The sequence below is a fragment of the Mesorhizobium sp. WSM1343 genome, assembly GCF_055901535.1.
Genome location: NZ_CM148370.1, coordinates 113015 through 169825 on the forward strand (window position 1 = coordinate 113015; position 56811 = coordinate 169825).

52 protein-coding genes and 2 pseudogenes (2 of these 54 only partly in view) are annotated in these 56811 nt (G+C 63.4%); 31 read left to right on the forward strand and 23 right to left on the reverse strand.

The features are described 5' to 3' along the window. The 5 genes from AC0NIL_RS00535 to AC0NIL_RS00555 all read left to right on the forward strand — a co-directional run. Positions 1-644 carry the 3' portion of an SDR family NAD(P)-dependent oxidoreductase gene (locus tag AC0NIL_RS00535; protein ID WP_275954112.1) on the forward strand. 130 nt of this gene lie to the left of the window's left edge, so only the last 644 of its 774 coding nucleotides appear in the window; its start codon lies beyond the left edge, outside the window; it ends in the stop codon at positions 642-644. Next, the gene (locus tag AC0NIL_RS00540) at positions 638-1108 is read left to right on the forward strand and encodes a MarR family winged helix-turn-helix transcriptional regulator (RefSeq protein WP_013527979.1); all 471 of its coding nucleotides are present in this window, start codon (positions 638-640) and stop codon (positions 1106-1108) included. The genes AC0NIL_RS00535 and AC0NIL_RS00540 overlap by 7 nt, the downstream gene beginning before the upstream one ends. Beyond that, on the forward strand, positions 1105-1917 hold the full coding sequence (locus tag AC0NIL_RS00545; protein ID WP_013527980.1) for an enoyl-CoA hydratase family protein: 813 nt from the start codon (positions 1105-1107) through the stop codon (positions 1915-1917). The genes AC0NIL_RS00540 and AC0NIL_RS00545 overlap by 4 nt, the downstream gene beginning before the upstream one ends. 75 nt (positions 1918-1992) lie before the next feature. Continuing rightward, entirely contained in the window at positions 1993-3141 is a 1149-nt protein-coding gene (locus tag AC0NIL_RS00550) for an acyl-CoA dehydrogenase family protein (protein ID WP_275954113.1), read from the forward strand. Between the two features lie 77 nt (positions 3142-3218). Next, positions 3219-3614 (forward strand): RidA family protein, encoded by a 396-nt coding sequence (locus AC0NIL_RS00555; RefSeq protein ID WP_063169943.1) that lies wholly within the window; start codon positions 3219-3221, stop codon positions 3612-3614. 24 nt (positions 3615-3638) lie between these two features. Here the strand turns inward: AC0NIL_RS00555 and AC0NIL_RS00560 are convergent, their stop codons facing one another. Then, positions 3639-4730 (reverse strand): LLM class flavin-dependent oxidoreductase, encoded by a 1092-nt coding sequence (locus tag AC0NIL_RS00560; protein ID WP_024503393.1) that lies wholly within the window; start codon positions 4728-4730, stop codon positions 3639-3641. A 504-nt stretch (positions 4731-5234) separates the two neighbouring features. On the opposite strand from AC0NIL_RS00560, the gene AC0NIL_RS00565 reads away from it, so the two are divergent. The 3 genes from AC0NIL_RS00565 to AC0NIL_RS00575 all read left to right on the forward strand — a co-directional run bounded on the left by AC0NIL_RS00565 (position 5235) and on the right by AC0NIL_RS00575 (position 8179). Beyond that, complete coding sequence (locus tag AC0NIL_RS00565) at positions 5235-6032, forward strand: ABC transporter substrate-binding protein (RefSeq protein ID WP_275954114.1); 798 nt, start codon at positions 5235-5237, stop codon at positions 6030-6032. 151 nt (positions 6033-6183) lie between these two features. After that, on the forward strand, positions 6184-6858 hold the full coding sequence (locus AC0NIL_RS00570) for an amino acid ABC transporter permease (protein WP_013527987.1): 675 nt from the start codon (positions 6184-6186) through the stop codon (positions 6856-6858). 46 nt (positions 6859-6904) lie between these two features. After that, the gene (locus AC0NIL_RS00575; protein WP_275954115.1) at positions 6905-8179 is read left to right on the forward strand and encodes a cysteine desulfurase-like protein; all 1275 of its coding nucleotides are present in this window, start codon (positions 6905-6907) and stop codon (positions 8177-8179) included. An 85-nt stretch (positions 8180-8264) separates the two neighbouring features. Here AC0NIL_RS00575 and AC0NIL_RS00580 read toward each other — a convergent pair whose 3' ends face one another. The 5 genes from AC0NIL_RS00580 to AC0NIL_RS00600 all read right to left on the reverse strand — a co-directional run bounded on the left by AC0NIL_RS00580 (position 8265) and on the right by AC0NIL_RS00600 (position 13527). Then, positions 8265-9095, reverse strand: a complete 831-nt coding sequence (locus AC0NIL_RS00580; RefSeq protein WP_275954116.1) for a dipeptide ABC transporter ATP-binding protein — start codon at positions 9093-9095, stop codon at positions 8265-8267. Beyond that, positions 9095-9949, reverse strand: coding sequence for an ABC transporter ATP-binding protein (locus tag AC0NIL_RS00585; RefSeq protein ID WP_024503389.1), 855 nt, complete (start codon positions 9947-9949; stop codon positions 9095-9097). The genes AC0NIL_RS00580 and AC0NIL_RS00585 overlap by 1 nt, the downstream gene beginning before the upstream one ends. Before the next feature lie 2 nt (positions 9950-9951). Beyond that, positions 9952-10806, reverse strand: coding sequence for an ABC transporter permease subunit (locus tag AC0NIL_RS00590; protein ID WP_224618710.1), 855 nt, complete (start codon positions 10804-10806; stop codon positions 9952-9954). A gap of 70 nt (positions 10807-10876) precedes the next feature. Continuing rightward, positions 10877-11884: an ABC transporter permease subunit gene (locus tag AC0NIL_RS00595; protein WP_063169936.1), complete on the reverse strand. Its 1008-nt coding sequence runs from the start codon at positions 11882-11884 to the stop codon at positions 10877-10879. Positions 11885-11934: 50 nt separating this feature from the next. Further along, positions 11935-13527: an ABC transporter substrate-binding protein gene (locus tag AC0NIL_RS00600; RefSeq protein WP_013527993.1), complete on the reverse strand. Its 1593-nt coding sequence runs from the start codon at positions 13525-13527 to the stop codon at positions 11935-11937. A gap of 453 nt (positions 13528-13980) precedes the next feature. Between AC0NIL_RS00600 and AC0NIL_RS00605 the strand changes: the two genes are divergently transcribed. The 3 genes from AC0NIL_RS00605 to AC0NIL_RS00615 all read left to right on the forward strand — a co-directional run bounded on the left by AC0NIL_RS00605 (position 13981) and on the right by AC0NIL_RS00615 (position 17858). Further along, on the forward strand, positions 13981-15987 hold the full coding sequence (locus AC0NIL_RS00605) for a long-chain fatty acid--CoA ligase (RefSeq protein ID WP_063169935.1): 2007 nt from the start codon (positions 13981-13983) through the stop codon (positions 15985-15987). Then, positions 15984-16721: a class I SAM-dependent methyltransferase gene (locus AC0NIL_RS00610; protein ID WP_275954117.1), complete on the forward strand. Its 738-nt coding sequence runs from the start codon at positions 15984-15986 to the stop codon at positions 16719-16721. The genes AC0NIL_RS00605 and AC0NIL_RS00610 overlap by 4 nt, the downstream gene beginning before the upstream one ends. Before the next feature lie 135 nt (positions 16722-16856). Then, positions 16857-17858 (forward strand): serine hydrolase domain-containing protein, encoded by a 1002-nt coding sequence (locus tag AC0NIL_RS00615; RefSeq protein WP_275954118.1) that lies wholly within the window; start codon positions 16857-16859, stop codon positions 17856-17858. A gap of 86 nt (positions 17859-17944) precedes the next feature. On the opposite strand, the gene AC0NIL_RS00620 is transcribed toward AC0NIL_RS00615, so the two are convergent. Next, positions 17945-18667 carry an HAD family hydrolase gene (locus tag AC0NIL_RS00620; RefSeq protein WP_013527996.1) on the reverse strand — a complete coding sequence of 241 codons (723 nt, stop codon included), beginning with the start codon at positions 18665-18667 and terminating at the stop codon, positions 17945-17947. Between the two features lie 5 nt (positions 18668-18672). Continuing rightward, positions 18673-20322, reverse strand: coding sequence for a glucose-6-phosphate isomerase (pgi, locus tag AC0NIL_RS00625; protein WP_473573280.1), 1650 nt, complete (start codon positions 20320-20322; stop codon positions 18673-18675). Positions 20323-20639: 317 nt separating this feature from the next. Here pgi and pdxR point away from each other — a divergent pair, with 317 nt between their 5' ends. The 3 genes from pdxR to AC0NIL_RS00640 all read left to right on the forward strand — a co-directional run bounded on the left by pdxR (position 20640) and on the right by AC0NIL_RS00640 (position 25206). Further along, complete coding sequence (gene pdxR / locus AC0NIL_RS00630; RefSeq protein WP_024503382.1) at positions 20640-22133, forward strand: MocR-like pyridoxine biosynthesis transcription factor PdxR; 1494 nt, start codon at positions 20640-20642, stop codon at positions 22131-22133. A 191-nt stretch (positions 22134-22324) separates the two neighbouring features. After that, positions 22325-23914: a trimethylamine methyltransferase family protein gene (locus tag AC0NIL_RS00635; RefSeq protein WP_024503381.1), complete on the forward strand. Its 1590-nt coding sequence runs from the start codon at positions 22325-22327 to the stop codon at positions 23912-23914. 62 nt (positions 23915-23976) lie between these two features. Then, positions 23977-25206: an aromatic ring-hydroxylating oxygenase subunit alpha gene (locus AC0NIL_RS00640; RefSeq protein WP_063171129.1), complete on the forward strand. Its 1230-nt coding sequence runs from the start codon at positions 23977-23979 to the stop codon at positions 25204-25206. A gap of 146 nt (positions 25207-25352) precedes the next feature. Here the strand turns inward: AC0NIL_RS00640 and AC0NIL_RS00645 are convergent, their stop codons facing one another. The 4 genes from AC0NIL_RS00645 to AC0NIL_RS00660 form a co-directional block, all read right to left on the reverse strand. Beyond that, positions 25353-25751: a hypothetical protein gene (locus AC0NIL_RS00645; RefSeq protein WP_082826722.1), complete on the reverse strand. Its 399-nt coding sequence runs from the start codon at positions 25749-25751 to the stop codon at positions 25353-25355. Between the two features lie 64 nt (positions 25752-25815). After that, a complete protein-coding gene (chrA, locus tag AC0NIL_RS00650) occupies positions 25816-27204 on the reverse strand; it encodes a chromate efflux transporter (protein WP_275954120.1) in 1389 nt (462 codons plus the stop codon). After that, complete coding sequence (locus AC0NIL_RS00655) at positions 27201-28019, reverse strand: chromate resistance protein ChrB domain-containing protein (RefSeq protein WP_275954121.1); 819 nt, start codon at positions 28017-28019, stop codon at positions 27201-27203. The genes chrA and AC0NIL_RS00655 overlap by 4 nt, the downstream gene beginning before the upstream one ends. A gap of 215 nt (positions 28020-28234) precedes the next feature. Beyond that, positions 28235-30040 carry an IlvD/Edd family dehydratase gene (locus AC0NIL_RS00660; protein WP_013528004.1) on the reverse strand — a complete coding sequence of 602 codons (1806 nt, stop codon included), beginning with the start codon at positions 30038-30040 and terminating at the stop codon, positions 28235-28237. A gap of 146 nt (positions 30041-30186) precedes the next feature. Here AC0NIL_RS00660 and AC0NIL_RS00665 point away from each other — a divergent pair, with 146 nt between their 5' ends. After that, positions 30187-30639, forward strand: coding sequence for an SRPBCC family protein (locus tag AC0NIL_RS00665; protein ID WP_013528005.1), 453 nt, complete (start codon positions 30187-30189; stop codon positions 30637-30639). 30 nt (positions 30640-30669) lie between these two features. Here AC0NIL_RS00665 and AC0NIL_RS00670 read toward each other — a convergent pair whose 3' ends face one another. Beyond that, complete coding sequence (locus AC0NIL_RS00670; protein WP_013528006.1) at positions 30670-31851, reverse strand: Mrp/NBP35 family ATP-binding protein; 1182 nt, start codon at positions 31849-31851, stop codon at positions 30670-30672. Positions 31852-32120: 269 nt separating this feature from the next. Between AC0NIL_RS00670 and AC0NIL_RS00675 the strand changes: the two genes are divergently transcribed. Then, positions 32121-32498 carry a VOC family protein gene (locus tag AC0NIL_RS00675; RefSeq protein WP_013528007.1) on the forward strand — a complete coding sequence of 126 codons (378 nt, stop codon included), beginning with the start codon at positions 32121-32123 and terminating at the stop codon, positions 32496-32498. A gap of 11 nt (positions 32499-32509) precedes the next feature. Here AC0NIL_RS00675 and AC0NIL_RS00680 read toward each other — a convergent pair whose 3' ends face one another. After that, complete coding sequence (locus AC0NIL_RS00680; protein ID WP_013528008.1) at positions 32510-33514, reverse strand: inorganic phosphate transporter; 1005 nt, start codon at positions 33512-33514, stop codon at positions 32510-32512. A 3-nt stretch (positions 33515-33517) separates the two neighbouring features. After that, positions 33518-34159, reverse strand: a complete 642-nt coding sequence (locus tag AC0NIL_RS00685) for a DUF47 domain-containing protein (RefSeq protein WP_013528009.1) — start codon at positions 34157-34159, stop codon at positions 33518-33520. Positions 34160-34310: 151 nt separating this feature from the next. Between AC0NIL_RS00685 and AC0NIL_RS00690 the strand changes: the two genes are divergently transcribed. The 11 genes and pseudogenes from AC0NIL_RS00690 to AC0NIL_RS00740 all read left to right on the forward strand — a co-directional run bounded on the left by AC0NIL_RS00690 (position 34311) and on the right by AC0NIL_RS00740 (position 44561). Beyond that, entirely contained in the window at positions 34311-35225 is a 915-nt protein-coding gene (locus tag AC0NIL_RS00690) for a LysR family transcriptional regulator (RefSeq protein WP_013528010.1), read from the forward strand. Positions 35226-35401: 176 nt separating this feature from the next. Continuing rightward, positions 35402-35881, forward strand: coding sequence for a formate dehydrogenase subunit gamma (locus AC0NIL_RS00695; RefSeq protein ID WP_023811689.1), 480 nt, complete (start codon positions 35402-35404; stop codon positions 35879-35881). Next, entirely contained in the window at positions 35878-37434 is a 1557-nt protein-coding gene (locus tag AC0NIL_RS00700) for a formate dehydrogenase beta subunit (protein ID WP_064995764.1), read from the forward strand. The genes AC0NIL_RS00695 and AC0NIL_RS00700 overlap by 4 nt, the downstream gene beginning before the upstream one ends. Before the next feature lie 10 nt (positions 37435-37444). Beyond that, positions 37445-37808, forward strand: a pseudogene (locus AC0NIL_RS00705) (2Fe-2S iron-sulfur cluster-binding protein); the annotation flags it as partial. Between the two features lie 59 nt (positions 37809-37867). Continuing rightward, positions 37868-40357: pseudogene (fdhF, locus tag AC0NIL_RS00710) on the forward strand (formate dehydrogenase subunit alpha); the annotation flags it as partial. Between the two features lie 2 nt (positions 40358-40359). Further along, positions 40360-41190: a formate dehydrogenase accessory sulfurtransferase FdhD gene (gene fdhD / locus AC0NIL_RS00715; RefSeq protein ID WP_224673745.1), complete on the forward strand. Its 831-nt coding sequence runs from the start codon at positions 40360-40362 to the stop codon at positions 41188-41190. After that, the gene (locus AC0NIL_RS00720) at positions 41180-41491 is read left to right on the forward strand and encodes a formate dehydrogenase subunit delta (protein WP_013528015.1); all 312 of its coding nucleotides are present in this window, start codon (positions 41180-41182) and stop codon (positions 41489-41491) included. The genes fdhD and AC0NIL_RS00720 overlap by 11 nt, the downstream gene beginning before the upstream one ends. Before the next feature lie 113 nt (positions 41492-41604). Beyond that, a complete protein-coding gene (locus tag AC0NIL_RS00725) occupies positions 41605-43158 on the forward strand; it encodes an alpha/beta fold hydrolase (protein WP_275954122.1) in 1554 nt (517 codons plus the stop codon). Between the two features lie 110 nt (positions 43159-43268). Beyond that, entirely contained in the window at positions 43269-43748 is a 480-nt protein-coding gene (locus AC0NIL_RS00730; protein WP_013528017.1) for a carboxymuconolactone decarboxylase family protein, read from the forward strand. 81 nt (positions 43749-43829) lie between these two features. Further along, positions 43830-44192 carry a nuclear transport factor 2 family protein gene (locus AC0NIL_RS00735; RefSeq protein WP_024503372.1) on the forward strand — a complete coding sequence of 121 codons (363 nt, stop codon included), beginning with the start codon at positions 43830-43832 and terminating at the stop codon, positions 44190-44192. Between the two features lie 54 nt (positions 44193-44246). After that, positions 44247-44561, forward strand: coding sequence for a hypothetical protein (locus AC0NIL_RS00740; protein WP_013528019.1), 315 nt, complete (start codon positions 44247-44249; stop codon positions 44559-44561). Between the two features lie 178 nt (positions 44562-44739). Here AC0NIL_RS00740 and AC0NIL_RS00745 read toward each other — a convergent pair whose 3' ends face one another. From AC0NIL_RS00745 to AC0NIL_RS00775, 7 genes are all read right to left on the reverse strand, one after another. Then, positions 44740-46167 carry a gamma-aminobutyraldehyde dehydrogenase gene (locus tag AC0NIL_RS00745; protein ID WP_275954123.1) on the reverse strand — a complete coding sequence of 476 codons (1428 nt, stop codon included), beginning with the start codon at positions 46165-46167 and terminating at the stop codon, positions 44740-44742. A 98-nt stretch (positions 46168-46265) separates the two neighbouring features. Next, positions 46266-47081, reverse strand: coding sequence for an ABC transporter permease (locus tag AC0NIL_RS00750; protein ID WP_013528021.1), 816 nt, complete (start codon positions 47079-47081; stop codon positions 46266-46268). After that, entirely contained in the window at positions 47071-48021 is a 951-nt protein-coding gene (locus AC0NIL_RS00755) for an ABC transporter permease (protein ID WP_275954211.1), read from the reverse strand. The genes AC0NIL_RS00750 and AC0NIL_RS00755 overlap by 11 nt, the downstream gene beginning before the upstream one ends. A 14-nt stretch (positions 48022-48035) precedes the next feature. Further along, positions 48036-49046, reverse strand: coding sequence for an ABC transporter ATP-binding protein (locus tag AC0NIL_RS00760; protein WP_063169923.1), 1011 nt, complete (start codon positions 49044-49046; stop codon positions 48036-48038). A 168-nt stretch (positions 49047-49214) separates the two neighbouring features. Beyond that, positions 49215-50369 (reverse strand): ABC transporter substrate-binding protein, encoded by a 1155-nt coding sequence (locus AC0NIL_RS00765; protein WP_013528024.1) that lies wholly within the window; start codon positions 50367-50369, stop codon positions 49215-49217. 219 nt (positions 50370-50588) lie between these two features. Then, positions 50589-51500: a LysR family transcriptional regulator gene (locus tag AC0NIL_RS00770; RefSeq protein ID WP_013528025.1), complete on the reverse strand. Its 912-nt coding sequence runs from the start codon at positions 51498-51500 to the stop codon at positions 50589-50591. A 75-nt stretch (positions 51501-51575) separates the two neighbouring features. Further along, the gene (locus tag AC0NIL_RS00775; RefSeq protein ID WP_275954124.1) at positions 51576-52232 is read right to left on the reverse strand and encodes a DedA family protein; all 657 of its coding nucleotides are present in this window, start codon (positions 52230-52232) and stop codon (positions 51576-51578) included. Positions 52233-52495: 263 nt separating this feature from the next. On the opposite strand from AC0NIL_RS00775, the gene AC0NIL_RS00780 reads away from it, so the two are divergent. Together AC0NIL_RS00780 and AC0NIL_RS00785 are read left to right on the forward strand one after the other, a co-directional pair. Further along, positions 52496-52945 carry an RrF2 family transcriptional regulator gene (locus AC0NIL_RS00780; protein ID WP_063169921.1) on the forward strand — a complete coding sequence of 150 codons (450 nt, stop codon included), beginning with the start codon at positions 52496-52498 and terminating at the stop codon, positions 52943-52945. Further along, positions 52935-53834, forward strand: a complete 900-nt coding sequence (locus AC0NIL_RS00785; protein WP_275954125.1) for an NAD(P)/FAD-dependent oxidoreductase — start codon at positions 52935-52937, stop codon at positions 53832-53834. Before AC0NIL_RS00780 ends, AC0NIL_RS00785 begins: the two co-directional genes overlap by 11 nt. Here the strand turns inward: AC0NIL_RS00785 and AC0NIL_RS00790 are convergent. After that, positions 53831-54607 carry a DeoR/GlpR family DNA-binding transcription regulator gene (locus tag AC0NIL_RS00790; RefSeq protein WP_013528029.1) on the reverse strand — a complete coding sequence of 259 codons (777 nt, stop codon included), beginning with the start codon at positions 54605-54607 and terminating at the stop codon, positions 53831-53833. The genes AC0NIL_RS00785 and AC0NIL_RS00790 overlap by 4 nt on opposite strands. 403 nt (positions 54608-55010) lie before the next feature. Between AC0NIL_RS00790 and AC0NIL_RS00795 the strand changes: the two genes are divergently transcribed. Both AC0NIL_RS00795 and AC0NIL_RS00800 read left to right on the forward strand, forming a co-directional pair. Beyond that, complete coding sequence (locus AC0NIL_RS00795) at positions 55011-55898, forward strand: phosphotransferase family protein (protein WP_275954126.1); 888 nt, start codon at positions 55011-55013, stop codon at positions 55896-55898. After that, positions 55895-56811, forward strand: the beginning of a protein-coding gene (locus AC0NIL_RS00800; RefSeq protein WP_275954127.1) for a GcvT family protein. Its footprint extends 1537 nt past the window's final position; only the first 917 of its 2454 coding nucleotides appear in the window; the start codon lies at positions 55895-55897; its stop codon lies off the right edge, out of view. The genes AC0NIL_RS00795 and AC0NIL_RS00800 overlap by 4 nt, the downstream gene beginning before the upstream one ends.

The window sequence follows — 56811 nt, forward strand, 5'->3', positions numbered from 1 at the left end:
CAGAGCTCGCCAAGGTGGCCGGCGAAAACGACCGCATCTCTGGCATCGCCGCCGATGTCACCGACGAGGCGGCAATGGCGGCGCTCTACGAGAGGGCGCAAGCCGCGCGCGGCCCGTTCGACATCGTCGTCGCCAATGCCGGCATGGCCGGCAGCGCGCCGGCGCACAAAACCGCGCTCAGCGACTGGCAGCGGACGCTCGACGTCAATCTGACCGGCGCCTTCCTGACGGTGAAGCCCGCGCTGGCCGGCATGGCCGCGCGGAAAACGGGACGAATTGTTTTCATCGCCTCGACCGCCGGCCTGAAAGGCTACGCCTATGTCGCGTCTTACGTCGCCGCCAAGCATGGCGTCATCGGCCTGATGCGGGCGCTTGCCGCCGAAACAGTGAAATCCGGCGTCACCGTCAACGCGGTGTGCCCAGGCTTTGTGGAAACCGAAATGCTGGAAGAGTCCATCCAGCGCATCATCGAGAAGACCGGCCGCTCGGTCGAGCAAGCGCGGTCAAGCCTCGCCTCGACCAACCCGCAAGGCCGCTTCATCCAGCCGGATGAGGTCGCCGCCGCCGTGCTGTGGCTGTGCGGCGACGCCGCCCAATCGATCACCGGACAGGCGATTTCCATCTCAGGAGGCGAAACATGGTAGCCGGCCCCCTGCCCGCGCCGTCGGGACCCGGCAAGGACCGCTTGCGTCTGTGGATCAGGCTGCTGCGCGCCTCGCGCACGATCGAGGCCGAGCTGCGCGAGCGGCTGAAGAAGGACTTCAACACCACGCTGCCGCGCTTCGACGTGATGGCAGCGCTTTATCGCGCGCCGGAAGGCATGCTGATGAGCGACCTGTCGCGTTTCCTGCTGGTCTCTAACGGCAATGTCACGGGCATCGTCGACCGGCTGGTTTCGGAAGGACTTGTCGCCCGCGCGCGGCGCAATGGCGACCGCCGCACCTCGATGGTGCGGCTGACCGAGGAAGGCACGCAGGCTTTTGCCGCGATCGCCGCGGCGCATGAAGGCTGGATCGGCGAATTGCTGGGCAAGGTCAGCGAGGACGACGCGCGCCGGCTGACCGGCATGCTGACCTCGTTCCGCAGCAACTGGGAGGGACGCGAATGACCGCAATGGCCGGGCGCAAGCCGAAGCATTTCCTCTGGGAGGTCGAGGGCAGGATCGCCAAGGTCCGGCTCGACCGGCCGGAGCGCAAGAACCCGCTGACCTTCGACAGCTATGCGGAACTCCGCGACACGTTCCGCGACCTCGTCTATGCCGACGATGTCGACGCCGTGGTGTTCCTTTCCAATGGCGGCAATTTCTGCTCCGGCGGCGATGTCCACGACATTATCGGCCCGCTGGTCAAAATGGACATGAAGGAGCTCCTGGTCTTCACCCGCATGACCGGCGATTTCGTCAAGGCGATGCTGAATTGCGGCAAGCCGATCATTGCGGCGGTCGACGGCGTCGCGGTCGGCGCCGGCGCCATCATTGCGATGAGCTCCGACATCCGCATCGCCACGCCGGAAGCCAAGACCGCGTTCCTATTTACCCGCGTCGGCCTCGCCGGCTGCGATATGGGCGCCTGCGCGATCCTGCCGCGCATCATCGGCCAGGGCCGCGCCGCCGAGCTGCTCTACACCGGCCGCACCATGACCGCTGATGAAGGCGAACGCTGGGGTTTCTACAACCGGCTGGTCGATGCCGCATCGCTGGAGGCCGACGCGCTCGACATGGCGGCGCGCATCGTCTCCGGCCCGACCTTCGCGCACGGCATCACCAAGACCCAGCTCAACCAGGAATGGTCGATGGGTCTCGACCAGGCGATCGAGGCGGAAGCGCAGGCGCAAGCGATCTGCATGCAGACCCGCGACTTCGAACGCGCCTACAAGGCGTTCGTGGCCAAGGAAAAGCCGGTGTTCGAGGGGGATTGAGGATGATGCTTTGCGTGGAGACGTTGGCGGGAGGGGGGCGCCGTAGTGCGCAAGGCCTCAATAGCGGGGCCACCAATGCCTGATCGTTCCTTCCTCTCCTGGCCGTTCTTCGAAGACCGCCATCGCCACCTCGCCGAGCACCTCGAGGCATGGTGCACGACCAACCTCCCAGTCGATCACCATGATGTCGACGCCGCCTGCCGCGAGCTGGTCAGCAAGCTCGGCCGAGACGGCTGGCTGAAGCCAACGGCGCTCGACACCGACAACCCGGGTCCCCTCGACGTCCGCACTTTGTGCATCACGCGCGAGACGCTCGCCCGCCATGACGGGTTGGCCGACTTTGCCTTCGCCATGCAAGGGCTGGGCACCGGCGCGCTCAGCCTGTTCGGCACGGTGGAGCAGCGGCAATGGCTTTCGAAGACGCGCGCCGGCAAGGCGATATCAGCCTTCGCCCTGTCGGAGCCGCGCTCGGGATCAGATGTCGCCAACACGGAAATGACGGCGACCCGCGACGGCGACAGCTACGTTTTTACAGGCGAAAAAACCTGGATCTCCAATGGCGGCATCGCCGACCTCTACGTCGTCTTTGCCCGCACCGGCGAGGCGCCGGGCGCCAAGGGACTTTCCGCTTTCCTCGTGCCTGGCGACGCCAGGGGCCTTGGCATCGCCGAACGGCTCGAAGTGATCGCGCCGCATCCGCTGGCGCGGCTGTCTTTCGACCGGGTCCGCCTGCCGGCCACCGCACTGATCGGCAAGCCAGGCGACGGCTTCCGCATCGCCATGTCGGTGCTCGATGTGTTCCGCTCGACCGTCGGTGCGGCGGCACTCGGCTTTGCCCGCCGCGCACTGGATGAAAGCATCAAACGCGTGGCCGAACGCAAACTGTTCGGCGCGCCGATGGCCGAATTGCAAATGGTGCAGGGGCACATCGCCGACATGGCGCTCGATGTCGATGCGGCGGCGCTGCTGGTCTACCGTGCCGCCTGGACCAAGGACATGGGCGCTGCCCGCGTCACCCGCGAGGCGGCGATGGCCAAGCTGTTTGCCACCGACAAGGCGCAAGAGGTGATCGACAAGGCCGTGCAACTGCACGGCGGCGACGGCGTCCGCAAAGGCCACATCGTCGAAAGCCTGTATCGCGAGATCCGCGCGCTGCGCATCTATGAGGGTGCCTCCGACGTGCAGAAAGTGGTGATTGCGCGGCAAGTGATGGGCGCGGCCTGAAGCAGGTCGCGCCCACGGACCAAACTGTTTTGACAATGGATATTGCGAACCGAGTTTTGACGAATCGGGAGACTGAAATGCACCAGATTTTGCAGCCGGAAGGCTGGGCCAAACCTGTCGGCTACGCCAACGGCGTCGCGGCGCGCGGTCGGCTCGTCTTCGTTGGCGGACAGGTCGGCTGGAACGGCCAATGCCAGTTCGAAACCGACGATTTTGTTGGCCAGGTGCGGCAAACGCTTCAGAACATCGTCGCGGTGCTGGCGGAAGCCGGCGCGGGGCCGCAGCACATCACCTCGATGACCTGGTACTTCACCGACAAGGCCGAATACCTTGCCAATCTCAGGGGTATCGGCGAGGCCTATCGCGAGGTCATCGGCCGGCATTTTCCGGCGATGGCCGCCATGCAGGTGGTGGCGCTGGTCGAGGATCGCGCCAAGATCGAAATCCAGGCCACCGCCGTCATTCCGGAATAAATTATTGGCTGCCTCAGGAATAAATTATTCGCGAAGCCCCGCCTGCCTCAAGATCGGCAGCACGTGATCGCAGAAATAGGGCAGTTCTTGCGTGTAGTTGACGAAGGACAGCGCGATGCCCTGATAGCCGTGCCCGGCAATGGCGACCATGTCGGCGGCGATCGTTTCCGGCGTTCCGATCAGCGGGTAGGTGCCGGCGCCGCCGGCGAAACGCTGCCGGTAGCGGTCATAGGCGTGCGGGTCGTGCGATTGCGAGAATTCCTTCTTGCCGGCCATGTGGGCATCGACGGCGTCATGGTCGGCCATATCGACGGCGTAGCGCGTGTAGTAGGCCTGCGCCTCTTCCATCGTCGGGCGGCAGACGACATGCGCCACGGTGTAGACGCCGACATCGCGGCCTGCCTTATCGGCCCGCTCGCTGATGTCGGCGACATGCTTGCCGGCATCGCTCATTTCCGAAAATGTCGTGAACAGATAATCGCACCGGGCGGCAGCGAAATCGCGGCCCGGCCCGCCGAAGGCGGCGTTCATGGTCACGGGGCGCGGAACCTGCAGACTGGCCGGCCGGCTGACAGCCTCCTTGAGGCGGTAATAAGTGCCTTCGTAATCGAGCGGCTCGGCCGACGCATAAAGCTTTTCCAGGATTTCGATCCATTCGGCCGCCTGATCGTAGCCCTTCTCGACCAAAGGCGTGCCGAACATGCCGAATTCCTTCGGGTTCCAGCCGCAGACGATGTTCAAGCCCGCGCGGCCCTGGCTAATATGGTCGACCGTCGCCAGCGCCTTGGCGGCATAGAGCGGATGCACCAGCGGCACATGCACGGTCATGAACAGGCCGATCTGCTCGGTGGCCATGGCGAGTGCCGCCGCCCAGGTGAAGGTCTCGAACGACCATTCGCGCACCTTGTTGCGGCCGCCGAAGCCGCGCCAACGCGCGATCGGCAGCATGAACTCCAGCCCGGCGCGGTCGGCGATCTGGGCTGCGGTCACATTGTCCTGCCAGCTCGCCGCCCAGCGCTCCGGCACATCGGTGATGGCAAGCCCGCCATCGGCATTGGTCGAAAAGACGCCAAGCTTCAGTCTGTTCGGGCCGTGCAAAGGGTGTGGTTTGTTCACGTCGCTGCCTCCCGGCGAAGATCGCACGCTAGGCCCGCGCAGAAATATTTCAAGCCTGAAATAGCTTGGCGTCACCATCGCTCGCGGGTATCGGTTCCAGCGGGCCGCACCGTGTCCACCACGCAACGGACATCGCAGCTTTTTAAGCTTAAAACTTTCGCCTTGAAAAGCGCCGCACTTTGGATAAGCATTCCGGAGTCGATGGCGTTTGCCGTGCCGGACGGGCTTGCCGGCCTGTCCATCGAGCAGACCAGTCCATCGTGCCGGCCAGCCATCGTGGGTGCTCCGGGTGGGAGTCTCAGTTCTTGTCGTTCATACTGCCCCAGTCATCATCCAACACGCGCCCTGCCTTCGATGACGTGCGCGCGGATTCGCGGTCTGCAACACACAACATCGCCAACCGTGACCGCATGGTCGCTGCCATGAATTGACGCCCTGCGTGAAGCGGGGCGGCAAAAAACCGTGCGGGAGCAACCCGCCCGATCAACAACAGAGGGAACAAAAATGAGCTTCACGCGTCGCAAATTGCTTCTTCTCGCCGCCGCCATCGGCATCGCCGCCGGCCCCGCCACGGCCTATGCCGCCGATGTGCTGAATGTCGGCGCCTACCCGACCAACCCGCCCTTCGAATTCAAGAACGAGAGCGGCACTTTCGGAGGCTTCGAGGTCGACATCGTCAACGAAGCCGCCAAGCGCATCGGCATGACCACCGACATCGCCGATCTCGGTTTCCAGGCGCTGTTTGCCGCCACCACCTCGAAGCGCATCGACGTCGCCATCTCGTCGATCACCATCACGGCGGAGCGGCTGAAGTCACAGTCGTTCACGCAGCCCTATTATGATTCCGATATGGGCATCGCCACCAAGGCCGACAGCCCGATCAAGGCCGAGGCCGACCTCAAGGGCAAGATCATCGGCGTGCTGTCCGGTTCGACCGGCGAAACCTGGGTCAAGGCGCATCAGGAAGCCGACGGCTTCAGCGACGTGAAGGGCTACGACACGCAGCAGAACCTGCTGCTCGACCTCAGCGCCGGCCGCGTCGATGCGGCAGTCAGCGACATTCCGGGCATGGAATATTCCTTCACCAAGATGAAGGACCTGGTGGTCAAGGAGCGCATCAAGACCGGTGAGCAATACGGCCTGATGATGACCAAGGACCACCCGCTGCTCGGCAAGCTGAACGATGCGCTGAGCGCGATGAAGAAGGACGGCACGCTGGCCGCGATCCACAAGAAGTGGTTCGGCAGCGACGCGCCCGCCGACTCTTCGACCATGAAGGAAATGCCGCTGCCGAAGGCCTGAGCTGAAAGCTGCGGTAACATCGTGCCGGCTTTCCAGGCCGGCACGATTCTTTCACGCCTGGCCGCCGGCTTCTGCCGCAGATCTCCTGCCCTCGGCGGGCCCATCGAGTTTAACGTGAGCATTCTTTGCTCTGGGGTTCGGGAACGCTCCCATGTCGCTGATCGACACCTTCTTCAACCCCGACGTCATCATGTCCAGCCTGCCGGCGCTGCTGCGCGGCTTCCTGAACACGCTGCTGCTCGGCATTTTGAGCATCGGCATCGGCATCCCCATCGGCCTGGGGATCAGCCTGGTGCGGCTCTATGCGCCGAAGCCGCTGCGCTGGCTCGCGGTCGGCTACACCGACATCTTCCGCGCCCTGCCGGTGCTGGTCGTGCTGATCCTGATCTACTATGCGCTGCCCTTCCTCGGCATACGCCTGTCGTCCTGGGCATCGGCGGTGACAGCCTTCGCCTTCATCATGTCGGCCTACTCGGCCGAGGTGTTCCGCTCCGGTATCGAAAGCATTCCGCGCGGCCAGTTCGAGGCGTCGCAGGCGCTTGGCCTGCCGTTCCTCCTGACCTTGCGCAAGGTGGTGCTGCCGCAAGCGATCCGCGTCGTCATCCCGCCGATGACCAGCAACTGCGTCTCGATGTTCAAGGACACCTCGCTCGCCTCCACCGTGGCGCTGCCGGAACTCTTGAAGGAAGCGACCAACGCGCAGTCGCTCTACGCCAACCCATCGCCGCTGATCGGCGCCGCGCTTGTCTATCTCATCTTCCTCTGGCCGATGGTCCGCCTCGTCAGCCTGCTTGAAGAGCGCTTCAAGACCGAAAAGAAGCGCTGACCTCCGCCACCTGATCCCCGTCCAAGCCCTCCGCAGGAGCCTACCCGTGAATAAGCACCAAACCGACAATGCGAATGCCACCGCGTTCCCCGTCGACACCATCCGCGCCATGTTTCCAGCCTTGCAGCGGGCCGGCGATTTCATCTTTTTGGACAACGCCGCCGGCGCGCAGATCCCGCAGAGCGTGCTCGACGCGGTGACCAATCATCTGGTTTCGCACAATGTGCAGCGTGGCGGCCGCTATGGCCGCAGCGTCACCGTCGACCAATCGGTCGCCGATGCGCGGACAAGCGTCGCTCTGCTCATCAACGCCTACAGCCCGGCGGAAATCTGCTTCGGCATGAATGCCACCTCGTTCATCCGCCTGGTCAGCCTCGGCATCGGCCAGATGCTGCAAGAGCGCGACGAGATCGTCGTCACCGACATGGATCATGACGCCAACATCGCGACTTGGCTGGCGCTGGAATCGGCCGGCGCGAAATTCAAATGGTGGCGGATGCGCGAGGACGGCAATCTGCATGTCGACGATCTGCGTCCGCTGGTTTCGGACCGCACCCGCCTGATCGCCTGCACGGTCACGGCGCACTCGATCGGCTCGATCGTCGATGTCGCTTCGGTGGCCAAGATCGCGCATGCGGCCGGCGCCGAAGTGTTCCTCGACTGCGTGCATTACGGGCCGCATGGACTGATCGACGTGCAGGCCTGGGACTGCGACTATCTCGTCTGCTCCGGCTACAAGAATTTCTCGCCGCATATGGGCTTCCTGTGGGGCCGCTTCGAAACGCTGAAGCGGCTGCCGACCTTCCGCGAGGACTTCATCCCCGACGAGCCGCCCTACAAGGTCGAGGCCGGCACCTTCATCTACGAGAACGTCTCCGGCATGGATGCCGCCGTGCAGTACCTGGAACTGATCGGCCGCAATCTGGCGCCGTCCAACAACCGCTCCCGGCGCGACAACATCGTTGCCGGCATGGGCGCCATCCGCGACTATGAGTTGGTGCTGGCGCGCGAGATGCTGGCCGTGCTGAAAGGTTGCGGGGCAACCATCTACGGCGTTGCCGACGAGGCCAGGATCACCGAGCGCGTGCCGACCTTCTGCTTCAACATCGGCAAATTGTCACCACAACGGATCGTCGAGGAAATGGCCGAGATGCAGATCGGCATCCGCGACGGCCACATGTACGCGCCACGGCTGATGAAGCGTCTCAATCTCTCGATGGACAGCGGCGCCATCCGCGCCTCGCTGGTGCATTACAATACAGTCGAGGAGATCCATAAATTCGGCGAGGCGCTGCGCGCCATCATCGCCAAGCTGTCGTGAGAGGCGGTCTCTCCAGCGTCGTCATCCATGGGCGGAACAAGGGAGCGTAGCGACACAGTGCAGACCCGAGGATGACGAAGAGACGTTAAGCCGCTTTCTTCTTCGCCAGCCTCGCCTTGATCGACGCGACGTCGGCGCGCGGTGTCGCCGCGAACAGCGTCCGGGTGTAGCTGTGCTTGGGGTCGGCGAAGACCTCGTCGCGCGAGCCGTATTCGACCGCTTCGCCGAAATACATCACCATCACGTCGTCGGCGATGTAACGCACCACGGACAGATCGTGGCTGATGAAGACATAGGTCAGCTGGAACTCATGCTGCAGGTCGGCAAGCAGGTTGAGCACCTGCGCCTGCACCGACAGATCGAGCGCCGAGACCGGCTCGTCGAGCACCAGCAGGCTCGGGTTCAGCATCAGCGCGCGGGCAATGGCGATGCGCTGACGCTGGCCGCCGGAAAACATATGCGGATAGCGATTGTAGTGCTCGTGGCCGAGGCCAACCTTCTTCAGCATCTTCATCGCAAGGTCGCGCCGCTCGGACGCCGGCTTGTCGGTGTTGATCAAAAGCGGCTCGCCCAGCACGTCGCCGATCTTCTGGCGCGGATTGAGCGATCCGTAGGGGTTCTGGAAGACGATCTGCACCTTGCGGCGCATCTCCTTGGTCAATCCCCCCTTGGCGATGTCAACCTTGTTGCCGTCGATGAACAATTCGCCCGATGTCGCCGGATCGATCAGCGTGATGATGCGGGCAAGCGTTGACTTGCCGCAGCCGCTTTCGCCGACAATGGCCAGCGTCTTGCCCTTGTCGACCTTGAACGAGACGCCCTTGACCGCGTGCACGGTGCGCGGCCCGGTGAACAGGCCGCCGCCGATGTGGTAGTCGCGGACGATGTTCTTGCCTTCGAGAACCGTGGTGCTCATCAGGTGGCTCCCGCAGCAGAAGGCGCCGGCTCGAACATCATGTCGGAAACGGTCGGCAGCCGGTCGCCGACGGCGTTTTCCGGCAGCGCCGACAAAAGCGCCCGCGTGTAATTGCTCTTTGGCGATTCAAACAGCGACAGCACGTCGGCCTCTTCCATCTTGCGGCCCTTGTACTGGACGATGACGCGGTCGGCGGTCTCGGCCACCACGCCCATATTGTGGGTGATCATGATCAGGCCCATGCCGTATTTGGCCTGCAGCGAAACCAGCAGATCGAGGATCTGCTTCTGGATGGTGACGTCGAGCGCCGTGGTCGGCTCGTCGGCGATCAGCAGTTTCGGATTGCAGGCAATGGCGATGGCGATCATGACGCGCTGGCACTGGCCGCCCGACATCTGGTGCGGGAAGGAACTCAGCCGCTCTTCAGGGTCGGCGATGCCGACCAGCTTCATCAGTTCGATGGCACGCGCCCGGCGCTGGGCGCGGTCCATGCCCATGTGGAAGCGCAACACCTCCTCGATCTGGAACCCGACGGTGAAGCACGGATTGAGGCTGGCGATCGGCTCCTGGAAGATCATCGAGATGTCCTTGCCGACGATCTTGCGCCGTTCGGACGGGCTGAGCTTCAGCAGATCGACGCCGTCGAAGGCCATGCGGTCGGCCTTGACGGTTGCCGTGTTGGGCAACAGCCCCATCACCGCCAGCATCGACACCGACTTGCCGGAGCCGGACTCGCCGACGATCGCCAGCACTTCGCGCGGCTCGATCGACAGGTCGATACCTTGCACGGCCATGAACGGTCCGGCCGCGGTGTCGAAGGAAACGGTGAGGTTCTTGATCTCGAGCAGAGGCATGCTCACGACCTCTTCAGCTTGGGGTCGAGCGCGTCGCGCAGGCCGTCGCCGATCAGGTTGATGGCAAAGACGGTGATCAGGATGGCGAGGCCGGGGAAGGTCACCACCCACCAGGCGCGCAGGATGAACTCGCGCGCTTCGGCCAGCATGGTGCCCCATTCCGGCGTCGGCGGCTGCGCGCCCATGCCGAGGAAGCCAAGGGCCGCCGCCTCGAGGATGGCGTTGGAGAAGGACAGCGTCGCCTGCACGATCAACGGCGCGATGCAGTTTGGCAGGATGGTGACCAGCATCAGCCTGAGATGGCTGGCGCCGGCGACCTTGGCCGAGACGACATATTCGCGGGTCTTTTCGGCCATCACGGCGGCGCGGGTGAGCCGGGCGAAATGCGGCTGCAGCACGAAGGCGATGGCGATCATGGCGTTGACGAGGCCGGGGCCAAGCACCGCGACCAGCACCAGGGCCAAGAGCAGCGACGGGAAGGCCAGGATGATGTCCATGATGCGCATGATCAGCGTGTCGACCCAGCCGCGGCAGTAGCCGGCGAGCAGGCCGAGGATGACGCCTGAAATCAGCGCTGACGTGACAACGACGAAGCCGATGGCGAGCGAGAAGCGCGAGCCGTAGATCAGGCGCGACAGCATATCGCGGCCGACGGCGTCGGTGCCGAGCAGGAACTGCGCATTGCCGCCCTCCTGCCAGGCCGGCGGCGTCAGGAAGAAGTCGCGGAACTGATCGTCCGGCGAATGCGGCGCCAGCAGCGGCGCGAAGATGGCGATCAGGATCAGCAGCGCGAAGACGAAGAGCCCGATCACCGCGCCCTTGTTGACGGAGAAGTAATGCCAGAACTCGCCGAACATCTGCAACCTGGCGTCCTGCGGCTTGACGACGGTCGCGGCTTCGATGGTGGCGGGGCCTTCATTGCTCATGTCAGTTGGCCCGGATGCGTGGGTTGATGACGGCGTAGAGCACGTCGACGATGAGGTTCACCGACATGACGATCAACGCGATCAAAAGCAACCCGCCCTGCACGGTGAAATAGTCGCGCTTGGAAATGGCGTCGATCATCCATTTGCCGATGCCGGGCCAGGAGAAGATGCTCTCGGTCAGGATGGCGCCGGTGAGCAGCGTGCCGACCTGCAGGCCGATGGTGGTGACGACCGGGATCAGCGCGTTGCGGAAGGCGTGCAGGCCGATGACCCTACGCGGCGCCAGGCCCTTGGCGCGCGCGGTGCGGACATAGTCCTCACCCAGCACCTCAAGCATCGCCGAGCGCGTCTGCCTCGCGATGACGGCGAGCGGAATGGTGCCGAGCACGATGGTCGGCAAGATCAGGTGCGACAGCGCCGAACGGAAGGCGCCCTTCTGGCCCGAGATCAGGGAATCGATGGTCATGAAGCCGGTCACCGGCTTGAAGAAGTAGAGGAGGTCGATGCGGCCTGAAACCGGCGTCCAGTGCAGCATGCCGGAGAACACGATGATCAGCAGCAGACCCCACCAGAAGATCGGCATGGAATAGCCGGCCAGCGCCGTGCCCATGGTCAGTTGGTCGAACCAGGAGCCTCGGCGGATGGCAGCGAAAATGCCGGCGGCCACACCCAGGATGACGGCAAAGATCATGGCGAAGATGGCGAGCTCGACCGTTGCCGGAAAGCGGACAAGGAAGTCCTTGAGCACCGGTGTCTTGGTGGAAAACGAGGTGCCGAAATCACCGCCGAGGATGTTCGTCAGATAGGTCAGATATTGTTGCCAGATCGGCAGGTCGAAACCGAACTGGTGCATGAGCGCCGTGTGGCGTTCGGGCGACAGGCCGCGTTCGCCCGCAAGCACCAGCACCGGATCACCGGGCAGGATGCGCACGAAGCCAAAGGCGAGGATGGTTATCCCGATGAAGGTCGGGATGATGAGGGCGAGCTTGCCGAGGATATAACGCAGCATGGCGGGCGAGTGGGGGCGTCACCACATGGTGGCGCCCCCGTTTCGCAACCTTATTCGGCGATATCGACGCCGTCGAAGCGGTGGATACCGAGCGGATCCATCGCAAAGCCGGTGACGGTCTTCTGCATCGGCATGAACACCTTGGAGTGAGCGAGCGTCGCCCAGGGTGCCTGTTCCTTGAAGATGACCTGTGCCTGTTCATAGAGCTTGGTGCGCTCGGCCTGGTCCGAAACGGTCTTGGCCTTGTTGATGAGCGCATCGAAGTCCTTGTTGCACCATTCCGCGCGGTTGTTCGAACCGACGGAAGCGCAGCTCAGGAGCACGCCGAGGAAGTTGTCCGGATCGCCATTGTCGCCGGTCCAGCCGACGATGACGGCGCCGTCGTGATCAACCGCGGAAGCGCGCTTGAGGTATTCACCCCAATCGTAGCTGACGATCTCGACGGTGACGCCGACCTTGGCGAAGTCCGCCTGGATCAATTCGGCGGTGCGGCGCGCGTTCGGCATGTAGGGGCGCGACACCGGCATGGCCCAGACGTTCATCTTGAGGTCCTTGACGCCGGCCTCTTCAAGCAGCTTCTTGGCTGCATCCGGATCGTACGGATCGTCCTTCACTTCCTTGTTGTAGGACCACATGGTCGGCGGGATCGGGTTGACCGCCACCTGGCCGGCACCCTGGAAGACCGCGTCGATGATGGCCTTCTTGTTGATGGCCATGTTGAGCGCCTTGCGCACGCGCACGTCGTCGAACGGCTTCTGCTGGGTGTTGTACATCAGCGCGCCGACATTGAGGCCTTCCTGCTCCTCGACCTTCAGGTTCGCATCGGCCTGCAGGCCGGCGATGTCGGCCGGTGCCGGGTACGACATGATGTTGCATTCGCCGGCCTTGAGCTTCTGCGCGCGCACGGCCGGATCGGTGGTGATGGCGAAGACCAGATCGTCGATCTTCTGCTTGCCGCCCCAATAGTCCGGGTTGGCCTTGTAGCGGATGGCGGCGTCGGTCTGGTAGTCGACGAAGATGAACGGGCCGGTGCCGATCGGCTTCTGGTTGAACAGCTCAGGCGTCTTGTCGGCCTGCAGCTTGTCGGCATATTCCTTGGAGACGACGGACGCAAAATCCATGCCCAGCGTCGGAATGAAGGTGATCGCCGGCTCCTTGAGGGTGAACTTCACCGTCAGGTCATCGACCTTCTCGACCTTGGTGATGTTGTCGCCGAACTGGTCATTGTAATACTGGTAGGCAATGCCCGGAATGTACTGGAACCAGGGACCGTTCTTGTCGACCTGACGTTCGAACGAGAACACCACATCGTCGGCGTTGAAGTCGCGCGTCGGGGTGAAATAGTCGGTGGCGGCGAATTTGACGCCCTTGCGCAGCTTGAAGACATATTCCTTGCCATCGTCGGAGATCGTCCAGCTTTCGGCCAGGCCCGGCGAGGTCGTCGTCTTGCCGTGATCGAATTCGACGAGGCGGTTGAAGACGGTGCGCGAGGACGCGTCGAACGTCTGGCCTGCGGTATACGGCGCCGGATCGAAACCTTCCGGCGAAGCTTCCGCGCAGTAGACCAGAGTTTTCGCATTGGCCATGCCGCCCAGGACGCTTGCAGCCAGCAACGCGGCTGCAAAAGTCAGCTTCTTATTCATTGAGCACTCCCTGATGTTCTTCCAAGCCCCTCTATCAGGCTCGCGAAGCGCGCATATAAGCACCGTTTTTCCGGCTTTGGAACACCCCGTTTGCTTACCCCGCGGGAAGCAGGAAAAAAATCCGCAACTTTGCCAAATTGCAGAAAAAATTAGCCGTTTCTTCCGTTCACGAGATTATTAACAGCCGAATTTTTTTATTGATCGCCAGGCTGACGATATAAATGTTCCCGGCGCTTCCGAGCGGCCGTGGGATGCGTCAGGACACCGCCTGGAGCGCTGGCGGCGGCAAAGACTTTCGACGGCAAATCTTTCGCCGCGTTGCCGCAAGGGCAAGACTTGCACGCTCACCAAGGGAGGCAATACATAGGGTGTAGCGGCCGCAGCGGAGGACGCCCTTGCCAATTCAGGGGCGAGTGCGGCACGGATGAACAAGACTTGTCCAGGGAGGAACGGTTGGCAAAAGCATCAAGGACGACGGCGCCGGTGAAAGCGGGAGCCAAGGCGCCGTCGAAAGCAGCCGGTACTGCCAAGCCGAAAGCACCCGTTGCCAAAGCCGCCAAGCCGAAGGCGGCCGCGGCACCTGTAAGGGCAAGCACAAAGCCGGCGGTGAAAGCCCCGGCCAAGGCTGCGGCCGGGAAGACGGCGCCGGGGCGTAAAGCGGGTGCGGCAAAGCCCGCTGCCAGGCCGGCGTCGAAGGCCGCGGCAGCGGTGAAGGCCCCACCGGCGGCAAAGCCGGCCGACGCCACCGCCAACCGATTGCCGAAAGCGCTGACGGCGTTGGCCGCCGGCTTGCCGGAAAAGCCGTGGCTCAAGAGCTATCCGAAAAACGTGCAGGCGGAGATCGGCGCCCTGCCCTACAGCTCGATCGGCGATTTCCTCGTCGCCGCCTGCAAGCAGTTTTCCGCGCAGCCGGCCTTCACCTGCATGGACAAGTCCATCAGCTACACCGATGTCGAGCGGCTGTCGGCGGCCTTCGGCGCCTACCTGCAATCGAAGGGCCTGCAGAAAGGCGCGCGCGTCGCGCTGATGATGCCCAACGTGCTGCAATATCCGGTGGCGATGATGGCGATCTTGCGAGCGGGTTATGTGGTGGTGAACATCAATCCGCTCTACACGCCGCGCGAGCTCGAACACCAGCTGAAGGATTCCGGGGCGCAAGCCATCGTCATCCTGGAGAACTTCGCCAACACCTTGCAGGCGGTGATCGCCAGGACCGCGGTCAAGCATGTGGTGGTCGCCGCGATGGGCGACATGCTTGGCGGGCTGAAGGGCACAATCGTCAATTTCGTCGTGCGCCGCGTGAAGAAGATGGTGCCGGCATGGTCGCTGCCCGGCCATGTCAAGTTCAATGCCGCCATGAAGGCCGGCGCCGGTATGGGCTTCAGGCCGGCCAAGGTGGCAGCCGACGATGTCGCCTTCCTGCAATATACGGGCGGCACCACGGGCGTCTCGAAGGGCGCCACGCTGCTGCACAGCAACGTGCTCGCCAACGTCGCGCAGAACGCGCAGTGGATGGAGGACGCCTACACGATCAAGCCGAAACCCGCGCATCCCAACTTCATCTGCGCGCTGCCGCTCTATCATATCTTCGCGCTGACGGTGAACGCGCTGATGGGCATGCAGCAGGGCGCCCGCAATGTGCTCATTCCCAATCCGCGCGACATCCCAGGCTTCGTCAAGGAATTGCAGAAATATCCGGTGCACATCTTTCCCGGCCTCAACACGCTGTTCAACGCGCTGCTCAACAATGAGGATTTCCGCAAGCTCGACTTCAAGCCGCTGGTGCTGACGCTGGGCGGCGGCATGGCGGTGCAGAAGGGCGTCGCCGAACGCTGGAAGGCGCTGACCGGATGTTCGGTCACCGAAGGCTACGGCCTCTCGGAAACCTCGCCGGTGGCCACCGCCAACAAGTTCACCGCCGGCGACTTCACCGGCACCATCGGCTTGCCGCTGCCCTCGACGGAGATCGCCATCCGCGACGAAGACGGCAACAATTTGCCGCTCGGCGAGGTCGGCGAAGTCTGCATCCGGGGGCCGCAAGTGATGGCGGGCTACTGGAACCGGCCGGATGAGACCGCCAAGGTGATGACCAAGGACGGCTACTTCAAATCCGGCGACATGGGCTTCATGGACGAGCGCGGCTACACCAAGATCGTCGACCGCAAGAAGGACATGATCCTGGTCTCGGGCTTCAACGTCTATCCCAACGAGCTCGAGGAAGTCGTGGCGATGCATCCGGGTGTGCTCGAAGTGGCGGCGATCGGCGTGCCGGACGAGCATTCAGGCGAGGTGCCGAAACTGTTCGTGGTCAGGAAGGATCCGGCGCTGACCGCCGAGGCACTGACCGCCTTTTGCCGCGAGAACCTGACCGGCTACAAGCGGCCCAGATACATCGAATTCCGCACCGAACTGCCGAAGACGCCGGTCGGCAAGATCCTGCGGCGAGCGCTGCGCGAATGATTGCAGCCGTCGGCGCGGATGCCGTAGATGCACCTTGCCGTCCTGACCCGGCAGAGTTCATCAGGACGAACATGCGCCTCGCCCCGGTGCCGTCGGTGCCTGAGATCCAGCTTTTTACACCGCACCCGGCCAGTGGCCTGAGACGGCTTACCGATACGCACCAAAGCGCTGACGACGATGACGACACGATCGAGGCGGACAACAATGGACCTGAGCCGCAGCCGCCTTACTGGGCTTACGTGTGGGCCGGCGGCGCGGTGCTTGCGCGCCATATACTGGATCATCCGCAAACGGTAGCCGGTCGCCGCGTGCTCGACCTTGGTGCCGGCTCCGGCCTTGTCGGCATCGCCGCAGCCAAGGCCGGTTCGCGCGAAGTGATCGCCGCCGAGATCGACCGTAACGGCGTTGCCGCGATCGGCCTCAATGCCGCGGCCAACGGCGTCGAGATCGCCATTGTCGACAAGGACATTACCACGGGTCCCCCGCCGGCGGTCGAGCTCGTGCTTGCCGGCGACGTGTTCTACGGCCCTGAGGTTGCTCTGCGGGTTATCCCGTTCCTCGACCGCTGCCTGGCGGCCGGCATCGAGGTGCTGGTCGGAGATCCCCGCCGCAACGACCTGCCGCTGTCCCGGCTGCGATTGCTCGCCGAATACAAGGTGCCGGATTTCGGCGACGCGAAGGGGGCTGCGACTAAGCCGAGCGGTGTCTTTTCGTTTGAGGCGGGAGAGCGCTAACGGAGGAAGCAAAGCCCGATCGCTCTCGATGACTGGGTTGGACCCTCTGCGCACGCCCACCTTTCTTATGGCAGGTGTGCTGTGTTCGAACTTGTTCTCCCAATTTCCGGTCAAGGGCGACGATTCGGAGGAGAAATGGCAGGAGACCAAGCACCTTTTGCTAGGAGCGACCAGATTTTTCCGGAGATAGAGTGGGCCGAAGTATCGGCGGCAAGCCTCGGCTGGTCCACCCGGCGCCTCGCCGCTCTTGCCCACGATTTGGCGGACGGTCGCTCAACAGCTCTGATGATCATCGCCGGCGGAAGCGTCGTTTTTCAGTGGGGTGACTTAGCTCAGAAGTCGAGCGTGGCTTCCGTCCGGAAAAGCCTGATCAACGTCCTCTACGGCATCTACATTGCGGAAGGCAGGATAGATCTGAACGCGACGCTCGCAGAACTGCATATCGATGATTTCCAACCGCTCACACAAGTTGAGCAGCAAGCCACAGTCGCGGACCTCCTGGGAGCCCGATCAGGCGTCTATCTGCCCTCGGTCTACAATACGGACCATGGGCGACCAGAACGCGGCAGCCACGCACCCGGCTCGCGCTGGTTCTACAACAACTGGGATTTCAACGTGCTCGGTACGGTTCTGGAGCGTCAAACAGGCCAGACCGTATTCGAGGCGCTTGCCATGCGAGTCGCAGGTCCTCTCGGAATGCAGGACTTCGAACGAGAGGACGGTCACTATCTCGGGGGCCGGGAATCCCTACATCCTGTCTACAAGCTCAGCATGACCGCCCGCGACCTCGCGCGCGTCGGCCTGCTCTACCTTCACGGTGGTCGCTGGGGAGGGCGCCAGCTTGTCCCTGAGAGCTGGGTTCGGGAAAGTACTCGCCCACAGTCGGACATTGGAGGAGGTAGGGGCTACGGCTACCTTTGGTGGACGGCAGCGGCCAATGCGCCCGGCGACAGCATCAGCGTCCATGCGCCGATGTTCTATGCGAGCGGCTTCGGTGGACAGTACATTGTCGTTGTTCCAACGCTTGATCTCGTCATCGTGCACAGATCGGCAAGAGTCGATCACGGCATAAGTCATGCTCGAATGGGAGATATTCTCCGCCTTGTCCTCGCGGCAATGCCAGACCGACACCGGTGACTTGGATCGCCAGTTTCAACGTCGAAAGTCCACCTATTCTCGGCTATTGGGGAAAGCCCGGTTGATTTGATCCCCGACCTTGTCCGTCAGATCGTCTCCTTGACCCGTGCCGAGAGAAAATCCGGCAGGTCGGCGACCGAATCCAAAACCACATCGGCAATGCCGGCCAGCGATTCGCGGGTGCCGGTGCCGGAGAGCACGCCGACCGCCAGCCCGCAGCCGCCGGCACGTGCCATTTCGAGGTCGTGCCGGTTGTCGCCGACCATGGCGATTTCCGCCGGCTTGAGGCCGGTGAGATCGCTAAAGGCCTGGATCGTGTCGGGCGCCGGCTTCGGATTGGCCACCGCGTCGTAGCCATAGGCCGCGTCGAACAATTGAGCGACGCCGAGCGTGACCAGCGTCTTTTCCGCGCCGCTGGTCGAATCGTTGGTGGCGACGCCAAGCCGGTAGGATTTCCTGTGCAGTGCCGTCAGCGTATCGACGATGCCCGGCAGCGCCACGGCCATCGCCGAGCCTTGTACGGAGGTGATCTCGTTGAAGCGGGCAACCGCAAGCATCTGGTCCTCGTTGGACAGGCGTGGGAACCACAATTCGACGACGTCGAGATTGGTGCCGGAGGCAAAGATGGAGTCCGGCTTGAAACGCTTGTTGGCGAAATCGAAGCCGGCAGCGGCCAGCAGCCTGTCGGCTTTCCAGCGATCGCCTTCCGACGCATCCATGGCCATGAAGTCGGCAACGCCGAGCCAGGTGGCGTTGAAGTCGACAAGCGTGCCGTCCTTGTCGAACAATATTCCCTTGATGTCTGCCAAGCTTTTCACTCCGAGCCACGCAAATGCTGGATGAATCCCACAAGGCCAGCGGTCGATGCATCCCGATTGGCGGCACTTTCCTTGCCCTCCACGACAGGCAACAGGCCGGTGGCCAGTTCCTTGCCGAGTTCGACGCCCCATTGGTCGAAGGAGTTGATGTTGAATAGCGTGCCCTCGACGAAGACGCGGTGCTCGTAGAGCGCGATCAGCCGGCCGAAGGTGCGCGGGTCGAGCTTTCTGTAGAGGATGGTGATCGAGGGACGGTTACCCGAGAAGACGCGGTGCGGCGCGATCTTGTCGACCTCGGCCGGCTTCATGCCCTTGGCCAGCATCTGGGCGCGCGCCTCCTCCAGCGTGCGGCCCTTCATCAGCGCTTCCGACTGCGCCAGGCAGTTGGCGAGCAGCAGATCATGCTGGTGCTTGAGATCGGGCTCGTGACCGATGGCCGCGGCAAGGAATTCGACCGGAATGAAATCGGTGCCCTGGTGCAGCAGCTGGAAGAAGGCATGCTGGCCGTTGGTGCCGGGCTCACCCCAGACCAGCGGTCCGGTCGGCGTCGTCACCGCCGTGCCTTCGAGGGTGACGCTCTTGCCGTTCGATTCCATGTCAAGCTGCTGCAAATAGGCCGGCAGCCTGGACAGGCGCTGGTCGTAAGGGATGACGGCGCGCGCCCGGTAACCGCAGATCACGCGATGCCACCAGCCGACCAGTCCCAGCAGCGCCGGCAGGTTCTCCTGCACCGGCGCGGTGCGGAAATGCTCGTCCATCTCATGCGCGCCATCAAGGAAGGCGCGAAAATTCCGCGGGCCGACAGCGATCATCACCGGCAGGCCGATGGCGCCCCAGAGCGAATAGCGGCCACCGACCCAGTCCCAGAAGCCGAAGACGCGATCGGGCGCGATGCCGAACTTGGCCACCAGGTCGAGCGCGGTCGAGACGGCGGCGAAATGCTTGCCGACCGCTTCCTTGCCGAGCGCCTTCTGCACCCAGTCGCGCGCCGTCTGCGCATTGGTCATCGTTTCGACGGTGGTGAAGGTCTTGGAAGCGATGATGAAAAGCGTGGTCTCGGCGGAGAGGCCCTTCAGCGTGTCGTGGATATGGGCGCCGTCTATGTTGGAGACGTAATGCGCGCGCGGCCCGTCATGATAGGGCGCCAGCGCCAGCGTCGCCATGGCCGGGCCGAGATCGGAACCGCCGATGCCGATGTTGACGATGTCGGTGATCTTCTTGCCGGTGGCGCCGGCCGCCTTGCCCGAGCGCACGGCATCGGCAAAGGCGCCCATGGCGTCGAGCACGGCGATGACGTCCGCCTTGACGTCCTGGCCATCGACGGTGACGCCCTTGCCGGTCAGGTTGCGCAGCGCCGTGTGCAGCACGGCACGGTCCTCGGTGACGTTGATCTTCTTGCCGGCGAACATGGCGGCGCGGCGGCCTTCAAGATCGGCGGCCTGGGCGACCTTTTCCAGCAGCTCCATGGTGGTCGCGTCGACCGCGCATTTCGACCAGTCGAGCAGCAGATCGCCGTCGGTGGCGGAGAATTCCACGAACCGCTTGGGATCGGCGGCGAAGGCCTGGCGCATGCTGGCGGGCGCCGCCGCGCGGTGGTCGCGCAAGGCGGCGAGCTGTTTTTGAAAGGACGATTGATCCACTGCCAAACTCCGAGACCTCGAGCCATCATTACGGACCGGATGTTTCCGGCGCGTGTCGTCGCGACAATCTATCGGGCCGAACTCCACCCGGATCAATGCGCAGCGATGACGCACACCCACACGCCGCCATGACGCACCATGTCATCGCCGGGATGAAGCGCCGCGTCACCCCACGATGCCGCAACGCGGCATCAAAAGGACGTGAAGGATCACTGGCATAAATCCCAACGATCAGAAAAATTGATTGGCGCAACCCCTTGTGCCACGGTTACGTTCGGCTGGTCCAGCCAAACGAAAAAGGCTGGCCATCGAGGAAATCTCCCATGCCACAGCGAAACGACACGGCGATATGGTCCGGCCTGTTCCGGATTTCGGCCGAATCCGGCCAAACCCTGCAGGCGCAGATCCGCCAGGCCATCGTAGCCGCCATTCTCGACCGCCAGATCGCCGCTTCGATGCCGCTCCCTTCCTGCCGCATCCTGGCCGAAAAACTCGGCGTGGCGCGCGGAACCGTGGTGCTGGCGTTCCAGCAGCTCGTCGACCAGGGTTTCCTGGTGGCGCGCGAGCGGCGTGGCCATTTCGTCAATCCCGATGTGCTGGCGACACCGGCCAAGCCGCACCAGAAGGCGCCCGACCAGGCCAATGAGATCGACTGGAAGGCACGCCGCAAGATCGCCGCAAGCGACATGCCGCCGCCGGCCAAGCACGAGAACTGGATCAAGTCGTCCTATCCTTTCGTCTACGGGCAGTTCGACCCGGCGCTGTTCCCGACCGCTGAATGGCGCGAGTGCAACCGCATGGCGCTTGCCGTGCTGGAAATCCGCAACTGGGCGTCCGACATGGTCGACCGTGACGATCCGCTGCTGATCGAGCAGATCCAGGCGCGGCTCCTGCCCCGGCGCGGCATCTTCGCCAATCCCGACGAGATCATCGTCACGCTGGGCGCCCAGAACGCGCTCTACATGCTGGCGACGCTGCTGATGTCCAAGGGCTCCAAGGTGGCGATGGAGGACCCCGGTTACCCCGACGCGCGCTCGATCTTCCGCCTTGCGGGCGCAGAGATACAGCCGGTGCCGGTCGACCAGTCCGGCATCGTAACTGCTTCTATTCCCAATGATTCCGGCTTCGTCTTCGTCACGCCCAGCCATCATTGCCCGACCATGGTGCCGTTGTCGGCGGAACGGCGGCAGGATCTTCTGGCGCGCGCCAACCGCTACAACCAGATCATCATCGAGGACGGCTATGACAGCCAGCTTCTCGACGAGGCACCGCAGCAAGCGCTGAAGAGCCTCGATCGTTCCGGCCGCGTGGTCTATGTCGGCTCTATGTCCAAGACGCTGGCTCCCGGCCTGCGGCTCGGCTACATCGTGGCGTCCGCCGGACTGATCGCGGAGCTCCGGGCGCTGCGCCGCTTCATGCTGCGTCATCCGCCGGCCAACAATCAGCGCGCCGTCGCACTGTTCCTGTCGCTCGGCCACCACGAGGCGCTGGTGCGGCGGCTGTCGTCAGCCTTCGACGAGCGGCGCAAGCGGCTGGTCCATGCGATTTCCGCCTTCCTGCCGGAATGGCGTTCGACCGATTCGGCCGGCGGTACGTCGCTGTGGCTCGAAGGGCCGCGCGGCACCGATTCGCGCGGGCTTGCCGAGGCAGCGGCCTCGCGCAGCGTCATCATCGAGCCAGGCGACCGCTTCTTCGATCGCACTGAAAAGCCTTCGCGTTTCATGCGGCTGGGCATCTCGTCGATCGCGCTACAGCACATCGAGCCAGGCATCCGCGAACTGGCCACGGCCGCCGGACGCAGACCCGCGGCCGCCTGATCCATCATCGACCTCTCGTGACCGGAGCCGCTCGCAGCGGCTCCGGTATTTTAGTTCTGGCACATGGAACTGAGCCAGCTGGCCCATAGGATGGGCCAGTGCCGGCGGCATAGTCGGCGTCATCAGGGGAAGAAGCAGGCCGATGGTGGACCAACCGCCACGAGTTCCTGCCGACGAAGTTGGAGTGCTCCATGCCAGTGGCTGTCGAACAGCAGGACACGCCGGCGAACCGTCGTCCACAACGCTCCGGTCTTCGCGAAACAGGACATGCCATGCGATCATCTCCCCTGGTGGAGGATACCAGACCACAGCACAAGGCCATCGAGGGCGGCGGCTACGGGCCGCTTCGCGGGGATGACCGCGAGCGTATCCACGAAGGCGTACTGACGCTTCTGGAGACAGTGGGTTTCGCCAACGCCATTCCTTCCTGCATAAAGGTGCTGACCAAGGTGGGGGCGATCCATGGCGACGATGGCCGGGTCCGCTTTCCGCGCGCGCTCGTGCTCGACACCATCAAGCGGGCGGCACGACATTTCACGCTTCATGGCCAGGACCCCAGGCACGACATGGTGGTCCAGGGCAAGCGCGTGCACTACGGCACGGCAGGCATCGCCGTGCACCTGGTGGATCTGGAGAAGCGTGAGTACCGCGAATCCAAGCTGCAGGATATTTATGATGCCGCCCGCATCGTCGACGGGCTGGACAACATTCATTTCTTCCAGCGGCCGATGGTGGCGCGCGACATCGCCGATCCGCTCGAGATGGATTTCAACACGCTTTATGCCTGTGTGATGGGAACATCGAAGCACGTCGGAACATCCTTCACGGTGCGTGAGAACGTGAAGCCTGCACTTGAAATGCTGTACGCCATCGCCGGAGGCGAGGAGAATTTCCGCGCCCGGCCATTCGTTTCCAACTCCAATTCATTCGTCGTGCCGCCGATGAGGTTCGCCGAGGATGCCTGCGGCGTGCTCGAGGCCTGCGTCGAAGGCGGCATCCCGATCCTGCTGCTGTCGACCGGCCAGTCCGGCACGACGGCACCCGCGGCGATGGCCGGCGCCGTCGTGCAGGCAGTGGCCGAAGTGCTGGCCGGCCTGGTCTATGTCAACGCGCTCAAGCCCGGCCATCCGGCGATCTTCGGCGCATGGCCGTTCATGTCCGACCTGCGCACCGGCGCCATGGCCGGCGGGTCGGCCGAGCAGTCGGTGGCAACGGCGGCCTGTGCCCAGATGGCGCAATTCTACGACCTGCCCGGTGGCTCCGCCGCCGGCATGACGGATTCGAAATTGCCCGACATTCAGTCCGGCTACGAAAAGGGCATCACCAATGTGATGGCCGGCCTCTCCGGCCTCAACCTCGTCTATGAGGCGGCCGGCATGCATGCCTCGCTGCTCGGCTTCTGCCTGGAGAGCCTGGTCATCGACAACGACATGCTCGGTCATTGCCTGGGCTGCGCGCGTGGCATCGACGTGACTGACGAGGCCCTGTCGATCGACAGCATCGCGGAGGTCTGCCTCAAGGGTCCGGGCCACTATCTCGACAACGAACAAACGCTCAAGCTGATGCAGACCGAGCACTTCTATCCTGCCCTCGGCGATCGTTCCTCGCCGAAGGAATGGAACGAAAAAGGCCGGCCTGATATATTGCTGCGTGCGATCACCGAGAAGAAGCGCATTCTTGCCGAACGATTTCCGCGCCATGTGCCAAAACAGGTCGACGACAGATTGCGTGCCCGTTTCGGCAACCTGATCCACCTGCCGCGCACGCATATGGGCGGCTGACCGGAGACAAGTCTCGTGCAGCCATACAGCCATACACGACCAACCATCGGGCAGAACGACAAATGAGTGTGCATCCTATCCAGCAAGCCCCCACCGACGGCGACGCGATCGATCGGCTGGTGGCATCTCATCGGCCAGGCCACGGCCTGGTGCGTGCCTTCTATCATGACCCGGCGATCTTCGAGCGCGACATGGAACGGGTCTTTCGCCGCCACTGGCATTGCCTGGCCCACGCCAGCGTTATCCCGAACCCCGGCGATTTCGAGCTGTTCAAACTGGGCGACGAGGCGGTCATCCTGACACGCGGCATGGATGGCACCGTGCATGCCATGCTCAACGTCTGTCGCCACCGCGGCGCCGAGGTCTGCACTAAGCAGAAGGGCAACGCGAAGATGTTCGTGTGCCCCTACCACGCCTGGGCCTATTCCAATGACGGATCGTTGCGCGCTGCCCGCCTGATGCCGAAGGATTTCGACCGCACGGCGCACGGCCTGAAGAAGCTTCATGCCCGCGTCGCATCCGGTCTGGTCTTCATTTCCTTCGCCGAGACGCCGCTCGATTTCGATCCTATCGAACAGTCGCTGCGAACGAGCTGCGGCCAGTATGGCTGGGGCGACGCCAAGGTTGCGTATCGTCAGTCCTATCCGCTCGACGCCAACTGGAAGCTCGCCGTCGAGAACTATGTCGAATGTTACCATTGCGGGCCGGCGCATCCGGAATATTCGCAGACGCATGCGCTGGAAAAGCCGGCAGAAATGATCGAGCAGCTCAATGCGGCGATGGAGCAACGCACCTGCGCGCTCGGCATCGAGATCGGCAGCGCCAACCGCTGGCAGAACTCGGCGGCCGGTCAGGAAGCAATCCACACCTTCCGCTATGCGCTCTATGACGGCGTTTCGAGCGGCAGCCAGGATGGATCGCCGGTGGCCCCGCTGATGGGACGCTTCTCCGACTATGACGGTGGCGTCACTTCCATCCATCTCGGCGGCACGACCTTCCTCGTATGCTATCCCGATCACGGCATGATCTACCGCTTCATCCCGAAAACGGCTGGCACCTGCGAGATGGAGCTGATCTGGCTGGTGCGCGGCGACGCGGTCGAGGGCCAGGATTACGATCTGGAGAAGCTGACCTGGCTGTGGAAGATCACTACCGAAGAGGACAAGAAGATCATCGAGCACACTGCGCGCGGCGTGCGCTCGCACTATTTCGTGCCCGGACCTATCGCGCCGATGGAATACAACGAACTGCGCTACATCGGCTGGTATCTCGAGGAGATCAGCCGGGCCTGAACGGCTCGGCTGCCTTAGAGCATTCACCGTTTCACGGAAACGGCGATCTGCTCTAACTCTTTGTTTTGACGCAATTCTAGACGGAAAACCGCTCACACTTTTCCTAGAATTGCTCTAGGAGAATCAGGCAGATCTTGCCTTTCGCGTCATTCAGCGCTGAGCCCGTATCGGTCGACGACTTCGGGGTTGATGAGCTTGGCATGCAGCGTCATCAGCACGATCTGCGCGTCGAGGCTGTCACCGGCTTCAAGCGCCGCCTCGATGCGGCGCTCGGCTCCCAGCGTCCGCTCATGGCCATTGGCTTGCTCGAAGGTTTCGGGACCCGCGATGCAATAGCTGCATAATTGTGCCACCGACGCATAGGTGCCCGGTGGCGGCTCGTCGGGCCAGCGATCCTTCATGAGATTGACGAGGGTAAGCTTCACGCCCTCCGGCACAAGGGCTGGATGCAGATCGGCGCCGCGCAATGCATCGTCGAGCTGCCTCAAATCGCCCGAACGGCCGAACACTCCGAGGAAGCCGAGGGAAGATCGCCGTCCGGCCATGATGTTTCCTTCCATTTCCAGCCCACTTAGGTGGTGGGCAAGCGGATTGCAAAGGCGGTGCTGTCTAACCAGCCGCCGCCAGCAAGATCCCTGCAAGGGCGGATAGCGCGAGTGTCGGCAGCATGCCGACTTTCAGCTTCAGGATGGCGACCATGGCGGCCACGGAAAGCAAGGCCGCGCGCCAGTCGATCGACGAAGGCACCGGCACGTTCATGCCAAGGCCCGTCGCGTGCACCTCACGGAAGATGACGTGCAAGGCAAACCATAGGGCCAGATTCATAATTACCCCGACAACGGCGGCGGTGATCGCGCCCAGTGCGGCCGACAGTGCCTTGTTGCCGCGCAAGGCCTCGATGTAGGGCGCACCGAGGAATATCCAGAAGAAGCAAGGCGTGAACGTCACCCACAGAGTGAGCAAAGCCCCCAGCGATCCGGCAACCAACGGGTCCAGCGAGCCGGAATGGCGGAACGCGGCGATGAAGCCGACGAACTGCAGCACCAGGATGAGCGGCCCTGGCGTCGTTTCGGCGAGCCCAAGGCCATCGACCATTTCACCCGGCGCCAGCCAGCCGAAGGACTGGACGGCTGCCTGTGCGACATAAGCGAGGACCGCATAGGCGCCACCGAAGGTGACGACAGCCATGAGACTGAAGAACCGGCCTATCTCGGTCCAGACGCTTGCAGAGCCGGTGAACCACCAGATTAAAAGAACAGGCCCGAGCCAGAGCGGCAGCCAGATCGCGACGGTGCGCGGTGCATGCCATCTGGTCGGTTTGACATGGGCCAGTTCGCCACGTTCGAACATCAGGTCGACCGCTCCCTTGAAGTCGGCAACATCGTCCTTGCCATGGGCCGAGCCGGAAAACAGGCCGGGAGCAATGCGATCCCCCAGCCATCCCGTCAGGCCGGCTAGCAGGACGATGAGCGGAAAGGGCACATTCAACGCATAGATGGCGATGAACGCCGCGACCGCGATCGACACCATGACCCGGTTCTTGAGGGCACGCCGGCTGATCCGGACCACCGCCCCGACGACAATGGCAAGCACAGCCGCCTTGACCCCGAAAAACAGCGCCGCGACAAGCGGCACGTCGCCATAGAGGACGTAGAGGCTGCTCAAGGCGAGCATGACGAGCGCGCCCGGCAAGACGAACAGGATGCCGGCGACAAGGCCGCCGGCCGTCCTGTGCAGCAGCCAACCGATGTAGATGGCGAGTTGCTGGGCTTCCGGGCCAGGCAGCAACATGCAGTAGTTCAGCGCGTGCAGGAAACGCCGCTCACCGATCCAGCGCCGCTCCTCGACCAGTTCCTTGTGCATCAGCGCGATCTGCCCGGCCGGACCGCCAAAGCTGAGCAATCCGATTTTCGCCCAGACCTTCACGGCCTCGGTGAAGGTTGGTGCAGCCGGCACCGGGACGGTTCCCGCCTTATTGTCCGGGACAAGAGCGGTCACGACGGCTTACCCGCAGCCGGCCAGTTGTGCGTTTCTTCGGTGGCGTCGCGACACCAGCGGAAGAACGCGTCGTAGAGCAGCATGCCTGCTTCCAGTTGTTCCAGATCGTCGCGGTACATACGCGACAAACCAAGCGAGGCAGCCAGAAAGCCGGCCGCCTGAGGCACCAGGTCGAGGCTTGCAGTGTCGGCCGCGCGCACGATTGCAGCGAGGCCATCGAGCGCCGCGGATTCCAGCCCGAACTCCTCGATCATCGTGTCGAAGGTGCAGCGCTCGCCGCGATGGCTCCAAAACACATTGTCGATGTCGAACGGCACGGCCTGAAAGCGGTCGGCAACAGCCAACACTTCAGCGGGTTCGACGAACAGGAACACTGCGTCGGGGTCGACGAAACGCCGGATCAGCCACGGGCAAGCGATGCGGTCGACCTTCGGGCGCGATCGCGTCACCCAGACGGTGGCGCCCTTTTCATTGCGTGGCGGCATCTTGGCGGTGCGGGCCAAAAGCCCTCCGGCATCGCGCCAGGCCTCAAACCCGCCTTCGAGAGATTCAGCTGATATCCCCTCATGGCGCAGCCATGCGGTCACGCCTTGCGAGAGCTTTTGCCCCCTCTGGCAAACGACGGCCACCGGCTTGCCGGCGAACGTGGCCGCCCAGCTTGAAACGGTTTTGAAATCGCGACGGCACGACGCCGGCAACAGCCGCGGATCGGCGTCGAAATCTTCATCTATGCGAACATCGACAATGACTGGGGCGCCCGGCAGACCTATGAGCCGGGACAATTGCGGTACGGTGATAGCGGTTGTTGACGGCATGGCGTCCACCTCCTGAAAAGAGAAGCTTGGACGCGAACGTTGGGCTGACGCCTCACGGGGTCGTCGCGATGCACCCCTTGTCATGATGGTGGATTTCTTGGGCGCGCTTGTCAAGGACGGTGGCCGTTCTCGACCTACCCGGCCGCGATGCAACACGCTGACCGGAAAACCGACGGCGGCCTGATTTGATCAAGCCGCCATCCGTCGATCCAGAATCAATGATTGTCCCTGGGGACACCGCTGGTGTGCGCGACATCCTGGTATTTCACCGCCGGCTTCAGCACCATTCCCTCCGAAAACTGCGCGACCATACCGCGCTGGATCTCCTGCCAGGGCGTCTGGTGCTCGGGATAGTGGAAGCCGCCATTGTTCTGCAGTTCGGCGCGGCGCCGGGTGATCTCGTCGTCGGTGACGAGGATGTCGGCCGTGCCCTTGCGCAAGTCGATGCGGACCCGGTCGCCCGTCTTGAGCAGCGCCAGTCCGCCGCCGATCGCCGCTTCCGGCGAGGCGTTGAGGATCGACGGCGAACCCGACGTGCCCGACTGGCGGCCGTCCCCGATGCAGGCGAGCGCGTGGATGCCCTTCTTGATGAGATAGGCCGGCGGCTGCATGTTGACGACCTCGGCACCGCCGGGATAGCCGACCGGGCCGGCGCCGCGCATGAACAGGATGGTGTGTTCGTCGATGCCTTGCGCCGGGTCGTCGATGCGGGCGTGGTAATCCTCCGGCCCGTCGAAAACCATGGCGTTGCCTTCGAAAGCCTCGGGATCCCTAGGATTGGACAGATAGCGCTCGCGAAACTCGGGCGAGATGCCGCTGGTCTTCATGATCGCCGAATCGAACAGATTGCCCCTGAGGTTGATGAAGCCGGCATTGGCCTTCAGCGGCTTGGCGACAGAGCGGATGACGTCGGGGTTTTCGTTGGCGACGCCCTCGCTATTCTCGCCGATCGACTTGCCGTTGACGGTGCGTGCGCCGGGATGCGGCAACAGGTCGCCCTTCATCAGTTCGGCAATGACCGCCGGCACGCCGCCGGCATGATGGTAGTCCTCGCCAAGATATTCGCCCGTCGGCTGCAAATTGACCAGCAGCGGCACATTGAGGCCGACCGTCTGCCAGTCGTCATTGTCGAGCTTGACACCAAGGTGGCGGGCGATGGCATTGAGGTGGATCGGCGCGTTGGTCGAGCCGCCAATGGCCGAATTGACGACGATGGCGTTCTCGAAAGCCTCTCTCGTCATGATGTCGGACGGCTTCAGATCCTCATGCACCATCTCGACGATGCGTTTTCCGGTCTCATAGGAAATCTGGCCACGCTCGCGGTAGGGCGCGGGAATGGCGGCCGAGCCCGGCAACTGCATGCCAAGCGCCTCGGCCAGCGAGTTCATCGTGGTGGCGGTGCCCATGGTGTTGCAATAGCCGGTGGACGGCGCCGACGAGGCGACGATGTCCATGAACTCGTCATAATCGATCTCGCCGGCCGACAGGCGCTGGCGTGATTCCCAGACGATGGTACCGGAGCCGGTGCGCTTGCCCTTGTGCCAGCCATTGAGCATCGGCCCGACCGACAGCGCGATCGCCGGAATGTTGACGGTGGCCGCTGCCATCAGCAGCGCCGGCGTCGTCTTGTCGCAACCGATGGTCAGCACGACGCCATCGAGCGGGTAGCCGTAAAGCACCTCGACCAGGCTGAGATAGGCAAGGTTGCGGTCGAGCGCTGCGGTCGGGCGCTTGCCGGTCTCCTGGATCGGATGGCAGGGGAACTCGAACGGAATACCGCCCATCGAGACGATGCCTTCGCGCACACGCTTGGCCAGTTCGATATGATGACGGTTGCAGGGCGACAGATCCGAGCCGGTCTGGGCGATGCCGATCAGCGGCTTGCCGGACATCAGTTCGGCGCGCGTCAGGCCGTAATTGAGATAGCGCTCGAGATAGAGAGCCGTCATGCCCGGATTGTCGGGATTGTCGAACCACTCCTGCGAGCGAAATTTTTTCTTATGGGTGGGGGCGCCTGCCATCATGGTCTCCGTATTTGTAAGACAAATCGATATGGCAACGCGCGGGAGCAGGCAAGAGGGCGTGCGGTCGCAACCGGACTTTGGTGCGATAGACACGCACCAAGCCGTGCGTTACGGGTTCGGACAGTCTTGTCCGGGAGGTTTTCATGGCTTTGGTGATCGAAGGCGAGGAGCGCATTGCCGCACCGCTGCAAAAAGTGTGGGAAGCGCTGAACGATCCCGAGGTCTTGAAGGCGACCATTCCCGGTTGCCAGAGCCTGGAGATGAAGTCGCCGACCGAGATGGCGGCAACCGTGGTGGTGAAGATCGGACCGATCAAGGCGACGTTCAACGGCGAAGTGACGCTGAAGAACCTGAAGCCGCCGCACTCCTACACCATCCAGGGCGAAGGCAAGGGCGGCATTGCAGGCTTCGCCAAGGGTGGCGCCGACGTGACGCTGACGGCAGATGGACCCGACGCCACGATATTGAACTACGCGGCCAAGGCCGATGTCGGCGGCAAGATCGCCCAGCTCGGCAGCCGGTTGATCGAATCGACCTCGAAGAAACTGGCCGGACAGTTTTTTTCCAGCTTCGGCGAGAAGGTCGGCGCGGCCTAGGCTGCAGAGCGGCGGCGGCTACCGAACAAGCTACTCGAAAACAATACTCGGCACCGCCGCTGCCGCAGCACCACGCTCTTCGTTAACCCGGTCCCAGACCTTCGAGGCGATGTCGCGGTAGATTTTCGCCTCGGCGCCGTCGGGCTTGGAGACGACAACCGGCGTGCCGGCATCCGAGCTTTCGCGAATGCCCATCTCGAGCGGCACCTCGCCGAGGAAGGTGACGCCAAGGCGCTCGGCCTCGCGCCGCGCCCCGCCATGACCGAAGATGTCGTAGCGCTTGCCGGTGTCCGGGGCGATGAAATAGCTCATGTTCTCGACGATGCCGAGCAGCGGCACGTCGACCTTCTTGAACATGTTGAGGCCTTTTCGCGCGTCGATCAGGGCCAGGTCCTGCGGCGTCGAGACGATGACGGCGCCAGCCAGCGGCACCTGTTGGGCCATGGTCAGCTGCGCGTCGCCGGTGCCGGGCGGCATGTCGACGACGAGCACGTCGAGACGGCCCCATTCGACTTCACGCAGCATCTGCGTCAGTGCCGACATCACCATCGGACCACGCCAGATCATCGGCGTTTCCTCGTCGACGAGGAAACCCATCGACATCACCTTCAGGCCGTAATTCTCCATCGGTTTCAGGATCTTGCCGTCGACGGTCTGCGGCCGGCCGTGGATGTTGAGCAGCCTTGGCATGGACGGGCCGTAGATGTCGGCATCGAGCACGCCGACGCGCAGGCCGTTGGCGGCGAGGCCGAGCGCGATGTTGACGGCGGTGGTCGACTTGCCGACGCCGCCCTTGCCGGAAGCAACGGCAATGATCGCCTCGATACCGGGTACGCCACGCTTGCCCGAGCTGTGCGAGGCCGGCGCGTGCGGAGCCGCACGCGGCGCGGCGGCAGCGGGCGCAGCCGGCGGAACGGGCCTGGGTGCGGGGCGCGATGGAACCGGCGCCTCCATGCCGCCGCCCTTCTTCTCCGCCGTCAGCGCGACGACGGCGCCGGCGACACCGGGGATCGCCTTGACGACACGCTCGGCAGCGGCGCGCAGCGGCTCCATTTCCTGGGCGCGGGCGGCGGGAACGGTAATCGAGAAGAAGACCTTCCCGTCGGCGATGAAAATTTCCGAAACCATGCCGAGGTCGACGATGTTGCCGGTGAAATCCGGCCCGTTGACCGTCTTCAGACGCTCGGTGACGATTTCCTTGGTGACGGACATGGCAGTTTTTCCTTACGCAGCTTGCGCCTGAGATGCAGCTTGCACCTGAGATAATGCAGTTTCCGGACAGAACCAAGCCGTGGAGCAATGGCTGTCTTGGCGTGCCTGAAAAACCGGCGGGTCCTGCCGGATTTCATCCGCGCCAAACGTCCTCCAGATAAGCGAGCGCCGATGCGGCCAGCAATCAATCCAGCCGACAGTCGCCAAACGATCGCAGCGACCTATTTCAACGACCAGCACGGGACCGACAAGCCGAGAAGGAGGCGATTATGCTCGCAAACAGCAACGCAACGGCAAATCTGGCGGTAAGCGATCTGGCAAAGGCCAAGGCTTTCTACGAAGGAACGCTTGGCCTGAAACAGGTGCAGGATGAGGGGGGCGAACTGATCGTGTACAAAAGCGGCGATACCACCCTCAACGTCTATCATTCCCAATTTGCCGGAACCAACAAGGCGACAGCGGTGACCTGGATGGTTGGCGACGAGATCGGCAACATCGTCAAGGAGCTGAAGTCGAAGGGCGTCGCCTTCCAGCACTATCAGATGCCGGGCTTGACGCTGGAGGGCGATCTCCACGTCGGTTACGGAATGAAAGTTGCCTGGTTCAAGGATCCAGACGGCAACATCCTGAACCTTGTGGACAGGTAGATTTCTTCACCTCACCTCGCCAGGCCAACCGCGAGGTAGGTGAGCGCCGAAATCAAAGCGGTGGCCGGCAAGGTAACGATCCAGGCGATGACGATGTTGCCGGCAATGCCCCAGCGCACGGCCGAGACGCGGCGGGCGGCGCCGACGCCGATGATGGCGCCGGTGATGGTGTGGGTGGTCGATACGGGAACGCCGAGCCAGGTCGCCGCAAACAGCGTGATCGCCCCACCGGTTTCGGCGCAAAAACCCTGCATCGGGTTCAGCCGGGTGATCTTCGAGCCCATGGTGTGGACGATGCGCCAGCCGCCGAACAGGGTGCCGAGCGCCAGTGCCGACTGGCAAGTGAGGACCACCCACAGCGGCACGTAGAAAGTCGCGCCGAGCATGCCTTGCGAATAGAGCAGCACGGCGATGATGCCCATGGTCTTCTGGGCGTCATTGCCGCCGTGCCCGAGGGAATAGAGCGAGGCGGAAAAGAACTGCATGACGCGGAAGGTGCTGTCGACCGCAAACGGCGTCTGGCGCACGAAGAGCCACGAGACGACGAGAACCAGGACGAGCGCCAGGATAAAGCCCGTCGCTGGCGACAAGACGATTGCCGCGACCGTCTTGCCAAGCCCGGTCCAAACGATGGCGCCCACGCCTGCCTTCGCAACACCGGCGCCGACCAGGCCGCCGATCAGCGCATGCGAGCTGCTCGAAGGGATGCCGGCGATCCAGGTGACGATGTTCCAGACGATGGCGCCGACCAGGGCTGCAAAGATCACCGCCGGGGTGACGATGCTGACGTCGACGATGCCTTTGCCTACGGTCTCGGCAACGTGGAGGCCGAAGAACATGAAGGCGATGAAATTGAAGAATGCCGCCCACAGCACCGCATATTGCGGCCGCAGCACGCGGGTGGAAACGATGGTGGCGATGGAATTGGCGGCGTCGTGCAGGCCGTTGAGAAAGTCGAAGAACAGTGCGACGGCGACGAGGCCGGCCAGCACGGGAAAGGCAATGGTTGCTTCCATCACCTAGACATTCTCAATGACGATGCCGCTGATCTCGTTGGCGACGTCCTCGAAGCGGTCGACCACCTTTTCCAGTTGGCCATAAATCTCGCTTCCGATCATATAGGCCATCGGATCGCTGCTGCCGTGCTTCCTGAAGAGATCCTTCAGCCCTTGCTCGTGCAGGTCGTCGGCCCGGCTTTCGACGCGCATCACCTCTTCGGCGATGGCGTTGAGGCGCACAGTATGCGTTGCGACCTTGTTGAGCAGCGGGATCGCCTCGGCCACCAGCTTGGCGGCGGCGACGATGACGCCACCCATTTCCTGCATCAGCGGATCGAACTCCTTGCGCTCGAACAGCTTCACCGTCTTGACCGTCTTGTGCATCATATCGATGGCGTCATCCATCGACTGGATCAGGTCCTTGATGTCGCCGCGATCGAAAGGCGTGATGAAGGAGCGCCGTACAGCCAGCAGGACTTCCGCGGTGATGTGGTCGGCCTCATCTTCGAGATCGATGATTTTCTGGCACCAGAGATCGATATCCCTGCCCTGGAGAAGCTGCTCCAGCGCCTCGGCGCCGCCGACCACGGTGCGGGAATGTCGTTCGAACAGGTCGAAGAAGCGATCTTCGCGCGGCAAAAGCTTGCGGAACCAGCCCAGCATGGTCGATCTCCCAGTTTCATCCACATAGCGCCGCATTCAGCCGCGGGAAACAGGTAGCCGGCTTAAAGGTGTGGATGCAGGGCAATTGTGCGTGGCGCTTGCGGTAGAGCACAATTTCCCCGACCTTGCAGCGAACGACCGGAAAGATCACATGATCGACAAGCTGGAATTCTTCATCGCGCTCGCCAGGGAGGAGCATTTCGGCCGGGCGGCGGAGGTGTGCGGCGTCACGCAGCCGACGCTGTCGGCCGGCATCAAGCAGTTGGAAGGCCAGCTTGGCGTCATGCTGGTTCTGCGCGGCTCACGCTTCCAGGGGCTGACGCCGGAGGGAAAACAGGTGCTGGTGTGGGCACGCCGCATCGTCGGCGACACCAGGACCATGCGCGAGGAAATGCGCGCGGCGCGCCACGGACTTTCGGGCCGTATCCGCATCGCCGCCATCCCGACGGCGCTCGCCATGCTGCCGCGGCTGACGACGCCATTTCGCGAAAAGCATCCCGGCGTCACCTTTTCGGTGCTGTCGCGGACTTCGATCGAGGTGCTGTCGCTGCTCGGCAATTTCGACATCGATGCCGGCATCACCTATCTCGACAACGAGCCGCTGGGGCGGGTGACCAGCGTGCCGCTCTATGACGAGCGCTACCAACTGATCACCGCGATGGGAAATCCCTATTCCGACCGCGACAAAGTGACATGGGCGGAGCTCTCAAGCCTGCCGCTGTGCCTGTTGACGCCGGACATGCAGAACCGCCGCATCATCGACCAGCATCTGGCCGAAGCCGGCGTGCAGGTGCGACCGACGCTGGAATCCAATTCGATGATCGTGCTGTTTTCGCACATCCGCACCGGCAAATGGTCGTCGATCATGCCGCTCAACCTTGCGGAAACATTCGGCTTTTCCGAACCGATCCGGGCCATTCCAATCATCGAACCAGACGCCAGCCACACGGTCGGCCTGGTGGCGACACCGCGCGAACCGCACACACCTTTGGTCTCGGCGCTGCTGGACGAGGCAATGGCGCTGGCGGACGATTTCCATGCCAACCGTTCCGCTAGACAGGGTTAGTCAAACGGAACGATAGAAGATTTCTATCGTACAACGAAACCGCTTTATTGATTTCAGAGGTTTTCTCTGGTTTCTTAAGCACTTAGCGATAAAGCGGCACGCGCATGTCGTTGTTCCAAAACAGCTTGATGCTTTTGGCCGATATGCGTGGGTCGCTACGATAGGGAGGGCGCTGCATGACAATGCAGCCTGCAAGTACCGAGATTACGTCGCGCACGGCCGCGATCATCCAGGAGATGAAGGGGCTCGAAGGCCCTTTGCTGCCGATCCTCCACGGCATCCAGGAAGAGTTCGGCCATGTGCCCAAGGATGCGCTGCCGGTCATCGCCGAGGCGCTGAACATTTCCAGGGCCGAGGTGCACGGCGTCGTCAGCTTCTATCACGATTACCGAAGCCATCCGGCAGGCCGGCATGTGTTGAAGCTCTGCCAGGCGGAATCCTGCCAGTCCATGGGTTCGGATGCCATCGCCGCCAAGTTGAAGCAACTGCTGGGCATCGGCTTTCATGAAACGACCCGCGACGGTTCGGTGACGCTGGAGCCGGTCTACTGTCTCGGCCTGTGCGCCTGTTCGCCCGCCGCCATGCTCGATGGCGAGGTGATCGGACGGCTCGATGACGAGAAGCTCGACGAGATCGTTGCAGAGGTGCGCTCATGATCCCGCGTATCTACATTCCCGGCGATTCCGGTGCGCTGGCGCTTGGCGCCGAAAAGGTCGCCAAGGCGATCGCCGGCGAACTCGCCGAGCGCGGCATCGAGGCCAAGATCGTGCGCAATGGTTCGCGCGGCGCCTATTTCCTCGAACCGATGGTCGAAGTCGCTACAGCCAACGGCCGCATCGCCTACGGGCCGGTCAAACCGTCCGACGTCAAAAGCCTGTTCGACAGCGGCTTCCTTACCGGCGGCCATCATAAACGCTGGCTGGGCGCGCCGGACAAGATCCCCTTCCTGGCCAAGCAGACGCGGCTGACTTTCGCGCGCTGCGGCGTCACGGATCCGCTGTCGCTCGAATCCTACAAAAAACATGGCGGGTTGAATGGACTGATGAACGCGCTGGCGCTGACGCCTGCCGCCATCGTCGCAGAGGTGACCGAATCCGGCCTGCGCGGGCGCGGCGGCGCCGGCTTCCCGACCGGCATTAAGTGGAAAACGGTGCTCGATACATCAGGCGACCGCAAATACATCGTCTGCAACGCCGATGAAGGCGACTCCGGCACTTTCGCCGACCGCATGATCATGGAGGGCGATCCCTTCGTGCTGATCGAAGGCATGACGATCGCCGGTATAGCCACGGGCGCGACCAAGGGCTTCGTCTATGTCCGCTCGGAATATCCGCATGCGGTGGCGGCGATGAACAAGGCCGTCGAGATCGCCCGCAAGGCCGGCGTTCTTGGCGCCAGCGTGCTGGGTTCCCCTCACGCGTTCGACATGGAGATCCGGGTCGGCGCCGGCGCCTATGTCTGCGGCGAGGAGACGGCGCTGCTCGATTCGCTCGAGGGCAAGCGCGGCATGGTACGCGCAAAGCCGCCTCTGCCGGCGCATAAGGGGCTGTTCGGCAAGCCGACGGTGATCAACAACGTCATCAGCCTAGCCTCTGTGCCCGTCATCATGGACAAGGGTGCTGCCTTCTACAAGGATTTCGGCATGGGCCGCTCGCGCGGCACGATCCCGGTCCAGATCGCCGGCAATGTCAAATTTGCAGGGCTGTTCGAAGCCGCTTTCGGCATGACGCTTGGCGAGATCGTCGACGAGATCGGCGGCGGCACGGCCACCGGCCGGCCGGTCAAGGCAGTGCAGGTCGGCGGACCGCTCGGCGCCTATTTCCCGCGCGCGCTGTTCGACACGCCATTCGACTATGAAGCCTTCGCGGCCAAGGACGGGCTGATCGGCCATGCCGGTATCGTGGTGTTCGACGACACCGCCGACATGCTGAAACAGGCGCGCTTCGCCATGGAGTTCTGCGCCATCGAAAGCTGCGGCAAGTGCACGCCCTGCCGCATCGGCTCGACGCGCGGTGTCGAGACCATCGACAAACTCGCCGCGGGCATCGAGCCGGAGAAGAACCTCGCTCTGGTCACCGACCTCTGCAACACGATGAAATTCGGCTCGCTCTGCGCGCTGGGCGGCTTCACGCCCTACCCCGTGATGAGCTCGATCACCCATTTCCCCGACGACTTCAAGCCCGCGCCCGTGCGCGTGGCTGCCGAATAGGAGCTGGCAGATGAACATCAAGGCCGACTTCCCCTCCCTCGTCGAAGAGATCGACTACGGAACCCCGCAATCGAAGGCGCAGAAGCAGGTCACGCTGAACGTCGACGGGCGCAGCATCACCGTGCCGGAAGGCACCTCGATCATGCGTGCCGCGATGGAGGGCGGGGTCGAGATCCCGAAGCTCTGCGCCACCGACATGCTGGACTCCTTCGGTTCGTGCCGTGTCTGCCTTGTAGAGATCGAAGGACGCGGCGGCACGCCGGCATCCTGCACGACGCCTGTCGGCGAAGGCATGATCGTGCGCACGCAGACCGAGCGGCTCGATGCCATTCGCCGTGGCGTCATGGAGCTCTACGTCTCCGACCATCCGACCGGCTGGAACGAACAGGCCGGAACCGGCGCCAGCGAGTTCGACGCGGTGGCGAAGTCGATCGGCCTGACCGAGAACCGCTACGGCATCGAGGGCCGCAACCACGTCAAGCCGGAAGGTGGCGTGGCGCCCGGCCATGGCTCGCTGGCAGTCGATTACATCGCCCGCGACGAATCCAACCCCTATTTCACCTATGATGCCTCGCAATGCATCGTCTGCTCGCGCTGCGTGCGGGCGTGCGAAGAAGTGCAGGGCACGTTTGCGCTGACCATCGAGGGACGCGGCTTCGAATCCCGGGTTTCGGCGGGAATGCACGAGGCGTTCATCGATTCGGAATGCGTGTCCTGCGGCGCCTGCGTCCAGGCCTGCCCGACCGATGCGCTGCGTGAGAAGACGGTGCTTGCCAAGGGCCTGCCGGAGCGCTCGGCCGTCACCACCTGCGCCTATTGCGGCGTCGGCTGCTCGTTCAAGGCCGAGGTGAAGGGTGACGAAGTCGTTCGCATGATGCCCTACAAGGAGGGCAAGGCGAACCACGGCCATTCCTGCGTGAAGGGCCGTTTCGCCTATGGCTACGCCACCCACAAGGACCGCATCCTGTCGCCGATGATCCGCGAAAAGGTCACCGATCCGTGGCGCGAAGTAAGCTGGGAAGAGGCGATCGCCCATACCGCCAAGGAATTCCGCCGCATCCAATACCAGTACGGACGCACCGCGATCGGCGGCATCACCTCGTCGCGCTGCACCAATGAGGAAACCTACCTCGTCCAGAAGATGGTGCGGCAGGGTTTCCGCAACAACAATGTCGACACCTGCGCACGCGTCTGCCATTCGCCGACGGGCTACGGGCTCGGCCAGACATATGGCACGTCTGCCGGCACGCAGGATTTCGATTCCGTCGACTTCACCGATGTCGCCGTCATCATCGGCGCCAATCCGGCTTCCGCTCACCCGGTGTTCGCCTCGCGGCTCAAGAAGCGGCTGCGCCAGGGCGCCAAGCTGATCGTGCTCGATCCGCGCCGCACCGAGATGGTCAAGTCGGCCCATATCGAAGCGGATTACCACCTGCCGCTGAAGCCCGGCACCAATGTGGCCGTGCTGACGGCGCTGGCGCATGTGATCGTCACCGAGGGCTTGTTCGACGAAGCCTTCATCCGCGAACGTTGCGACTGGACGGAGTTCCAGGATTGGGCATCGTTCGTCGCCTTGCCGGAAAACAGCCCCGAAACCGTCGGCAAATTGTCCGGCGTCGATCCCGAGCTGATCCGCGGGGCGGCCCGCCTCTACGCCACCGGCGGCAACGGTGCCATCTATTACGGCCTGGGCGTGACGGAACACAGCCAGGGTTCCACCACTGTGATGGCAATCGCCAACCTCGCCATGGCCACCGGCAACATCGGACGGCCCGGCGTCGGCGTGAACCCGCTGCGCGGCCAGAACAACGTGCAGGGCTCCTGCGACATGGGCTCGTTCCCGCATGAGCTGCCCGGTTATCGCCACATCTCCGGCGAAGCCGTGCGCGATATCTACGAGACCTTGTGGGGCGTGAAGCTGGACGACGAACCCGGCCTGCGCATCCCCAACATGCTGGACGCCGCCGTCGACGGCAGCTTCAAGGGCATCTACATCCAGGGCGAAGACATTCTGCAGTCCGATCCCGACACCAAGCATGTCGCAGCCGGCCTTGCCGCGATGGAATGCGTCGTCGTGCACGACCTCTTCCTCAACGAGACGGCGAACTACGCCCATGTCTTCCTGCCGGGCTCGACCTTCCTGGAGAAGGACGGCACCTTCACCAACGCCGAGCGCCGCATCAACATGGTGCGCAAGGTTCTTGAGCCGAAGGCGCGCTACGCCGATTGGGAGGCGACGCAGGAGCTTGCCCGCGCGATCGGGCTGGACTGGAACTATAAGCATCCCTCCGAAATCATGGACGAGATCGCGATGACCACGCCGAGCTTCGCCGGCGTCTCCTTCGAGCTGCTCGACCGTGTCGGGTCCGTGCAATGGCCCTGCAACGAGAAGGCGCCGCTCGGCACCCCGATCATGCATATCGACGGGTTCGTGCGCGGCAAGGGCAAGTTCATCCGTACCGAATATGTGGCGACGGACGAAAGGACGGGGCCGCGCTTCCCGCTGCTGCTCACCACCGGCCGCATCCTGTCGCAGTACAATGTCGGCGCGCAGACCAGGCGCACCGATAACAGCATGTGGCATTCGGAGGACCGGCTGGAGATTCATCCGCACGATGCCGAGAACCGCGGCTTGCGCGACGGCGACTGGGTCCGGCTGACCAGCCGCTCGGGCGAGACGACGCTGCGCGCGCTGATCACCGACCGGGTGTCGCCCGGCGTGGTCTACACGACGTTCCACCATCCGGACACGCAGGCCAACGTGATTACCACCGACTTCTCCGACTGGGCGACCAACTGCCCGGAATACAAGGTGACGGCGGTGCAGGTCGGCGCCTCCAATGGGCCGTCGGAATGGCAGCGCGACTATGACGAGCAAGCCAAGCAGAGCCGGCGCATCGCGTCTTTGCAGGCGGCGGAGTAGCCTTGAGCGCGCGGCGCAAAGCCACGACGCAGGTATCGCGGCTGGCGCACCGCGCCAGCGGCACTGCTACGGCGAACCGCATGGTGCCGGAAGAGACGCCGGTGGCGTTCTCCTTTGCCGGCACCACGCATGCGGTGATGATGGCAAGCCCGGCCGATTTCGAGGATTTCGCGCTTGGCTTCTCGCTGACCGAGGGCATTGTAGCTGCGCCGGAGGAGATCGAAGCCATCGAGGTCGAGGACCATGGCGCCGGCATCGACATCCAGATCCGGCTGAAGGACCGAGCCAACACGCGCTTCGAAGCGCGGCGGCGAAGGCTCGCGGGTCCGGTCGGCTGCGGGCTCTGCGGCATCGAATCGATCGAGGAAGCGATGCGTTCGGTCGACGCGGTTGGTGTGTCAAAGCTTACGCTTGATGCCAACGATATCGTCCGTTCGGTCAAGCTTTTGTCGAAAGTGCAGCCGCTGCACACCGAGACCGGAGCCGTGCACGCCGCCGGCTTCTATGTGCCTGGTAAGGGCATCGTCATGGCACGCGAAGATGTCGGCCGTCACAACGCGCTCGACAAGCTGGCCGGTGCGCTGGCCAAAGCCGGCATCGATGGTGCATCCGGTGCTGTCGTGGTGACATCCAGGGTTTCGGTCGAAATGGTGCAGAAGACGGCTTCTATCGGTTCGGCCTTCATCATCGCCGTCTCGGCGCCGACCGCCCTTGCCATCCGCACGGCGCAAGAGTCCGGCATGACGCTGGTGGCGCTGGTTCGCGGCGACGATTTTGATATTTTCACCCACCCCGACCGGGTGGTTTGCGGAGTTGCCAAGCATGTCGCATGACGAAGAACACATTATGAGCACCGCCGAGAAGCTGGTGCGCATGGCAAACCAGATCGCCGACTTCTTCCATTCCAAGCCGCGCGAGGAAGGCATTGCCGGCGTCGCCGAGCACATCAACAAGTTCTGGGAGCCGAGGATGCGGCGGCAGTTCTTCGAAATGCTGGACGACGGCACCGGGAACTTCAACGAGTTGGTGGTGGCCGCCTCCGCCAGGATCAAGCGACCGATCACGCCGGCTGCGGCCGACCTCAAACTCGGGCTCAAGCCCTCCCCTGCCGACGTCGCCGCCTCGCAGGAATAGCCGCCAAGCCGCGCCAGCTTACATTCACAATCGCTAAAGTTTAAGCTGCCGCAATCTGCGCTGTTCTGCTATGGTTTGACGACCAGAAATCGTCAGGCCGGGGTGGAAATCTCGTGAGGCCGATCGAGACGCGATACGCCTGTAGCGGCGATGTGCGGATCGCCTATCAGGTGGTCGGGCAGGGATCGTTCGATCTCGTCTTCGTGCCGGGCTTCATTTCCAACCTCGACCTGCACTGGGAAGACGAGGGCTACACCAGGCTCTTGAAGCGGCTTTCGGCGTTCTCTCGGCTGATCCTGTTCGACAAGCGCGGCACCGGCCTGTCCGACCGTGTCGACGCGCATAACCTGCCCAGTCTCGAGACGCGGATGGACGATGTGCGCGCGGTAATGGACGCCGCCGGCAGCGGTCGTGCGGCGCTGCTCGGCTCCTCCGAAGGCGCGCCGATGGCGATGCTGTTCGCCGCCACCTATCCGGAGCGGACACGGGCGCTGGCGCTCTATGGCGGCTATGCGCATTTCCACAAATGGGTGATGTCGCCCGAACGCCTCGACGCTTTCATCGAGATGGCGGAGACAGCCTGGGGCACTGGCGCCACGCTGCCCCATTTCGCGCCGAGCCGGGTCGACGACGCGCATTTCGCCCAGTGGTGGGCACGTTTCGAACGATTGTCGGCGAGCCCGACGGCGGCGGCGGCGCTGGCCCGCATGAACGCCGACGTCGACATCCGCCATATCCTGAGCGTGATCAGCGCGCCGACGCTTGTAATCCATCGCCGCAACGATGCGCGGGTCGACCCCGATGCCAGCCGCTTCCTTGCACAGAAGATCCCCGGCGCCCGGCTGGTCGAGAGTCCCGGACGCGACCATCCGATCTGGACCGGCGATGTCGATGGGGTGGCCGACCTGATCGAGGAATTCCTGACCGGCGAACGCGCCGTGGGCGAAGTAGACCGCGTGCTGGCCGCACTGCTGGTGACACGCATCTACGACACGGCACGGCTCGGCGACCGGATGTGGAGCGAACGCAGCCAACGCTTCCAGGAAACCTGGCGGCTGCTGGTCGGGCGCCATGGCGGGCGCTCTGTGGGCCTGCATGGCGAGTTGATGATTTCGCGCTTCGACGGCCCGGCACGCGCCATACGCTGCGCGGCAGCGCTGCGCGAGGCGGCGCAGGAAATCGGCGTGGCAAGCGCACAAGGGGCGCATGTCGGCGAGATCGAAGTGCGCGGTCCACCCGTTGGGACGACGGCGCGGGTGGCAATGCAACTGGCCGCCCATGCCGGCCGCGGCGACATTATCGCGTCGCGTCTGATCGCCGATCTGGCGGCTGGGTCGGGCCTGCATTTCACCGACGCCGGGCGCATCAGTGTCGACGAGCTGGAGCAGCCGCTGGCGCTGGTCCATGCGACGTCCGAACAGCATCTGGAACCCGCCTGCCGGCCCAAACCCAAGACCGCCGAGCCGGCCGCATTGACGGCGCGCGAAAGCGAGGTGGTGAGCCTCGTCGCCGACGGCAAGAGCAATGCCGCGATCGCCGCCGAATTGCGGCTGAGCGAACACACGGTCAAGCGCCATGTCGCCAACATACTGCTCAAGCTGGATCTGCCGTCGCGGGCGGCGGCGGCGGCGTTTTCGGCCAGGCACCCTGGCCCGCACGGGCCATGAGAGCCATGGCGCTTTCGGGCGAAGCGGCCATGGGCGGGTAAGCGCTATCAATTCTCTCCACGCAGGCTAGGCGGATGTCGCTGGAAAAGGCGCTGCGAACGGAGGAGGAAATGCTGAAGTCGAACCGGACACTCAAATTGCTTGTGATTGCTGCAAGCGTTGGCGCGTTGTTCGCCATCTCTCCCGCAAAGGCCGAGGACGCGTCCGCGGCGGCCGCCTACAAGGACATCGAGGCAACGCTCGGCTCGGTGCCGGACATGTTCAAGACCCTGCCGGATGTGGCCGTCGCCGGCGCCTGGGCCGAGATTAAGGGCGTGCAGCTCAACCCGAAGACGGCGCTTGACGGCAAGACCAAGGAACTTTTGGGCCTCGCCGTCGCGGCGCAGATCCCATGCCAGTACTGCATCTATTTCCACACCGAGGCGGCCAAGCTCAACGGCGCCAGCGACGAGGAGATCAAGGAGGCGGTGGCGATGTCCGCCATCGTGCGCCATTGGTCGACGATGCTCAACGGCAGCCAGGTCGATCTGACGACCTTCAAGAAGCAGACCGACGACGTATTCGCGGCCGTCAAGGCGAAGTCGCAGTAAGAACCACTGCCCGGCGATGAGCGCCGGACGGCACATCGACCATCAACCGCCCGGTCGGAAGACGGGCCAATGGAGGATGAAATGCTGACCAAGACCCAAACAGTGGACGGCGCCGCGATCAAGAAGGCGATCGAAACCCGTGACGGCAAGATGCTGTCGAGCTTCTATGCCGAAGACGCGCTGGTGCGGGTGATCGACCGCAACAACCCGCCGAGCAAGCCGCGTGAAATCCGCGGGCGCGCCGCGATCACCACATTCTGGGACGACATCTGCAGCCGGGCGATGACCCACAAGGTCGACACCACCATCGCCGACGGCGACAGCCTCGCCTTCACCCAGGCCTGCGCCTATCCGGACGGGACCAAGGTGTTCTGCGCAGCGATGCTGGAGCTGAAGAACGGTCGGATCGCAAGACAGACCGTCGTGCAGGCCTGGGACGAGTAGATCAACAACCGTGGATCAACCGCGGCCTGGGCCGCAAACCTGGAGGAGAAGACGATGTTCAGCGCCAGATGGCAGATCGACGCCAAGTTCGGACACAAGCAGACCGTGCTCGATCTGTTGAAGAAATGGGAACGCGAGATCGGGTCACAGGTCGGCCTCGACGAGCTGGAATTCCAGATCATGACCGGTTCGATCGGCGCGCGGGAGGCGACGGTCGAGTCCCATCACCAGGTCGAAAGCCTGGCCCAGTTGGAGGCGTTCTTCGCCAAGATCGGCAAGATCGACGCGCACGCGAAATGGGGCAAGGAGATCGAGCCCTATGTCGTGTCTGGCACCAGCCTGTGGAATATCTATCGCATCGTGGAGTAGTGGTCTGCGGTCTTACCTCTCCTCTTGTGGGAGAGGTCCGGATTGCCCCGATTTGTCCTTCACAAATCGGTTGGCAACCCGTGTGAGGGGTAAGCTGGCGTCAAGCTGGAACACCCCCTCATCCGTCTCGGCGCTACGCGCCGATCCACCTTCTCCCACAAGAGGGGAGAAGGCAAAACTAGCCATGCGCAACCATCACATGCCGCACGGCGGTGTAATCCTCCAGTGCGTAGAGCGACATGTCCTTGCCGTAGCCGGACTGCTTCAACCCGCCATGCGGCATCTCGTTGGTCAGCATGAAGTGGGTGTTGATCCAGGTGCAGCCATATTGCAGGCGGGCGGCCGTCGCCATGGCGCGCGAGACATCCTTGGTCCATACGGATGACGCCAGGCCGTAGTCGCTGTCATTGGCCCAGTTCACCGCCTCGTCGACTTCCGAAAAACGAGTAACCGAGACGACCGGGCCGAACACTTCGCGGCGCACGATCTCATCTTCCTGCAGCGCGCCGGCGACGACGGTCGGCTGGTAATAGAAGCCGGAGCCCTCGCCCGGCTTGCCGCCGGTGGTGATCTCGATGTGTTTCAGTTCCGAGGCGCGCTCGACGAAGCTCGAGACGCGGTCGCGCTGGCGGCGCGAGATCAGCGGGCCGATTTCGTTTTCGGTATCGTCGGGGCGGTCGTACTTGATGGTCGAGACGGCCGAGGAGAGATCGGCGACGAGCTTGTCGTAGATCTTCTTGCCGGCGTAGATGCGGCAGGCGGCGGTGCAGTCCTGGCCGGCATTGTAATAGCCGAAGGCACGCAGGCCGTTGACCACGGCGCCGAGGTCGGCGTCGTCGAAGACGATGACCGGCGCCTTGCCGCCGAGCTCGAGATGCGTGCGCTTGACCGACTTGGCGGCCGCCTGCAGCACCTTCTTGCCGGTGGCGACATCGCCGGTGATCGAGATCATGTTGACCTTGGGATGATTGATCAGCGTGTTGCCGACGCTGTCGCCGCGGCCGAGCACGACATTGACGACGCCTTCGGGCAGGATGTCCGCAAGGATTTTTGCCAGCTTCAGCGCCGTCAGCGGTGTCTGCTCGGACGGTTTGAAGACGACGGTGTTGCCGCCGGCGATCGCCGGCGCCAGCTTCCAGGCCATCATCATCAGCGGATAGTTCCACGGCGCGATGGAAGCGACGATGCCAATGGCATCGCGACGGACCATCGAGGTGTGGCCGGGCATGTATTCGCCAGCGACGACGCCCGGCATCGAACGGACGGCGCCGGCGAAGAAGCGGTAGCAATCGACGATCGCCGGGATTTCGTCATTGAGCACGGCGTTGATCGGCTTGCCGCAGTTGAGCGCCTCGAGCGTGGCGAACTCCTTCGCGTCGGCTTCGATGCGGTCGGCGATCTTCAGCAAATAGCCGGAGCGCTGCGCCGGCGTGGTGCGCGACCACAAGACGAACGCCTGTTCGGCAGCAGTGACCGCCGCCTCGATCTGCGCCTGGCTAGCCTCGGGCAGGTTGAGGATGGTCGCCCCGGTCTTTGGATTGAGGATCGGCTCCTCGGTCTCGGTGCCCTTCTCGAATTTCGAGCCGATCAGCATCTGGGTGTCCATAAGGTTTCTCCCTTTACAGAAGCGAGTAGCGAGTAGCTGAAAGCGAGTAGGGTTTGACCGTCGATGATCCCTATTCGCTACTCCCTATTCGCTGTTTTTCATTTCCCGCTTCCAGCGATCTGGTCGCCGTCACGGCTGAGGTAATAAGCGGCAAGGATCGGCAGCAACGTCACCAGCATGACGACCATGGCAACGACATTGGTGACCGGGCGCTGGCGCGGACGGATCAGTTCTTCCAGCATCCAGATCGGCAGCGTCTGCTGCTGGCCGGCGGTGAAGGTGGTGACGATGACCTCGTCGAAGGACAGCGCGAAGGCCAGCATGCCGCCGGCAAGCAGCGCCGTGGCGATGTTGGGCAGCACGACATGGCGGAAGGTCTGAAAACCGTCGGCGCCGAGATCCATCGAGGCCTCGATCATCGAACCGGAAGTGCGGCGGAAACGGGCGACGGCGTTGTTGTAGACGACGACCACGCAGAAGGTGGCGTGGCCAAGCACGATCGTCCAGAACGAGAACGGGATGTCGGCCAGCGAAAAGGCCGAGCGCAGCGCAATGCCGGTGATGATGCCGGGCAGCGCGATCGGCAGGATGACCAGCAGCGAGATGGTTTCGCGGCCGAAGAATCTTGTCCGCGACACCGCCGCCGAACAGAGCGTGCCGAGGATGAGCGCGATCGCCGTCGAAATCGCGGCCACCCTGACCGACAGCGACAGCGCCTGCCAGACATCTGGCCGGTTCCAGGTCACGGCGAACCACTGCGTCGTCAGCCCTGGCGGCGGCCAGACGAAACTCTTCTCTTCGGTGGTGAAGGCATAGACGAAGATCAGCAGGATCGGCAGGTGCAGGAACAGCAGCCCGCAGGCGGCGGCAATCTTCAGGCCGAGCGGAGCCGACTGGGAACCATCAGAGCGCATCGAAGGCCCCCATGCGCTTGGCGCTCCAGAGATAGAAGCCCATGATGACGATCGGCACCACGGTGAAGGCGGCGGCGAGCGGGATGTTGCCGGCGGTGCCTTGCTGCGAATAGACCGCCTGGCCGATGAACAGACGCGAGGTGCCGATGATCTGCGGGATGATGTAATCGCCGAGCGTCAGAGAGAAGGTGAAGATCGAACCGGCGACGATGCCCGGCAGCGCCAGCGGAAACAGCACGTTGCGGAAGGTCTGTCCCGGTGAAGCGCCGAGGTCGGACGAGGCCTCGACCAGATTGCCGGGCACGCGCTCGAGCGCCGCCTGAACGGGGAGGATCATGAAGGGTAGCCAGACATAGACGAAGACGATGAAGGTGCCGGTGAACGATACCGACAGGGAATTGCCGCCGACGATCGGCAGCGACAGCCAAGCGTCGAGAACCCACAACAAATGCAGCTTGGCGAGCAGCCAGGTGAGGATGCCTTCCTTGGCCAGGATCAGCTTCCAGGCGTAGATCTTGACCAGATAGCTCGACCACAGCGGCAGCATGATGCCGAGATAGAACAAGGCCTTCCAGCGGCCGCGCGCATAGCGCGCCGCGTAGTAGGCGATGGGGAAGGCGATGACGGCCGAGGCCAGCGTGACCAGAGCCGCCATCGTCACCGTGCGCAGGATGATGTCGAGATTGGCGGCCTGGAACAGATCGCCATAGGTCTTGAGCGTGAACTCGCGGTTGATGAGGCCGGAAAACTCGTCGATGGAGAAAAAGCTCTGCGCCAGCAGCGCAAACAGCGAGCCGATATAGACGATGCCCAGCCACAAAACCGGAGGCAGCAGCATGAGCAGCAACAGGACCTTCGGCTTGCGCCAGAAAAGGTCCGACAGAGCGCCGCGCAGACCGCCGCTACCCGGCAGGATGGCGGGGGCCGTTGCACGCACCATGGCGGCGTCGAGGCTCATGCCGGCTCGTCCATCAGATGCAGGTGCTCGCGGTTGAAGGTCAGCACAACCGCCTCGCCTTCTGCCGGCAAGGCGATGCCGGCCGGCACGATGGCGTGCAGCCGCAGCCCGTCGGCGTCGAGCGCCAGCTTTGTCGTGGCGCCGAGATAATTGGTCGAGATGAGGCGGGCCGATACGCCTTCACCACTTGTGACCCCCTTGGCCGCGCGGCCGACGCGAATGGATTCGGGGCGGAGACTCCCCCAGCGATGCTGGCCGGAATAGCGCTGCACGAAATCCGGCGGCAGCACGTTGGAGGAGCCGACGAAATCGGCGACGAAGCGGGTCCTCGGCCGCTGGTAGATATCTTCCGGAGTGCCGATCTGCATGATCTTGCCATCGTTGAAGACGGCGACGCGGTCGGCCATCGACAGCGCTTCGCCCTGGTCGTGAGTGACGAAGACGAAGGTGATGCCGAGCGCCTTCTGCAGCGACTTCAACTCCTCCTGCATGTTCTCGCGCAATTTGAGGTCGAGCGCGCCGAGCGGCTCGTCGAGCAGCAGCACCTTTGGCTGGTTGACCAGCGCGCGGGCCAGTGCCACGCGCTGGCGCTGGCCACCGGAAAGCTGGCCGGGCCGGCGGGCGCCATAGCCGGGCAGCCGCACCAGTGACAGCGCCTCTTCCGCCGCCTTGTGCCGCTCAGCCTTGCCGACGCCCTTGACCATCAGCCCGTAGGCAACGTTGTCGAGCACGTTCAGATGCGGGAACAGCGCATAATCCTGAAACACGGTGTTGACGTTGCGGCGATAGGGCGGAACGCCCTCGGCGCGGTCGCCGAAGATCGAGATCGAGCCCGATGTCGGCTGCTCGAAGCCGGCGATGAGGCGCAGGCAAGTGGTCTTGCCGGAACCGGACGGCCCGAGCATGGCGAAGAATTCCCCAGGCGCGATGTCGAGATCGACCGCGTCGACCGCGCGCACGCTGCCGAAATGGCGCGAGGCTTTCTGGAAGGAGACGGCGGAGGTCATGAGATGTCAGTCCGTTGCCGGTTTGATGTGTTGATGTCGCGCGACGTCCCACCTCCCCCTTGGGGAGGTCGCGACGAAGCCGCGGGTGGGGGTGTCTCGAAAAACCCCGAGCAGACCCCGCCCAGACGCTATGCGTCGACCCTCCCCACAAGGGGGAGGTAAGGATGCTCATCGTCCGCCGATGACGCCGATATAGTCCGACACCCAGCGATAGTAGGGCACGCACTGATCGTTCTGGGTGGCGCATTTCGACACCGGCGTCTTCCAGAACTTGATCTTGTCGAAGTTCTCGTAGCCGTTGGTCTTGCAACCCTCGTCGGTCAAAAGCTCATTGCCCTTGCAGGCGGCGGGCACGACGGGCAGTGAGCCGAACCAGGCTGAGACATCGCCCTGCACCTTCGGCGACAGCGAATGTTCCATCCACATATAGGCACAGTTGGGGTTGGCGGCGTCGGCCTCCATCATGGTGGTGTCGGCCCAACCGGTGGCGCCCTCCTCCGGGATGGTGGACGCGACCGGCTTCTTGGCGGCGACCAGCGTGTTGACCTGATACGGCCACGAGCCGGAAGCGACGACGCCTTCGTTCTGGAAATCGTCGACCTGGATGGCGGCGTCGTGCCAATAGCGGCCAACCAGTGTGCGTTGGACGCGCAGCAATTCGAGCGCCGCCTTGTACTGGTCCTCGTTCAGTTCATAGGGATCCTTGATGCCGAGTTCCGGTTTGTGGAACATCAGATAGTTGGCCGCATCCGCAATGTGGATCGGCCCGTCATAGGCCTGGACGCGGCCCTTGTTGGACTTGCCGTCCGGCAGCTTCATTTCCTCAAAGACGATGTTCCAGCTCTTGGGAGCCTCCTTGAACACGTCGGTGTTGTACATCAGGACGTTGGGACCCCACTGGTAGGGAACGCCGTAGTGGGCGCCGCCGACGGTGAACCACGGCGCGTCCTTGAGGCGCTCGTCGACCGTCTTCCAGCTCGGGATGAGATCGGTGTTGATCGGCTGCACGCGCTTGCCGGCAACGAGGCGCAACGAGGCATCGCCCGAAGCGGTGACGAGGTCGAAGCCGCCCTCATTCATCAGCGAGACCATCTCGTCGGAGGTGTTGGCGGTCTTGACGTTGACCTTGCAGCCGGTCTCCTTCTCGAAGGAAGTCACCCAGTCATAGCCCTTGTCGGTTTCGCCGCGCTCGATGTAGCCCGGCCAGGCAACGATGTTGACCTGGCCTTCGCCCTTGCCAAGTTCCTTGACCTGGGCGACGGCCTGACCGGAAAAGGTCAGCGCGACCGTCAGAGCAGTGCATGACTTCAGGAATGAATTCATTGTCGATCTCCCATTTAGGCGCCTGACCCTGAAAGCCGGTTTCGGTCTTCGTTAGGGGTCACGCGCGGACTGAAAACTGTCAGTTCGTCCGTTGGGCTTGATGCCGCTCTGATGGCGGCTTTGGTCCCTGAACCGAAAGTGCTTTGAAAATTCCGGTTTCGCAAATTCATTTATCAGAAGGGCGATATCGGTTTTTCCGATAGATGTGCAGCCGGCCTCTCAGGGACGCTGGCGGACCGTCCGTTGCGACTGGGCAAGACCGATGAAATCGCGCGCGGCCTGCGGCAGACCGGAGCCGCGCCGCCAGACCATGCCGACCTGGACCACCGGCAAGGAGCCGGAAATATCGCGCGATTCGATGCGGTCGCCTTCCAGCGACCAGGGCCGGTAGACGAGATCGGGCAGCAGCGCCACGCCGGCACCGGTGGCGACCAGACTGCGCACGGCCTCCACGGAACGGGTGCGGAAGGCGACATGCGGCTTGGCGCCGATCGCCGTCAGCAGCTTGCCGGTATTCTCCTCGATCTCGTCGACGGTCAGCATGATCAGCGTTTCGGAGGCAATGTCGCCAATGCTGATGATGTCGGCGCCGACGAGCGGATGACCGAGCGGCAGCCACAGCCGATAGGCCGAGACTTCGAGGATTTCCGACTGCAACGCGGTGCGGTCGCGCAAATTGGAGGTGACCATGACGGCAATGTCGAGCTTGCCGCCGATCAGGAGGTGTTCGAGATAATCGCCATTGTCCTCGATGGCAGAGACCTCGACGCCCGGATAGGCACGGCGGTAGCGGGCGAGCAGATCCGACAGCACATAGCCGGCGACCAGCGAGGTGACGCCGAGCTGCAGCCGGCCGGCCGCCACCGCCTGCTCGCCGGAGAAAGAGCGGCGCGCGTCGGAAACATCGGCGAGGATTTTCGTCGCATGGCGCAGGAACTGGTGACCCTTGTGGGTGATGTTGAGGCCGCGCGGGTGGCGTTCGAACAGTTCGACGCCGAGATCGCTTTCGAGTTCCTTGATCGCTTCGGTGACCGACGATTGCGAGATGGAGAGGTTCTGGGCGGCGCCCGAGACCGTGCCTTGCTCGGCAACGGCGATGAAGAACTGCAGCTGGCGGATGGTGAAAGCCATGCCCGGACTAAACACCGGCGGCCGAATGAAGGAAAGCCGACTGCAGAGCTTATCCCATGACCTGAGAGCTGGCGCTCAACCGAGCGCCAACTTGATGCGCCGCCGGCATGCGGGGCCATAGCGCAGCGCAAGCATGAATGCCGTCTCCAGAGCCACGACGATGACAATGATGCGCAGGCCCACCGTGAAGGAGTCCCGGCCGCTGCCGCGCAGCAGATAGCCGGTGGTGAGAAAGCCCGCGTTCCAGAACGTGGCGCCGAGCAGCGTCGCGGCCGCGAAGGGCAAAGCGGGCAGGCAGAGTGCGCCGGCGGCGATCGGCAGGTAATTGCGCACAGTCGGGATGAACTGCGCCAGCAAGGACACCCGGACGTGATTGCGCCGATAGGCCTGGCCGAGCCTGCGGTAGGTCGCGTGGCGCAGGAACACGTACTTGCCGAAACGCTCGACCAGCCTGTCGGCACGGTCAAGTCCAACCCGGCGGCCGACCGCATACCAGACAAGGCAGCCGCTGGCGGACGCAAGCGTCGTCACCATCAGCAGGATCGCCAGCGTCGAAGCATCCGGCGCCGCCGTCATGCCGAGGAACAGCAGCAGCACATGCGAGGGCGGAATTGGCAGGATCTTTTCGGTGAAGGCGAGGCAGAAAACGCCCAACAGACCGAAGCCGAGGATGGCTGCCAGCGGCCCCGTCATGCGAAGCGACATGGTGACGCCGACACCAAACGGTGCCACGGTCCATCTCTGGAGAAAAGACAAAGCATCAGGCAACCTTCATCCTGGATCCAACGCTTCGATCGGTCGGCGTGGCGTTTGCTGCAGTCAGCGTCGGACCCGAAATCCGTTGCATATGTCGGGTCCGACGCCTTGGCGCCGGCATACGAGGTGAATCGCGCACCGACTGGTTCTGTTTGCCGCGAATGGATTGCGTGGACATTGCGCCTCGGCGCGGATGAGACGTGTTTGACATCGACACCAATCGTAACTAACTAAGTTACATGAAGCGCAACAGCCGGCTGTCCTCTACCCTGCACATTCTCGTCCACATGGCCGAGAAGCCCGAACAGGCGCTGACCTCCGAGCAGCTTGCCACCTTCATCCACACCAATCCGGTGGTGGTCCGCCGCACCATCGCAGGCTTGCGCGACGCCGGCATCGTCACCTCGTCGCGCGGGCACGGTGGCGGCTGGCTGCTCGGGCGGGCGCCCGAGAAAATATCCCTGGCCGAGATCAGCGTCGCCCTTGGCGAGACACTGCTGCCGTTCAGCACCGATCCGGAAAGCCCCGGCTGCCTCGTCGAGCAGGCGGTGATCGCCGTGCTCGACGATTTTCGCAACGCCGCCGAAAGGCTGCTGGCGGAGAAGCTGAGCCGCATCACGCTGGCTGACCTGACCGCCGATTTCCGCCGCCGTTTTGACCTCATTGGAGTCTCCAGCCATGCAGTATGATCTTGCCGTCGTCGGCGGCAGCTTTGCCGGCCTGTCCGCCGCCATCCAGGTGGCGCGGGCAGGACGCAAGGTGCTGGTGATCGACGCCGGCCGGCCGCGCAACCGCTTTGCCGAGCATTCGCACGGCTTCCTCGGACATGACGGGCGCGCGCCCGGCGCAATCCTGGATGACGCAAGGCGCCAACTACTGGCCTATCCGGCAGCCAGGGTTGTCGACGGGCGCGCCGACAAGGCCCTTGCCGCTGGCAGCAGCGATTTCGAAATCACCACCGAGGGTGGCGAGACATTCGGCGCGGCACGGCTGGTACTGGCCACTGGGGTGCGCGATATCCTGCCGGAGGTTGCCGGGCTTGCCGAGCTCTGGGGAAAGAGCGTGTTGCACTGCCCCTACTGCCACGGCTACGAAGTTTCCGGCGGGCCGCTCGGCGTGCTCGCAACCGGTCCGATGTCCATGCATCAGGCACAGCTGATCACCGATTGGGGCGATGTCACGCTGTTCGGCAATGGCCTGTTCGAGCCTGACACAGAGCAGATGCGCGCGCTGGAGAGCCGAAAGGTGCGGTTTGAGCCCACCAGCGTTGCCGAGCTAGAGGAAGACGGCTCCGGCGGATTGATCGTCCACCTCGACGACAGCAGAAAGGCCGGCGTCAGGGCGATGTTCACCGCTCCGCGCAATATCATGGCCAGCCCGCTGGCCGAACAGCTCGGCTGCGGCTTCACCGAAAGCCTCCTCGGCACGGTGATATCAGTCGACGACAGGCAGCAGACGACCGTGCCCGGCGTCTACGCCGCCGGCGACGCGGCACGTTCGATGCACAACATCGCCTTTGCAGTATCGGGTGGCACCTTTGCGGGCGTCTGCGCCCACCAATCGCTGGTCTTCGGCTAGAACCCGGCTTCCGCGCCGGCGATGCTGAGCCGGGCGCCGGCCTGCGCAAGGGCGGCGGCCAGGTCGTGCGGCGGCGAGCGGTCGGTGGCGAGTTCGGAAAAGCTGTCGAAGCCGCAGACCTGGACCAGACCAAGACGGCCGAATTTCGAGTGATCGGTGATGACGAGGGACCGCTGGCCGCGCGAGAGCACCATGCGGGCGAACTCGGCCTCATCCAGATCAAAATCCATGACGCCCATCACCGCGTCGACCCCCCCGGTGGAAATGATGGCGTGACTGACCGAGAAGCGACTGACAAAATCGATCGCCGAGGCGCCGAAAGCAGCGCCGGAATCGCTGCGCAACTCGCCGCCGGCCATATAGACCTTGTTGCCGTTGATGGTGGCCAGCGTGCGGGCGATGTCCGAGGAATTGGTGACGACCGTCAGGCGCCGGTGGCCAAGCAGTTCACGCGCAAGGAACGAGGTCGTCGTTCCGGTGTCGAGCATGATGGATTCCCCGTCGCGGATGGTGGCGGCGACCATGCGGGCAATGACGCGCTTGGCGTCGGCGTTCTCACGCATGCGCCGCTCGAACGGCGCTTCGCCGATCATTGACGGCAGGCCGATGGCGCCATGCATCTTGAGGACAGAGCCATCACCGGTCAGTGGCTTGACGTCGCGGCGCACCGTCTCGAGCGACACGCCCAGCCGGTCGGCCAGACTGGCGATGGTGACGGTGCCCTCTTCCTGCAGGAGCCGCAGGATCTCGCCGTGTCGTTTGGACTGGGCCATCTGGTTTCCCGAACTGATGCTCTTGACCGATTCTAAGGTAATTCAATTGCTTTTAAAGGAACTACCTTATGCTTTCAGGCAAAATACCCAACAAAAGTCACAGCTTTTTATTGACAAGCGGGAAACCCTGGCGTGAAATCAAAGACATCAACAGGCTTCAGATCTGCGACTGGGGGCAGAGCCGCAACTCAGCGATCAGGCCGTTTGGAACGTGCCTGTACAAGGAATTTTCAGATCCGCGGGGGCGGATGCCGGGCTCAAAAACCTGGCCAAGGGGCTCGTCGGTGCGGTGCGGGATACCGATCCTGGCGTCCCGCACCGACGAGATTATTTACGTTTCTCCCCGCCGTCGTTGCGCTGTTCACGGCGCCTTGTCGAAGCCCAGCAAACCAGGGATGATTCCGTGACCGCCGAAGATCGCATCCGCGCCCTGCCCTGCTGGACCGGTGGCATCGAGATCGCACCGCTGCCCGGCGGTCTGAGCAACGCGAATTATGTGGTCACGGACGCGGCGGGACGACACGTCGTGCGCTTCGGCAAGGACTATCCGTTCCACCATGTCTTTCGCGAGCGCGAGGTGATGACGGCGCGGGCGGCGCATGCCGCCGGTTTCGCGCCGGCCGTCCGCCATGCCGAACCGGGCATCATGGTCACAGAGTTTCTCGGCGCCAAGACCTATCTCGCCGAGGACGTACGCGCCAATCTTGGCCGCGTCGCAGCCCTGATGCGCGCCTTTCACCGGGAGATGCCCAATCACGTCTCCGGCGCCGGCTTCATGTTCTGGGTGTTCCATGTCATTCGCGACTATGCGCGCACGCTTGAAGAAGGCGGCAGCCGCAAGCGCAGCGACCTGCCACGCCTGCTGACGCTGGCCGACGAACTGGAGCGCGCGCAGAAACTGCTGCCGATCGTCTTTGGCCACAATGATCTGTTGCCGGCCAACATTCTCGACGACGGCAACAGGCTGTGGCTGATCGACTTCGAATATGCCGGCTTCAACACGGCGATGTTCGACCTCGCAGGCGCCGCCTCCAACGCCGGCATGAGCGACGAGGAATCCTTCGCCTTTCTGACCGCCTATTTCATGAAGGAACCGGACGAAGCGATCCGCCGTTCGCACGCGGCCATGCAATGCGCCTCGCTGCTGCGCGAGGCGATGTGGAGCATGGTGTCCGAGCTCTATCTCGACGCGCCCGGTATCGACTACGTCGCCTACACCGAGGAAAATCTCGCCCGGCTCGACACGGCGCTGGAAAACTACAGAACGAAGTACGGGATACAGAAATCATGACATTGCCGACCCAGGCCGCCATCGTCGTCATCGGCGGTGGCATCATCGGCTGTTCGACGGCTTATCATCTGGCGCGCGACCACAAGGCCGATGTCGTTCTGCTCGAACAAGGCAAGCTGACCTCGGGCTCGACCTGGCATGCCGCCGGCCTTGTCGGCCAGTTGCGCTCGTCGGCTTCGATCACCCGCGTGCTGAAATACTCCGTCGACCTCTACAAGGGCCTCGAGGCCGAGACCGGCCTTGCCACCGGCTGGAAGATGACCGGCTGCCTCAGGCTCGCCACCAATGCCGACCGCTGGACCGAGTACAAAAGGCTGGCGACGACGGCGAAAAGCTTCGGCATGGACATGCAATTGCTGTCGCCGGCGGAAGTCAAGGCAATGTGGCCGCTCATGGAAACCGGCGATCTTGTCGGCGCCTCCTGGCTGCCGACCGATGGCCAGGCGAGCCCCTCCGACATCACGCAGTCGCTGGCCAAGGGCGCGCGCATGCATGGCGCCAAACTGTTCGAGGATGTCCGCGTCATCGGCTTCGAAATGAAGGACGGCCGCATCACGGCGGTGAAGACCAACAAGGGCGACATTGCTTGTGACAAGGTGGTCAACTGCGCCGGCCAGTGGGCGCGGCAGGTCGGCGCCATGGCCGGCATCAACGTGCCGCTGCAGCCGGTGAAGCACCAGTACATCATCACCGAGAAGATCGACGGACTGGCGACCGACGCGCCGACCATCCGCGATCCGGACCGGCGCACCTATTTCAAGGAAGAGGTCGGCGGGCTGGTGATGGGCGGCTATGAGCCGAACCCGCAGGCCTGGGCTACTGGTCTCCCCGGCGGCGACGTCCCCAATGATTGGGAATTCAGGCTGTTCGACGATGATTACGACCATTTCGAGCAGCACATGAGCCAAGCGAT

Bases quoted from the DNA above. Each gene is read 5' to 3' on its own strand.
- AC0NIL_RS00540 (WP_013527979.1), top strand. From the start codon at position 638: ATGGTAGCCGGCCCCCTGCCCGCGCCGTCGGGACCCGGCAAGGACCGC.
- AC0NIL_RS00545 (WP_013527980.1), top strand. From the start codon at position 1,105: ATGACCGCAATGGCCGGGCGCAAGCCGAAGCATTTCCTCTGGGAGGTC.
- AC0NIL_RS00550 (WP_275954113.1), top strand. From the start codon at position 1,993: ATGCCTGATCGTTCCTTCCTCTCCTGGCCGTTCTTCGAAGACCGCCAT.
- AC0NIL_RS00555 (WP_063169943.1), top strand. From the start codon at position 3,219: ATGCACCAGATTTTGCAGCCGGAAGGCTGGGCCAAACCTGTCGGCTAC.
- AC0NIL_RS00565 (WP_275954114.1), top strand. From the start codon at position 5,235: ATGAGCTTCACGCGTCGCAAATTGCTTCTTCTCGCCGCCGCCATCGGC.
- AC0NIL_RS00570 (WP_013527987.1), top strand. From the start codon at position 6,184: ATGTCGCTGATCGACACCTTCTTCAACCCCGACGTCATCATGTCCAGC.
- AC0NIL_RS00580 (WP_275954116.1), bottom strand. From the start codon at position 9,095: ATGAGCACCACGGTTCTCGAAGGCAAGAACATCGTCCGCGACTACCAC.
- AC0NIL_RS00585 (WP_024503389.1), bottom strand. From the start codon at position 9,949: ATGCCTCTGCTCGAGATCAAGAACCTCACCGTTTCCTTCGACACCGCG.
- AC0NIL_RS00590 (WP_224618710.1), bottom strand. From the start codon at position 10,806: ATGTTCGGCGAGTTCTGGCATTACTTCTCCGTCAACAAGGGCGCGGTG.
- AC0NIL_RS00595 (WP_063169936.1), bottom strand. From the start codon at position 11,884: ATGCTGCGTTATATCCTCGGCAAGCTCGCCCTCATCATCCCGACCTTC.
- AC0NIL_RS00600 (WP_013527993.1), bottom strand. From the start codon at position 13,527: ATGAATAAGAAGCTGACTTTTGCAGCCGCGTTGCTGGCTGCAAGCGTC.
- AC0NIL_RS00610 (WP_275954117.1), top strand. From the start codon at position 15,984: ATGATTGCAGCCGTCGGCGCGGATGCCGTAGATGCACCTTGCCGTCCT.
- AC0NIL_RS00615 (WP_275954118.1), top strand. From the start codon at position 16,857: ATGGCAGGAGACCAAGCACCTTTTGCTAGGAGCGACCAGATTTTTCCG.
- pdxR (WP_024503382.1), top strand. From the start codon at position 20,640: ATGCCACAGCGAAACGACACGGCGATATGGTCCGGCCTGTTCCGGATT.
- AC0NIL_RS00635 (WP_024503381.1), top strand. From the start codon at position 22,325: ATGCCAGTGGCTGTCGAACAGCAGGACACGCCGGCGAACCGTCGTCCA.
- AC0NIL_RS00640 (WP_063171129.1), top strand. From the start codon at position 23,977: ATGAGTGTGCATCCTATCCAGCAAGCCCCCACCGACGGCGACGCGATC.
- AC0NIL_RS00645 (WP_082826722.1), bottom strand. From the start codon at position 25,751: ATGGCCGGACGGCGATCTTCCCTCGGCTTCCTCGGAGTGTTCGGCCGT.
- AC0NIL_RS00655 (WP_275954121.1), bottom strand. From the start codon at position 28,019: ATGCCGTCAACAACCGCTATCACCGTACCGCAATTGTCCCGGCTCATA.
- AC0NIL_RS00660 (WP_013528004.1), bottom strand. From the start codon at position 30,040: ATGGCAGGCGCCCCCACCCATAAGAAAAAATTTCGCTCGCAGGAGTGG.
- AC0NIL_RS00665 (WP_013528005.1), top strand. From the start codon at position 30,187: ATGGCTTTGGTGATCGAAGGCGAGGAGCGCATTGCCGCACCGCTGCAA.
- AC0NIL_RS00670 (WP_013528006.1), bottom strand. From the start codon at position 31,851: ATGTCCGTCACCAAGGAAATCGTCACCGAGCGTCTGAAGACGGTCAAC.
- AC0NIL_RS00675 (WP_013528007.1), top strand. From the start codon at position 32,121: ATGCTCGCAAACAGCAACGCAACGGCAAATCTGGCGGTAAGCGATCTG.
- AC0NIL_RS00680 (WP_013528008.1), bottom strand. From the start codon at position 33,514: ATGGAAGCAACCATTGCCTTTCCCGTGCTGGCCGGCCTCGTCGCCGTC.
- AC0NIL_RS00685 (WP_013528009.1), bottom strand. From the start codon at position 34,159: ATGCTGGGCTGGTTCCGCAAGCTTTTGCCGCGCGAAGATCGCTTCTTC.
- AC0NIL_RS00690 (WP_013528010.1), top strand. From the start codon at position 34,311: ATGATCGACAAGCTGGAATTCTTCATCGCGCTCGCCAGGGAGGAGCAT.
- AC0NIL_RS00695 (WP_023811689.1), top strand. From the start codon at position 35,402: ATGACAATGCAGCCTGCAAGTACCGAGATTACGTCGCGCACGGCCGCG.
- AC0NIL_RS00700 (WP_064995764.1), top strand. From the start codon at position 35,878: ATGATCCCGCGTATCTACATTCCCGGCGATTCCGGTGCGCTGGCGCTT.
- AC0NIL_RS00720 (WP_013528015.1), top strand. From the start codon at position 41,180: ATGTCGCATGACGAAGAACACATTATGAGCACCGCCGAGAAGCTGGTG.
- AC0NIL_RS00730 (WP_013528017.1), top strand. From the start codon at position 43,269: ATGCTGAAGTCGAACCGGACACTCAAATTGCTTGTGATTGCTGCAAGC.
- AC0NIL_RS00735 (WP_024503372.1), top strand. From the start codon at position 43,830: ATGCTGACCAAGACCCAAACAGTGGACGGCGCCGCGATCAAGAAGGCG.
- AC0NIL_RS00740 (WP_013528019.1), top strand. From the start codon at position 44,247: ATGTTCAGCGCCAGATGGCAGATCGACGCCAAGTTCGGACACAAGCAG.
- AC0NIL_RS00745 (WP_275954123.1), bottom strand. From the start codon at position 46,167: ATGGACACCCAGATGCTGATCGGCTCGAAATTCGAGAAGGGCACCGAG.
- AC0NIL_RS00750 (WP_013528021.1), bottom strand. From the start codon at position 47,081: ATGCGCTCTGATGGTTCCCAGTCGGCTCCGCTCGGCCTGAAGATTGCC.
- AC0NIL_RS00755 (WP_275954211.1), bottom strand. From the start codon at position 48,021: ATGGTGCGTGCAACGGCCCCCGCCATCCTGCCGGGTAGCGGCGGTCTG.
- AC0NIL_RS00760 (WP_063169923.1), bottom strand. From the start codon at position 49,046: ATGACCTCCGCCGTCTCCTTCCAGAAAGCCTCGCGCCATTTCGGCAGC.
- AC0NIL_RS00765 (WP_013528024.1), bottom strand. From the start codon at position 50,369: ATGAATTCATTCCTGAAGTCATGCACTGCTCTGACGGTCGCGCTGACC.
- AC0NIL_RS00770 (WP_013528025.1), bottom strand. From the start codon at position 51,500: ATGGCTTTCACCATCCGCCAGCTGCAGTTCTTCATCGCCGTTGCCGAG.
- AC0NIL_RS00780 (WP_063169921.1), top strand. From the start codon at position 52,496: ATGAAGCGCAACAGCCGGCTGTCCTCTACCCTGCACATTCTCGTCCAC.
- AC0NIL_RS00785 (WP_275954125.1), top strand. From the start codon at position 52,935: ATGCAGTATGATCTTGCCGTCGTCGGCGGCAGCTTTGCCGGCCTGTCC.
- AC0NIL_RS00790 (WP_013528029.1), bottom strand. From the start codon at position 54,607: ATGGCCCAGTCCAAACGACACGGCGAGATCCTGCGGCTCCTGCAGGAA.